This window comes from Collimonas sp. (genome assembly GCF_035566375.1).
In the GTDB taxonomy this organism is placed as follows: Bacteria; Pseudomonadota; Gammaproteobacteria; order Burkholderiales; family Burkholderiaceae_D; genus Collimonas.
The window spans coordinates 57,672-115,342 of sequence record NZ_DATMRK010000022.1 but is presented as its reverse complement, the minus strand read 5'-3'; the positions used below and the strand labels follow the sequence as shown (position 1 = coordinate 115,342).

54 protein-coding genes (2 of these 54 cut by a window edge) are annotated in these 57,671 nt (G+C 55.0%); 15 read left to right on the top strand and 39 right to left on the bottom strand.

All coding sequences use genetic code 11. From position 1 onward, the window contains the following. From VNZ60_RS06595 to rfbB, 15 genes are all read right to left on the bottom strand, one after another. Positions 1–543 carry the 5' portion of a glycosyltransferase family 2 protein gene (locus VNZ60_RS06595; RefSeq protein ID WP_325657625.1) on the bottom strand. Its footprint begins 399 nt before the window's first position, so 543 of the gene's 942 nt are visible here — the first part of the coding sequence; the start codon lies at positions 541–543; the stop codon falls past the left edge of the window. Next, positions 540–2,024 (bottom strand): flippase, encoded by a 1,485-nt coding sequence (locus tag VNZ60_RS06590; RefSeq protein WP_325657624.1) that lies wholly within the window; start codon positions 2,022–2,024, stop codon positions 540–542. Before VNZ60_RS06590 ends, VNZ60_RS06595 begins: the two co-directional genes overlap by 4 nt. A gap of 251 nt (positions 2,025–2,275) precedes the next feature. Then, positions 2,276–4,042, bottom strand: a complete 1,767-nt coding sequence (locus VNZ60_RS06585; protein ID WP_325657623.1) for a hypothetical protein — start codon at positions 4,040–4,042, stop codon at positions 2,276–2,278. A 228-nt stretch (positions 4,043–4,270) separates the two neighbouring features. Continuing rightward, positions 4,271–5,410 (bottom strand): dTDP-4-amino-4,6-dideoxygalactose transaminase, encoded by a 1,140-nt coding sequence (gene rffA, locus VNZ60_RS06580; RefSeq protein WP_325657622.1) that lies wholly within the window; start codon positions 5,408–5,410, stop codon positions 4,271–4,273. Then, positions 5,407–6,279 carry a class I SAM-dependent methyltransferase gene (locus VNZ60_RS06575; RefSeq protein ID WP_325657621.1) on the bottom strand — a complete coding sequence of 291 codons (873 nt, stop codon included), beginning with the start codon at positions 6,277–6,279 and terminating at the stop codon, positions 5,407–5,409. Before VNZ60_RS06575 ends, rffA begins: the two co-directional genes overlap by 4 nt. Continuing rightward, positions 6,276–6,695: a GtrA family protein gene (locus VNZ60_RS06570; RefSeq protein WP_325657620.1), complete on the bottom strand. Its 420-nt coding sequence runs from the start codon at positions 6,693–6,695 to the stop codon at positions 6,276–6,278. Before VNZ60_RS06570 ends, VNZ60_RS06575 begins: the two co-directional genes overlap by 4 nt. Before the next feature lie 7 nt (positions 6,696–6,702). Continuing rightward, complete coding sequence (locus tag VNZ60_RS06565; protein ID WP_325657619.1) at positions 6,703–7,614, bottom strand: glycoside hydrolase family protein; 912 nt, start codon at positions 7,612–7,614, stop codon at positions 6,703–6,705. A gap of 14 nt (positions 7,615–7,628) precedes the next feature. After that, positions 7,629–8,294 carry an acetyltransferase gene (locus tag VNZ60_RS06560; RefSeq protein WP_325657618.1) on the bottom strand — a complete coding sequence of 222 codons (666 nt, stop codon included), beginning with the start codon at positions 8,292–8,294 and terminating at the stop codon, positions 7,629–7,631. Further along, positions 8,291–8,926, bottom strand: a complete 636-nt coding sequence (locus VNZ60_RS06555; RefSeq protein WP_325657617.1) for a class I SAM-dependent methyltransferase — start codon at positions 8,924–8,926, stop codon at positions 8,291–8,293. Before VNZ60_RS06555 ends, VNZ60_RS06560 begins: the two co-directional genes overlap by 4 nt. Further along, positions 8,907–9,836, bottom strand: a complete 930-nt coding sequence (locus VNZ60_RS06550; RefSeq protein WP_325657616.1) for a glycosyltransferase family 2 protein — start codon at positions 9,834–9,836, stop codon at positions 8,907–8,909. The genes VNZ60_RS06555 and VNZ60_RS06550 overlap by 20 nt, the downstream gene beginning before the upstream one ends. Then, a complete protein-coding gene (locus VNZ60_RS06545; protein ID WP_325657615.1) occupies positions 9,833–10,534 on the bottom strand; it encodes a WbqC family protein in 702 nt (233 codons plus the stop codon). The genes VNZ60_RS06550 and VNZ60_RS06545 overlap by 4 nt, the downstream gene beginning before the upstream one ends. A 223-nt stretch (positions 10,535–10,757) precedes the next feature. Beyond that, positions 10,758–11,663, bottom strand: coding sequence for a dTDP-4-dehydrorhamnose reductase (rfbD, locus tag VNZ60_RS06540; protein ID WP_325657614.1), 906 nt, complete (start codon positions 11,661–11,663; stop codon positions 10,758–10,760). Further along, entirely contained in the window at positions 11,660–12,202 is a 543-nt protein-coding gene (gene rfbC / locus VNZ60_RS06535; RefSeq protein WP_325657613.1) for a dTDP-4-dehydrorhamnose 3,5-epimerase, read from the bottom strand. The genes rfbD and rfbC overlap by 4 nt, the downstream gene beginning before the upstream one ends. Next, positions 12,199–13,101 (bottom strand): glucose-1-phosphate thymidylyltransferase RfbA, encoded by a 903-nt coding sequence (gene rfbA, locus VNZ60_RS06530; RefSeq protein WP_325657612.1) that lies wholly within the window; start codon positions 13,099–13,101, stop codon positions 12,199–12,201. The genes rfbC and rfbA overlap by 4 nt, the downstream gene beginning before the upstream one ends. Next, a complete protein-coding gene (gene rfbB, locus VNZ60_RS06525; RefSeq protein WP_325657611.1) occupies positions 13,098–14,180 on the bottom strand; it encodes a dTDP-glucose 4,6-dehydratase in 1,083 nt (360 codons plus the stop codon). The genes rfbA and rfbB overlap by 4 nt, the downstream gene beginning before the upstream one ends. 455 nt (positions 14,181–14,635) lie before the next feature. Here rfbB and VNZ60_RS06520 point away from each other — a divergent pair, with 455 nt between their 5' ends. After that, complete coding sequence (locus VNZ60_RS06520; RefSeq protein ID WP_325657610.1) at positions 14,636–15,472, top strand: symmetrical bis(5'-nucleosyl)-tetraphosphatase; 837 nt, start codon at positions 14,636–14,638, stop codon at positions 15,470–15,472. Position 15,473: 1 nt separating this feature from the next. Here VNZ60_RS06520 and VNZ60_RS06515 read toward each other — a convergent pair whose 3' ends face one another. The 12 genes from VNZ60_RS06515 to VNZ60_RS06460 all read right to left on the bottom strand — a co-directional run bounded on the left by VNZ60_RS06515 (position 15,474) and on the right by VNZ60_RS06460 (position 30,906). Continuing rightward, positions 15,474–16,226 (bottom strand): lysophospholipid acyltransferase family protein, encoded by a 753-nt coding sequence (locus VNZ60_RS06515; RefSeq protein WP_325657609.1) that lies wholly within the window; start codon positions 16,224–16,226, stop codon positions 15,474–15,476. Further along, positions 16,223–17,512 carry a dihydroorotase gene (locus VNZ60_RS06510; protein WP_325657608.1) on the bottom strand — a complete coding sequence of 430 codons (1,290 nt, stop codon included), beginning with the start codon at positions 17,510–17,512 and terminating at the stop codon, positions 16,223–16,225. Before VNZ60_RS06510 ends, VNZ60_RS06515 begins: the two co-directional genes overlap by 4 nt. 62 nt (positions 17,513–17,574) lie before the next feature. Further along, positions 17,575–18,534, bottom strand: coding sequence for an aspartate carbamoyltransferase catalytic subunit (locus VNZ60_RS06505; protein ID WP_014004791.1), 960 nt, complete (start codon positions 18,532–18,534; stop codon positions 17,575–17,577). Then, positions 18,527–19,048, bottom strand: a complete 522-nt coding sequence (gene pyrR, locus VNZ60_RS06500; protein ID WP_325657607.1) for a bifunctional pyr operon transcriptional regulator/uracil phosphoribosyltransferase PyrR — start codon at positions 19,046–19,048, stop codon at positions 18,527–18,529. Before pyrR ends, VNZ60_RS06505 begins: the two co-directional genes overlap by 8 nt. 29 nt (positions 19,049–19,077) lie before the next feature. Beyond that, positions 19,078–19,494, bottom strand: coding sequence for a Holliday junction resolvase RuvX (gene ruvX / locus VNZ60_RS06495; RefSeq protein WP_325657606.1), 417 nt, complete (start codon positions 19,492–19,494; stop codon positions 19,078–19,080). 30 nt (positions 19,495–19,524) lie between these two features. Next, entirely contained in the window at positions 19,525–20,193 is a 669-nt protein-coding gene (locus tag VNZ60_RS06490; protein WP_414648787.1) for a YqgE/AlgH family protein, read from the bottom strand. Between the two features lie 158 nt (positions 20,194–20,351). After that, positions 20,352–26,414, bottom strand: coding sequence for a hybrid sensor histidine kinase/response regulator (locus VNZ60_RS06485; protein ID WP_325657604.1), 6,063 nt, complete (start codon positions 26,412–26,414; stop codon positions 20,352–20,354). Between the two features lie 150 nt (positions 26,415–26,564). Beyond that, the gene (locus VNZ60_RS06480) at positions 26,565–28,964 is read right to left on the bottom strand and encodes a methyl-accepting chemotaxis protein (protein WP_325657603.1); all 2,400 of its coding nucleotides are present in this window, start codon (positions 28,962–28,964) and stop codon (positions 26,565–26,567) included. 127 nt (positions 28,965–29,091) lie between these two features. Next, positions 29,092–29,682 carry a chemotaxis protein CheW gene (locus VNZ60_RS06475; RefSeq protein ID WP_325657602.1) on the bottom strand — a complete coding sequence of 197 codons (591 nt, stop codon included), beginning with the start codon at positions 29,680–29,682 and terminating at the stop codon, positions 29,092–29,094. 66 nt (positions 29,683–29,748) lie between these two features. Then, positions 29,749–30,114: a response regulator gene (locus tag VNZ60_RS06470; RefSeq protein WP_092353250.1), complete on the bottom strand. Its 366-nt coding sequence runs from the start codon at positions 30,112–30,114 to the stop codon at positions 29,749–29,751. Positions 30,115–30,166: 52 nt separating this feature from the next. Further along, positions 30,167–30,583 (bottom strand): response regulator, encoded by a 417-nt coding sequence (locus VNZ60_RS06465; protein ID WP_325657601.1) that lies wholly within the window; start codon positions 30,581–30,583, stop codon positions 30,167–30,169. Between the two features lie 170 nt (positions 30,584–30,753). Beyond that, positions 30,754–30,906 carry a rubredoxin gene (locus tag VNZ60_RS06460; protein WP_038495022.1) on the bottom strand — a complete coding sequence of 51 codons (153 nt, stop codon included), beginning with the start codon at positions 30,904–30,906 and terminating at the stop codon, positions 30,754–30,756. Positions 30,907–31,004: 98 nt separating this feature from the next. Between VNZ60_RS06460 and thiD the strand changes: the two genes are divergently transcribed. Next, complete coding sequence (gene thiD / locus VNZ60_RS06455) at positions 31,005–31,856, top strand: bifunctional hydroxymethylpyrimidine kinase/phosphomethylpyrimidine kinase (RefSeq protein ID WP_325657600.1); 852 nt, start codon at positions 31,005–31,007, stop codon at positions 31,854–31,856. A 60-nt stretch (positions 31,857–31,916) separates the two neighbouring features. Next, positions 31,917–33,200: a glutamate-1-semialdehyde 2,1-aminomutase gene (hemL, locus tag VNZ60_RS06450; RefSeq protein ID WP_325657599.1), complete on the top strand. Its 1,284-nt coding sequence runs from the start codon at positions 31,917–31,919 to the stop codon at positions 33,198–33,200. 42 nt (positions 33,201–33,242) lie between these two features. Here the strand turns inward: hemL and corA are convergent, their stop codons facing one another. The 8 genes from corA to mpl form a co-directional block, all read right to left on the bottom strand. After that, a complete protein-coding gene (gene corA, locus VNZ60_RS06445) occupies positions 33,243–34,208 on the bottom strand; it encodes a magnesium/cobalt transporter CorA (RefSeq protein WP_325657598.1) in 966 nt (321 codons plus the stop codon). Positions 34,209–34,311: 103 nt separating this feature from the next. Continuing rightward, on the bottom strand, positions 34,312–35,007 hold the full coding sequence (gene mtgA, locus VNZ60_RS06440) for a monofunctional biosynthetic peptidoglycan transglycosylase (protein ID WP_325657597.1): 696 nt from the start codon (positions 35,005–35,007) through the stop codon (positions 34,312–34,314). Between the two features lie 19 nt (positions 35,008–35,026). After that, positions 35,027–35,875, bottom strand: coding sequence for a shikimate dehydrogenase (aroE, locus tag VNZ60_RS06435; protein ID WP_325657596.1), 849 nt, complete (start codon positions 35,873–35,875; stop codon positions 35,027–35,029). Next, a complete protein-coding gene (locus VNZ60_RS06430; RefSeq protein ID WP_325657595.1) occupies positions 35,872–36,771 on the bottom strand; it encodes a TonB C-terminal domain-containing protein in 900 nt (299 codons plus the stop codon). Before VNZ60_RS06430 ends, aroE begins: the two co-directional genes overlap by 4 nt. Positions 36,772–36,867: 96 nt before the next feature. Next, positions 36,868–38,955 (bottom strand): ribonuclease catalytic domain-containing protein, encoded by a 2,088-nt coding sequence (locus VNZ60_RS06425; protein ID WP_325657594.1) that lies wholly within the window; start codon positions 38,953–38,955, stop codon positions 36,868–36,870. 8 nt (positions 38,956–38,963) lie between these two features. After that, on the bottom strand, positions 38,964–39,692 hold the full coding sequence (locus tag VNZ60_RS06420; protein WP_325657593.1) for a chorismate--pyruvate lyase family protein: 729 nt from the start codon (positions 39,690–39,692) through the stop codon (positions 38,964–38,966). Beyond that, positions 39,692–40,300 (bottom strand): YqiA/YcfP family alpha/beta fold hydrolase, encoded by a 609-nt coding sequence (locus VNZ60_RS06415; RefSeq protein ID WP_325657592.1) that lies wholly within the window; start codon positions 40,298–40,300, stop codon positions 39,692–39,694. Before VNZ60_RS06415 ends, VNZ60_RS06420 begins: the two co-directional genes overlap by 1 nt. After that, entirely contained in the window at positions 40,297–41,703 is a 1,407-nt protein-coding gene (gene mpl / locus VNZ60_RS06410) for a UDP-N-acetylmuramate:L-alanyl-gamma-D-glutamyl-meso-diaminopimelate ligase (RefSeq protein WP_325657591.1), read from the bottom strand. Before mpl ends, VNZ60_RS06415 begins: the two co-directional genes overlap by 4 nt. Positions 41,704–41,904: 201 nt before the next feature. Here mpl and VNZ60_RS06405 point away from each other — a divergent pair, with 201 nt between their 5' ends. From VNZ60_RS06405 to VNZ60_RS06360, 10 genes are all read left to right on the top strand, one after another. Continuing rightward, on the top strand, positions 41,905–42,537 hold the full coding sequence (locus tag VNZ60_RS06405; RefSeq protein ID WP_325657590.1) for a hypothetical protein: 633 nt from the start codon (positions 41,905–41,907) through the stop codon (positions 42,535–42,537). 19 nt (positions 42,538–42,556) lie between these two features. Next, complete coding sequence (locus VNZ60_RS06400) at positions 42,557–43,078, top strand: TlpA family protein disulfide reductase (protein WP_325657641.1); 522 nt, start codon at positions 42,557–42,559, stop codon at positions 43,076–43,078. 129 nt (positions 43,079–43,207) lie between these two features. Further along, entirely contained in the window at positions 43,208–43,645 is a 438-nt protein-coding gene (aroQ, locus tag VNZ60_RS06395; RefSeq protein ID WP_325657589.1) for a type II 3-dehydroquinate dehydratase, read from the top strand. A gap of 115 nt (positions 43,646–43,760) precedes the next feature. Then, the gene (accB, locus tag VNZ60_RS06390) at positions 43,761–44,228 is read left to right on the top strand and encodes an acetyl-CoA carboxylase biotin carboxyl carrier protein (RefSeq protein ID WP_325657588.1); all 468 of its coding nucleotides are present in this window, start codon (positions 43,761–43,763) and stop codon (positions 44,226–44,228) included. A 151-nt stretch (positions 44,229–44,379) separates the two neighbouring features. Next, positions 44,380–45,762 carry an acetyl-CoA carboxylase biotin carboxylase subunit gene (accC, locus tag VNZ60_RS06385; RefSeq protein WP_325657587.1) on the top strand — a complete coding sequence of 461 codons (1,383 nt, stop codon included), beginning with the start codon at positions 44,380–44,382 and terminating at the stop codon, positions 45,760–45,762. A 50-nt stretch (positions 45,763–45,812) separates the two neighbouring features. Beyond that, positions 45,813–46,724: a 50S ribosomal protein L11 methyltransferase gene (prmA, locus tag VNZ60_RS06380; RefSeq protein ID WP_325657586.1), complete on the top strand. Its 912-nt coding sequence runs from the start codon at positions 45,813–45,815 to the stop codon at positions 46,722–46,724. 10 nt (positions 46,725–46,734) lie between these two features. Next, positions 46,735–48,171, top strand: a complete 1,437-nt coding sequence (locus VNZ60_RS06375; protein ID WP_325657585.1) for a DUF3426 domain-containing protein — start codon at positions 46,735–46,737, stop codon at positions 48,169–48,171. Positions 48,172–48,282: 111 nt separating this feature from the next. Beyond that, positions 48,283–49,215 carry a carbohydrate kinase family protein gene (locus VNZ60_RS06370; RefSeq protein WP_325657584.1) on the top strand — a complete coding sequence of 311 codons (933 nt, stop codon included), beginning with the start codon at positions 48,283–48,285 and terminating at the stop codon, positions 49,213–49,215. 204 nt (positions 49,216–49,419) lie between these two features. Then, the gene (locus VNZ60_RS06365; protein ID WP_325657583.1) at positions 49,420–49,665 is read left to right on the top strand and encodes a hypothetical protein; all 246 of its coding nucleotides are present in this window, start codon (positions 49,420–49,422) and stop codon (positions 49,663–49,665) included. A 148-nt stretch (positions 49,666–49,813) separates the two neighbouring features. Next, the gene (locus tag VNZ60_RS06360; protein ID WP_325657582.1) at positions 49,814–50,353 is read left to right on the top strand and encodes a peroxiredoxin; all 540 of its coding nucleotides are present in this window, start codon (positions 49,814–49,816) and stop codon (positions 50,351–50,353) included. A gap of 75 nt (positions 50,354–50,428) precedes the next feature. On the opposite strand, the gene VNZ60_RS06355 is transcribed toward VNZ60_RS06360, so the two are convergent. Beyond that, positions 50,429–51,739: an MFS transporter gene (locus VNZ60_RS06355; protein ID WP_414648786.1), complete on the bottom strand. Its 1,311-nt coding sequence runs from the start codon at positions 51,737–51,739 to the stop codon at positions 50,429–50,431. Between the two features lie 94 nt (positions 51,740–51,833). Here VNZ60_RS06355 and VNZ60_RS06350 point away from each other — a divergent pair, with 94 nt between their 5' ends. After that, positions 51,834–52,640: an AraC family transcriptional regulator gene (locus VNZ60_RS06350; RefSeq protein WP_325657581.1), complete on the top strand. Its 807-nt coding sequence runs from the start codon at positions 51,834–51,836 to the stop codon at positions 52,638–52,640. A 169-nt stretch (positions 52,641–52,809) separates the two neighbouring features. On the opposite strand, the gene VNZ60_RS06345 is transcribed toward VNZ60_RS06350, so the two are convergent. Continuing rightward, complete coding sequence (locus VNZ60_RS06345) at positions 52,810–53,418, bottom strand: glutathione S-transferase C-terminal domain-containing protein (protein WP_325657580.1); 609 nt, start codon at positions 53,416–53,418, stop codon at positions 52,810–52,812. Positions 53,419–53,718: 300 nt separating this feature from the next. Between VNZ60_RS06345 and purB the strand changes: the two genes are divergently transcribed. Beyond that, a complete protein-coding gene (gene purB / locus VNZ60_RS06340; RefSeq protein ID WP_325657579.1) occupies positions 53,719–55,086 on the top strand; it encodes an adenylosuccinate lyase in 1,368 nt (455 codons plus the stop codon). A 73-nt stretch (positions 55,087–55,159) separates the two neighbouring features. On the opposite strand, the gene secF is transcribed toward purB, so the two are convergent. After that, positions 55,160–56,104: a protein translocase subunit SecF gene (secF, locus tag VNZ60_RS06335; protein WP_325657578.1), complete on the bottom strand. Its 945-nt coding sequence runs from the start codon at positions 56,102–56,104 to the stop codon at positions 55,160–55,162. Between the two features lie 110 nt (positions 56,105–56,214). Then, positions 56,215–57,671, bottom strand: partial view of a protein translocase subunit SecD gene (gene secD, locus VNZ60_RS06330; RefSeq protein ID WP_325657577.1) — the 3' portion only. The gene runs 409 nt beyond the window's last position; 1,457 of the gene's 1,866 nt are visible here — the last part of the coding sequence; its start codon lies off the right edge, out of view; the stop codon is at positions 56,215–56,217.

Below are 57,671 nucleotides of genomic sequence, written 5' to 3'. Positions count from 1 at the left end.
CCAGAACTCACGGTCAGGTGCAAGCTTTAAATCCGATCTCCAACCACCTACTTTGTTAAATAAGTCCTTCCGAAACAGAGCCCCGGGCCCAATGTAGCATTCCTGCCTGATGACTAGACTTTCAAAGTCAAATTTGCGGCTCACGTTCTTTTTAATTATTTGTGAACGCGGATTTATTAAATGGCAATTAGGATAAACAACAGAAACATCAGAATTCGACTCCAAAATATTCACCAGTTTTGAAATAGCGCCGGGATATAAAATATCATCGGAACTCAGATAGCCGATATAAAATCCGCTCCCTATTTCCCATCCTTTATTAAGAGTCTTCGCCTGCCCCATGTTTTCCTGGCTTTCCCAGTGCAATCTTCCATCATATTTCTTCAAGACATCGCGGGTGTGATCTGTTGAGCCGTCATCCAACACAATGTATTCAATATTTGGGTAATCTTGCGCCAGAACACTTTCAATAGTCTCGGCCAAATATTCTGCTTGATTGTAGGTAGGGGTTACAATCGACACGAGCGGATAAATTTTATTCATTTAACACCATAAAAATGTAGCTTGGAAGATACTTTTGCAATAATCGATATACGTTCATTTCTATCGACAAGAAATCGCCAGCTATATGAAAACAATATTACATTGGAAACTAAAAACAGAGCCGCCTTAATGAATTCCGATGAAATATAACCAATAGAAAATGACAGCGTGACGAATGCAAAAAGAAAAATTAATATTTGCGGCTGATTAACGGTTCTTCTTACATCAATGATTTTTCCTGCCTGAACAAACATGATGACGGTATCAATCAGGATTCGTACCAACCAGGCAAATGCTGCACCAATCAATCCAAAATGCGTTGCACATAACCATAATACGAGCGCAAAGAACGGCAATTCTGCTGTATGAATAAAGGCGGTGGTTTTGGCTTTCCCCGCTCCTTGAATAAGAGTAAAGGGGATATGTGCGAGGCAGTTGATTAAAATTCCAAAGGAAAATATTTGCATTAAAACATAGCTTTTTTCAGCAAATGTCGGATTAATCCATATTTGCAAAATCTCTTTGGCGTAGACATCGGTAAACAATGTTAATGGGTAAATTACCAGAAGTAATGTCAAGACTGCTTTTTTGAACAACAATGCCGAATCCTGACTATTTTCGATAAGGTTGCTAGCGAATCTTGGAAACAACACAGCAGTCAAGGCGCCAGGAATAATCCATAGTTTAGTGAGCATTTCGTTTGGCGTCACATAATAGGCTACTGCGGCAGCTGAAATTGTTGCCCCTATCAGAAAGCGATCCAAATACCCCATTAAAGGACTGACGATGTTGCTGACCGTCATCCAGCCACCGGACACCAGTAGCGTTTTGACCAATTCCGGGCGATAGCGCCTGTTTCCAAACATTCCTGGCAAACTACGTGCAGCATAATAGCCATGGACCAGACAGGCGATAATCCTACCTACTGTCAGTACTGCCGTGATCGCAACCAGGTCGTTTTTATACCAAAGCACGACCATTACCGGGCCGATGAAGGTAAAAATACCCATGGGCAGGCGAATCAAATTGATGATGCCGAAGGCCAACTTGGCTTCCAAGATGCCCCTTAAGCCTGATGTAAGCACGATGAACGGCATAGCCACAGCCATCACGCGGATGGAACCGACGATTTCAGTAATATCGCCGCTATAAGAAATACGGTGAGCCCCCCATGTCGCGCCCCACCACATTAGCACGCCGGCAAACACCCCTAATCCGGTCAGGAGCAAAAGGCTGGTATATGCCAACGGTGGAATATCATCCTCACGTTTCTCAGCGATCAAAACAGATAGCTGCTGCGTGAGTGCGCGACCAAGGCCCAAATCGAACAATCCGAAGTAACTGACTACCGCCCAGATAAGCGTGAGGACACCAAAACGCGCATCTCCCAGATGGTGAATAAGCACTGGCATGGAACCGATCGCAACCAGCAGCGGCAGTCCCAAGCCTAATAAATTGTAAAACGTGTTTCGAATAAGCATATGAATGAAAGTTCCGTCAATATCGATAATTACTACTCAGTACCATCTCAGCGCCATTAGGGACGTGAATAAAAATGCCACTCAACCTTGACAGTGTGCTTATAGATTTTATCGAGCACTGGCAACAAGAGAAAAACAAAGACGCATTGATTTATGCCAGCGTCTATGCGACATGAGTATAGTTAATTCAAATTGAGTCTGATGAATCCATTGGATCGCACTTCATTGAGGAAGTTAAAATTGACTCAGATTCATGATTTTGTCTTTTCCTGCGTTCGATAAACATCGTAGGACTCACTGTCAAAAATTTTCCGATACCCATTCCCTTTAACCATATTAAAAAGCAGGCCACTAGGGTCGCGTGATTTTTTTAACAAAAAAACCAAGCTGGGTTTGATCCCATTTTTTTGATAGAACTTGATCGTAGAAGTCAGATCAGGTGGTTTGGGGCCAAGCGACGATAGCCATATGGTATTGGCAACTGGACGAGCATTAGTGAAGAGATAACCGGCGGGGAAATCGCTGAAAAAGAGGATCGTGTCATTTGGTCTCACAAGCAATGCGAGATCTTGAGAAAATTTATTTATCAAAACATTCTTTTGCTCAGTAGTTTTAATACCGCGGTAAGGCCCGGTGGCAACGCGCTCCGTGAGAAGCTTGGAAGTCAACGGCACGGGTTCTCCATAAACATCAACATACCCTCCGATAAGTAACGGTGCGATTATCAGCGCCGGCGTGGCCATCATCATCACATTTCGCGATGCATGCATGATCTTGGAAACACTCGGCATTAACTGCAATGCGCGGATGATGAGTATGGTTGAAGCCAGCGCGGCAGGAAACATGCCGATAGCCCCGTTTGCCGTACCATTGCTACTCGACCAAGCAGTGACTAAACCGCCTATAAAAGATGGCCACCAGATAAGCCTGAAGACTCCTCCTCCAAACTTGTCATGGGCGACGAAAGGATAGACAAATGGGCCGAGTAAGCTTATTCCAACGACGAAGTAAAGCGACGCCGTACCATTAGCAACGACGAAGTAAAGCGACTCCGTACCATCAGTGCTTACTGCACAGAAAACCAGCAAGAAAGGGAGTAAAGGAAGAACAAAGCGCATCCATCGCGGCTTAAAAAAATGCCAAATCGCAAGAATTCCCATGCCTGTCAATAAGATGTTTACATGCGGTGACTGTAGATAAAAATTGACAATGACATCCACTAACTTTCCCCACCCACCTCCTTGCACCCCCACGGATCTGAAATAATCGACTATAGAGCTTAGCGATCCTACTCCAGCCCGCAATACCAGCGCCAACGGAATCATTGCGGCCAATAATCCTCCGCGGACATAATTCACCCGTTGCACTCGCAGATAGTTGCTATTAAATAGGACAACTATCGCATATACACATACGGGTGCTAGCAAGGTTGGATAGACCAAAATCGCCAGACAGTGACACATCCCCGAAAAAAAATAGGCCCACCGAGATACCGAATCCCGATCTTGATCGACCATACCCAAAAAGCATCCCATCGTTAGAAACCCGCAGCCCATTGTGTTGTAACTAAGCCCATGAATATTAAAAGGGACAAACACAACACAGATGACGGACACCATAAGCGCAACCGACCAACGCAAAGTCCGTTGTGTAGCAATAAAAACACTCGAACCAACCAACACAGTAAAGACAAAATGAAGATGCCTTGAAAATAAGACGATGCCATCCGTATTTCCCTGGAAATACAAAAAAATCCGTGTGAAAGGCATGACAAGCACGCCTGCCAACTGGGCAAGATTCTGCTCATCTTTTAATGGAATATCGCCCAGTGAGAAACGATATGGAAGTGCAATGTAAAAGGCTTCGTCAGTAAAATCCACACCGTAAAAAAGGCGACGCCATGTCAGAAAAAGTACGGCTAGTACTACTCCCATTGCGACAGCGATTTCGAAAGTCATTGCAAGATTGAAGTTTCCAACTTTAGAAAAGAAGGGACGTTTTATATTTATGTGCTCCAAATGACTCTCCAGCAAATTAGGGATAACAGACGGATAATGCCCAACCGATTGCTTCGGCGTATGCATAATTGGGGGAGTGAGTTCAATCCTCAACCGACAATGAATGGATAGCGTGACAGCAAGCGGTATGAAGCCACTGGCAACTTGCGACGGTATTTTCAAATCCCCAAAATCAAATTATAGATGCCGATTCGATACTTGCTTAGACTAGAACCGATGCCCCTGCGGCTAATCGCCGATTAGCGCACCGCTCAAAACCTCGGCAACCTTGCCCTGTTGGGCCACCGCCAGGCCAGCCCATAGAGGTAAACGAATCAATCTTTCCGACACCGAGTTGGTAATCGCAAGTTCACCATGCGCTCTGCCAAAGTTTTGGCCGGCTGGGGATGAATGCAGCGGCACGTAATGGAATACCGCCCCAATATCGTTGCGTTTTAATTCGTTGAGAATTTTTTGGCGATCAATTTCAGGAGAGAGCAGCACGTAGTACATATGCGCGTTGTGCTGACAGTCTTCCGGCACAATCGGACGGCGCAAAAGGCCTTTCGCGTCCAACGGCTCCAGGAGGTTGTGATACTGCTGCCAACTTGCTAGACGCTGTTGAGTAATCCTGTCCGCCTCCTCAAGTTGCGCCCACAGGAAGGCTGCAATAATTTCACCCGGCAAAAACGATGAACCCACCTCCTGCCAAGTGTATTTATCCACTTCGCCGCGGAAAAAGCGGCTGCGGTCAGTGCCTTTCTCGCGGATGATCTCTGAGCGTAATGCCAGGTCAGAATCGTTCACTAGCAAGCTACCACCTTCACCTGAGATTACGTTCTTAGTTTCGTGAAAACTGTACGCACCCAGGTCACCTATGCTACCTAATGCACGCCCCTTATAACTCGCCATGACTCCTTGAGCGGCATCCTCCACTACTTTCAGCCCATGGCGCTTGGCAATACTCATGATCGTATCCATTTCGCACGCCACACCTGCGTAATGCACTGGCACAATCGCCCGTGTACGAGATGTGATGGCGGACTCGATTAGACGCTCATCCAGATTAAGCGTATCTTCCCTCACATCCACAAACACCGGTACCGCTCCGCGTAGCACGAAGGCATTGGCCGTGGAAACGAAGGTATACGATGGCATGATTACCTCATCACCGGTTTCTATGTCCAGTAGCAGCGCTGCCATCTCCAAGGCTGCAGTACAGGAATGGGTCAGCAATGCCTTTGCACAACCACTGCGTTCTTCTAGCCAAGCATGACAACGCTTGGTGAAGGGACCATCACCAGCCAGCTTATGATTAAAATGCGCCTCGGCAATATAAAACAGCTCTTTGCCAGTCATGTAGGGTTTGTTGAAGGGGATATTCATCATATTTTTCTCGCTACGATAAGTCGGGAGCCGCCCACCGGCAAATTGATGCCTTTTTGAATCATGACAATTTCTGCATCTAGCAATTTTTCGAATATACGGTTAAGCCAAGGGGAAATCCTAAGCTCAGCGGTAGGATCCACATTTTTTTTTGTCGATAACTTTTGCACCAAACGGGAGGTAAACAATGCTGGAAGCAAGCTTGATACAAATGACGTGCTGCGCAGGATCTTAAAGCCTGCATCTTCGACTTTTGCATGAATCTCTTTGGCAGAATAACGACGCATATGGCAGGCATAATCGTCAACCGGACTCCACAACCAGGCGTGCTGCGGTACCGTCAATAACATGACGCCACCTAGCTTCAATGCACTGTGCATCTGCCCCAAAACTTGCTCGTCTTCTTCAATATGCTCCAAAACATCAAACGCACCGATGGAATCGAATTCATCGACAAATGGAATATACCTGCCGTCCATTTGCATAAAATCGATTGTTGGCTGCCTCGCCGCGGCGAAAACTAGTCCAGCAGTAAATATTTCACTACCGTGAAGTTGTGCGTCGGGAAAGGCGTTGGCGATGCCGGATAACACATATCCGGTGCCACAACCAATCTCAAGAAAAGAGCTAAATTTAGAGCAATATTTTCCCAGCGCCCAAATGATTAAGCGGTTACGAGCGCGAAACCAAAAATGCCCAGCTTCGAGGCGGGCTAGTTCAGCAAAGTAAGCTGCCTTGAATCCACCACCCCCTTGAGCCAATGCAGGAGCGTACGCAAGAAAGCCCTCCTGCATTTCCGGCCCAGTACCACAGACCAAGCAACAAGAATCTGGCGATGGAAAGACTGCGCTGCAGGCGAGACATTTTTTCATTCACTACCTCTAATACAACTTTCAGCTTTTGGGAAAACAAAATACTTGAAAGCGACGAAAAGAAATCCCGCCACCACGATTATCGCTCCAGCCTGAACCCATCGATGGGAATAGCCAAGCCTGTCGACAAACGTCAGCAAGATAAGAAAATTGATCAGATATCCAAATATGTGGGCAATAAAATATCTGGCACCAGCCCCCAGTAAAGTCCCTTTGTAAGCAAAGGCCCATTGCCGATTCCCAAAAAAACCGATGGTTGCACCTACTACGTACAATAGGGTCATTGCTATTTTGGGTTCAACACCCCAATATGTAATAAGCAAGAAGAGCAAATACCCCGCTAAGTTACTTACGATGCCGACCAGTCCATATCGAAGGAGCTGTTTAGCCGATCTATAGATTTCGGTGGTGGTCACGAGCGAGTCACTCATTCGTCAGCACCGCCATACCGAATCCCGTTTGCCCATAGCCATTACCGTTGTACAACATCAACCGCTGGTCTTTGTGGTCAAAAATAAATGGGTATTCGATCATTTCCGAATCCCAACCGCTTGGAGATACATCTATTCCAGCCTCATCTAAGCGAGGCTCCCAAGTTTCACCGCTCCGACTATACGCGTAACCGATCCGGTATTTTTCGCCAGAACCGCTCCGATAAGAAAACCACATGTGATACCCGTCGTGCTGGTTTCCGACAACAGATGGACGGGAAAACGCTTGGGCTATACCGAGGCTGTACGGAACAGCAAGGCCGTTCCGTTGCCAACGATGACCGTCAATGGAAGCTGCATGCTTGATCACATGCAGCATTTCGCCGTTTCCTGCGTCCCAATTCACTGTTGATCCGTACCACATTTGGTAACCACCATTTTCCCTCTCGATCACCCATGGATAAGAAAGACTGATCGGGTCAGTGTCATCTGTGGGCATGAACGGTTTATCACCATCGATACGAAGGGACAAATCGGGTTCAAGCACCAGACGTCCAATATCCCCTCGCCAGTGACCGCTAGGAGGACATTGCCAGCCCATGAACAAAATGTAGCGATGTCCATCTGCCTCATAGCAATTACCAATGCTGACGCCATGGGAGTAGAAGCTGCTTTCTGACCCATGCTCGAAAACGGGCTGGTCGTGAACGTAAACAACCTCGCGTCTTATGATATCTACATCAACAAATCCTACCGATGAGCGATTCTGTTTGTCTCGACCGCTAAAAAACACACGATAAATATCTCCACCCAGCAAAACGGCTAGAGGATTCGCGGCATGACTCGCAAGTTTAGGGTGAACAGATTCAGGACGATAGAGCTGTCCCAATTTTTTCCAGCGCATCAATATGTTGCTCCCTAGATTTTTCTCAACCGGTTGCTTGGAACCCTCGCACGCTCGGCAGCCTGACCGATATAGACTCCTTCCGGTTCAGCATCAGCAACGAGCAGAGCCCCTGCACCAATCACACATTTTTCACCCACCTTGATGTGATCGCGCAATGTCGCATTGACACCGATGAAGCAATATTCGCCGATTTCAACGCCGCCCGAGATCACAACATGCGATGCGATGAAACAGTGATCGTGTATGGACGAGTGGTGCCCAATATGGTTACCGCTCCACAGCGTAACGTTGTTGCCGATGCTGACGAACGGCTGAATAGTATTGTCTTCAAGGATGAAGCAGTTGTCGCCAATTCTGCCATCGTTGAGCACCGTGGCATGAGAACTGACATAGCTGGCGATACGGTAACCCAATGCCTTGGAAGCAAGGTATTTTTCCTTCCGTAGTTGATTGAGTTTGGAATAACTCAGAGCAACGAAAATTTCGTGGGTATCGGGCGAATAGAGCTTTGCAAGCTCTTCAAACGGCACAACGGGTAGTCCGCAAAACTCGGTTGCGGTGATGTAAGGCGCATCTACAGTGAAAGCTACGACTTCGCAATTCGAGTCCGTAGAGAAATAGTAGTGAGCCAGTTGAGCAATATCGCCCGAACCGAAGATGATCAGCGGTTTTTTCATGGATTTTTTTTCACCAGGATCGTGAATTCGTAAAGACCATAATCGTGCAGTAATGCCACATGACGTGAATAACGCCGCTTGCACAGATCGAACAAAACGCAGGGATCGGCGTAGTAAAGGTAGTCCCGCATCTTGTCCGCGTCCGAGTAGGAGGTCAGGCAGTTGAAGGCGAATCCCAGCCGACTGGTGCGGTCCAACACATCAAGCGTAGCCTCCAGATAGCCATACCATTCGGCTTCACTACGCCCAAGCCGGACGTTGAAGATGCCGCTAGCGATACCGTAATCCGCCATCTCCGGCGGTTCGGCAGCAACAGCAAAACAAGCATTGAGCCTGTTGGCGTGGCGATCCTGAGCAGCGCGAACCATGTCGGCGGATACGTCACTGCCGTTATAGGCAAAGTCCCGGTAGTGCAAGTTCAAGTAGTCGAACAGGGCGCCGTACCCACATCCCAGATCGTTGAGCGAAAAGCCGGCCGGCTGCGGGATCAAACGCGTTAGTTGCTCGAAGCGCAGTACTTGGCTGCCCTCACCGTTCCAATCAACACCGCGTGGAGTCTCGCCATGCTCGGCAAGTTTGGCGGAGTAGTAGTCAGCCACCTCGACCAGAATATCAGTTGTCTTGTTTTCCATATACCTGTCGCACGATGGTGTAAGGACGTCGTTTGGTTTCCGAGAAAATCTTGGAGAGATAGATACCAACAACGCCAATGAAGGAAATGACCAAGCCGCCCAGCAGCCAGATCGAGGCCATGACCGAGGTCCAGCCACTGAGAGGTTTGGCAAGAAACAACCAATGAGTCAGGAGGTAAGCAGTGTAAGTCCCCGCAAAGAGCGAGATGGTCACGCCGATGTAGAAAATGCCGATCAGCGGTGCATTGCTGAATGACGTGACGGAGTTCACCAAGAGCGACATCTTACGGCGCAAGGTGTAAGTCGTTTCGCTAGTGCTATGTTTTTTGATGGTTTGCGGGCGCTGATCGAAACCGGTGATATGCCAAAGGCCCGCCATGAAAACCTCGCGTTCGCCGTGGCGCAGCAGGGCGACGACATAACGGCGAGTCATCAGCCTTGCGGTGACCACGTTTTCTGGAAGTGAAATACCGGTGAGTGCCTCGAAGAATCGGTAAAACCATTGGCCACTCAACCGCTCGAAAACACCGCCCTTGCGCTGTTCCTGAACGCCATACACGACATCACAGCGCTCTCGTGCCATTTGCTCAGAGAAGGTCGATAGCCACTCGGGTTCTTCTTCGAGATCGCTGTCGATCAGAAAGATATGCTCACCACGAGCATGCTCCATCCCGGTCATCATAGCCTTATGGTGGCCAAAGTTGCGAGAGAGGTCGACAACGACCACATGCGGGTCTGATTCACAGAGGTGAACGGCCAATTCAAGACTGTTGTCCGGCGAGCCGTCATTGACCAGGACGATTTCGTAGTCGTCGTCAACGAGCAGAGACGCCGAAGCACCAGCGCGGCGGTAAAACTCCTCCAGATACTGCGCAGACTGATAAAGGGTGGCGACGATAGAGAGTTTCACGACCGAACATTCCTCATATAACACGACGCATCCTTGCCGCAGTTGAACAGCAAATCGAGGATGGTGACGCCGTGAGTGAAATTACCCCAGAGTTGCGGGTATTCCGGATAGCCGGCGTAGTCGAACCAGGCGAGCCTGATGCCGCATTCGGTAAATAGGTGCTCCTCAATGTAATCCTTGGCAGCAGGGCCGGAAATATATTCCGTGCCCTGTGCCTGCGCACAAAGATCAGCAAGGCGCTCGGTCTTGCCTTCGATTAAAACGTAATCCCAGGAGTTGCTGATTTTGGTGGTGATGCCTAGGTATTCACATACGGCCTCGATTAACGCGCGGTTGAGCGTGGATAAGTGGGTGTGCTCACATTGCCGGTAGAGCGGCTCGAAAAAGCCGGCAACCTCTTCAAAATGCGGCGCACGACGATAATTCTGAACGATAGCCTTCCAATGCGCCTCGTTCCAGTCGGTACCGTCAATTTCCGTTTCGCGGATGGACTGGTGGTATTTACCCTTTACCTTGACTGGAACGGTGAGCCATTGCTGCCCTTGCGGTGTCTTGATCTGATTGCGGTTGCGCCAGTCGCGACGGGTATATTGCATATCGTCGTACAGGATGAATTCATCCACGGCGGCGATCATGTCGAAGTAGCCCTTCCACGGAACGTAATTGGACTGCACAATGGCAACTTTTTTTTCTTTCATGACTTATGCGCGTGAACTCGTTCACACGTATTGCGTGCATCGACGTCAATTATTGCTGTAGGTTTATCAGTTTTTGAAATAAGCATTTTCAGCGAGATTTCATATTTATTATTCATTTTTAGACAATACATAACGCAAAAATAAGGGTGGGAAGCGCCAGGATTCTGAACTTTTAGGCAAGCGATCATCATTAGCTGACAAATCTTTCAATCCCAAGAAAAAATCAATTTTCTTGACACAGCCTGAGCGCGCTTTCCCAAGCAGTCAACCCGCAAAACATGCTAGTCAATCGTTCGCAAGACAATACCGAGTTGCCTGGACGCTTGGCCGGCATCGGATAGTCTTGAGTTGTGATCGGAGTAACGATCGGCTTTTTGACAACTGACGGGTGCTCAAGAATCGCTTTGGTAAATCCGTACCACGTCGTCTGCCCTTGGGCGGTAAGATGATAGAGGCCAGATCGGTTTTGCCATAGGTCGTGCATTATACTTGCCCTCCTATCCCCAGTCCTTCTTTCGGCGGGAAATGGCTGTAGTTGCGCGACAATATGGGCAGTGGTATCCGCAATCGTGCGGCACCATGTGGGCGCCCCCCGCTGATCGCTGACGATGCGCAACTCGTCGCGCTCTTGTGCCAGACGCAGCACAGTCAGCAAGAAATTCTTTCGGCGCATGCCATAGACCCAACTGGTGCGCAGTATTAGATGCGGTATGTCTGCAGCTTGGATGGCTTGCTCGCCTGCCAGTTTGGTTCGGCCATACACATTGATGGGGCAGGTGGCATCGTCTTCGGTATAGGGGGCCGTCTTGCTGCCGTCGAAGACATAGTCCGTTGAATAGTGAATCATCGCCGCGCCGAGCTTTTTGGCTTCTTCGGCCATTACTGCAGGAGCTTCGCCATTGATGCGCATGGCGAGGTCAGGCTCGCTCTCGGCCTGGTCCACGTTGGTGTAAGCAGCCGGGTTGATGATCAGGCTGGGCTGGACAGCGCGGATGACAGCGCGGACCTGGTCCAGATTTGTTAGATCCATCTGTATGCGATCAAGAGCGATGATCTCGCCCAAGCCTTGCAAGCTGCGCTCCAACTCATAGCCGACCTGACCGGATTTTCCAGTTAACAGTACTTTCATTCAAAGACCTCTGCATCGGCCAGCAAGCTTGCGGCTTGATCTTTAGCGGATAGGAGTGGTGACTCAACAGGCCAGTTTATGCCTAGGGAAGGATCGTTCCATAGAATGGCGCGCTCATTTTGAGGGGCGTAATAATCGGTCACTTTGTACAAAAATTCGGCATTTTCGCTTAGCGCTACAAAGCCATGTGCGAACCCAGCCGGGATCCACATCTGCCGTTTGTTTTCTGCTGACAAGATCGTGCCAGTCCATTGGCCAAAAGTGGGCGAACTTTTACGCAAGTCAACCGCAACATCGAACACTTCGCCACCTGCAACACGCACCAACTTGCCTTGAGGTTGACTTATTTGATAATGCAAACCACGAAGAGCGCCTTTAATCGATTTGGTGTGATTGTCTTGAACGAAAGCAGTTTGCACCCCTGTTAGCTCGAAAAATCGGCGCGCATTGAAACTCTCCCAAAACAAACCGCGCGCGTCACCGAACACCTGAGGTTCAAGAATGAGCACTTCCGGGATGCTTGTTATAACAACATTCATGGCTTAAAAACCTGCTCCGAAAGCACGCGCAAAAGATATTTCCCATATTCGTTCTTTATCATCGGCTGTGCGAGTTCCGCCAATTGCCGCGCATCGATATAACCTTTGCGATATGCAATTTCTTCCGGACACGCGATTTTTAATCCTTGCCGTTTTTCAATAGTCGCAATGAATTGGGACGCATCCAATAATGATTCATGTGTGCCGGTATCTAGCCATGCCATTCCGCGTCCCATTAACTCTACATTCAGAGTTCCCCGCGATAGATACTCTCGATTAATGTCGGTGATTTCAAGTTCGCCCCGGGCAGAAGGTTTAACCTTGGCGGCAATGTCAACTACTGCGGCATCATAAAAATAGAGACCGGTGACCGCATAATTCGATTTTGGCTCGACCGGTTTTTCTTCAAACGACAAGACCTGTCTTTGGGCATCAAACTCGACCACTCCATAACGCTCAGGATCCTGTACGTGATAGGCAAAAACAGTCGCACCAGCGGTATTCGCGGATGCTTTCAATAAACTCTGTTCAAAGTTACTGCCGTAAAAAATGTTGTCACCCAGAATCAATGCTGAAGGTGCATTGCCAACAAATTCACGACCGACAATAAATGCTTGTGCCAGGCCATCCGGCGTTGGTTGTACCGCATAGCTGAGTTCTATTCCCCATTGTGTGCCATCACCGAGCAATTCCTTGAAGCGCGGCGTGTCCTGTGGCGTCGAAATGATCAGGATTTCGCGGATCTCGGCCAACATAAGCGTCGTCAGCGGGTAATAAATCATTGGCTTGTCGTACACTGGTAGCAATTGCTTGGAGACCGACATCGTAGCCGGGTATAAACGGGTACCGGTACCTCCAGCCAGGATAATGCCTTTGCGACTTTGTGCGGCTGTCGTCATTGCGCCGCCTCCAATGTGCCATTGCGCTGGCTGTAGTTCTTCGTTACCCATTTCAAATAGTCGCCCGACCGGACGCTACTCACCCAGTCCTGATGATCCATATACCACTGTATTGTCTTGCGGATACCTGTTTCAAAAGTCTCTGCGGGCTTCCAGCCCAACTCTCGCTCTATTTTGCGTGCATCAATGGCGTAGCGGCGATCATGTCCGGGGCGGTCAGCGACATAGGTGATTTGATCGCGATAGCTACCATCGCTCTTGGGATCTAGCTGGTCCAGAATGTCACATAAGACATGCACCACATCCAGGTTGGCTTTCTCATTCCAGCCGCCGATGTTATAGACCTCGCCTGGCATCCCTGCTTCCAACACACGACGAATTGCAGTACAGTGGTCGCTCACATAAAGCCAGTCGCGCACTTGCTGGCCATCACCATAAATTGGCAATGGCTTGCCTGCGCGGGCGTTGGTGATGATCAGCGGGATCAGTTTTTCCGGGAAGTGATACGGACCATAATTGTTGGAGCAATTGGTGGTCAGGGTCGGCAGGCCGTAGGTATGATGATACGACCGTACCAGATGGTCAGACGCCGCTTTGGATGCTGAATACGGGCTATTGGGAGCATATTGGCTGGTTTCCGTGAACGGTGCGTCATCGGCGCCGAGCGTGCCGTAAACCTCGTCCGTAGAGACGTGCAGAAAGCGGAAAGCGGCTTTGTCGGCATTTGGCAAACCCGTCCAGTATGCACGTACAGCTTCGAGCAAGCCAAAGGTGCCATTCACGTTGGTTTCAATGAATGCAGCAGGACCGTGGATCGAGCGATCGACATGGCTTTCGGCGGCGAAGTGGACGACGGCACGCGGCTTGTGTTGCGCCAGCAGCGCTGCGACATGCGCAGCATCTCCAATATCGCCTTGCACAAAAATATGACGTGGGTCCTGATTAACGCTGGCCAGGTTATTGATATTGCCGGCGTAAGTCAATTTATCGAAATTGATTACCGGCTCATCGCTTTGCGCGAGCCAGTCGAGTACAAAATTGGAGCCGATAAAACCGGCCCCGCCAGTAATAAAAATCATGTGATTGTCCAGAATGCGTTTAAATAAAATGGCGAGTTGCGGACTGCAAAGAGATATCAATTACACAAACGCACGAAATTTTTTGGATACGCGCATTATCCACTATTATAGTTGGGATTAAATTATCGAAAAAACACTGAATATCTCGCCTCCACTACGGAAGGGCATTCACTGTAACATTTTATTGCAAAGTGGCAACCAACTATGGACCGCTGAGTATAAGCAGTATTACCCGACAGTTCTGAGTAGGAGCGCAGCTCCGTATCGAAGGAAGGGTACGCTGCACTACTCAGTTCGAACGGTATGTACATATTTCATATTTTAGGCTGAGGCTGAGTCGGTTGCGGCAGGCCGAATTTACGTAGAAGCCGTTCGTCTTGCGACATGACTCTAAACGCAAGAGCTTACACGATCTACAATAGCGAATTTGAACGATGCAATCCAACAAGCCCCCCATGACACCTGCTAGTTCCAATATATACGCCATCGGCGACTTGCAGGGCTGCCATCAAAGCCTGCTGGACTTACTAAAACGCATCGACGCGACTACCCCCGATGCGCGCCTGATTTTTGTTGGCGACCTGGTCAACCGCGGGCCGCAATCGCTGGCAACATTGCGCTTGATTCGCTCACTAGGCGATCGCGCACAAGCCTTGCTCGGCAATCACGATTTGCATCTGCTGGCGGCCGCACACGGTATCCGCAAACTGCATCGCAGCGACACCCTGGATGACATTCTCGACGCTCCCGATCGCGAAGAATTACTTGATTGGCTGAGACAGCGGCCGCTGGCGCTGCTGCAAGAGAACCATTTGTTTGTACACGCCGGCGCCCTGCCGCAATGGTCTGCGGCTAAAACGGTGGCGTTGGCGCAAGAGGTCGAAAGCGTGCTGCGCAGCCCGCTATGGGTTGAGTTCTTGCGTGAGATGTATGGCAACCAGCCTGCGCGCTGGGACGATACGCTGCAAGGTAATGATCGCTTGCGCTGCATTGTCAACGCTTTGACGCGCCTGCGGTTTTGCACTGAAGACGGCAGCATGGAACTGACCGCTAAGGGAAGCACTGGCACATCCATGCCCGGCTATCTGCCATGGTTCGACGTACCGCAACGGCAGACCCAGGATGTCACTGTGGTATGCGGACATTGGTCGACCCTGGGGCTGGTGCTCAGGCCGAATCTGATTGGGCTGGATACCGGCTGCGTGTGGGGCGGCAAACTGACTGCGGTAAGGCTGGCCGATCGTTTGCTGCTTCAGGTCAGCTGCCCGCAGGCACAGCGGCCTGGAGAATAGATCAGCTCTCGACCGTATCTTTTTCCGCCAGCCCCAACGCTTCAGCAATTGCGCTGCGCGCGATGACGGCCAGTTCACGCCGGTGCGATCCTGTGGTATCGATAGGCGTCAGCTGAATCAGCTCGGCTTTCATGGGCGGCGCCTTCAAAATCGCCAGCATGCTTTGGGCAAAAGTCATGTCGCCGATAAAATCTGCCGCTGGATGCAGTGCTCCCTGGTCATCAAGATAGCGCAAGGCATAAGGCTGGACCGGCGCTTTCGCATCGAGCGCCGCCTCGAACAGGTTGGCGTGAAAAGGCAGTATGGAGCCCTGCGCCGCCGTGGTGCCTTCAGGGAAAAAAGCAACCCGTGCGCCGGCTTCAATACTTGTCACCAAGCCTTGGAAGATACGTCGTACATCGCGCTGCTTGCCGCGTGCGATAAAAATCGTGCCACCCTTCTCGCACAGCCAGCCGAGCAAGGGCCAGTCGCGGATATCGGACTTGCCGACGAATTGGCAGGTTTGAATCGAGTTGATGACAAAGATATCCAGCCACGACACATGATTGGCAACGATCAAGGCACGCGCAGCCGCCACGCTATTCTGCGGATTGCTCAAGGTAACTTGAACCCGGCAGATCGCTAGCAGCTGGATCGACCAAAGTCGTATGCGCCGCTGCCGCCCGGCGTTATCTGTCAGTGGAAATACAATGGCGCAAGTCCACAAGCCAATAATCAGGTGCAGCAGCACCCGCAGCAAACGCCAGCCGCTCATAGGCGTTCAAATGCGATATGGCCGGCCACGATCGTGGTTTTGACACGCCCGCTCAGCTCATACCCGAGAAACGGTGTGTGTTTGCCCTGGCTGGCCAATTCCTTGGCTTCCACTTTCCAGCGTACGGCCGGGTCGAAAATGCAAATATCGGCGACGCTGCCTACAGCCAGCTGGCCGGCCGCCAGACTCGCCACGCGCGCCGCATCGGTAGTGATTTTCGCCAATGCCCGGCTGAGTCCTTGCTGCGCCGGAACGACACAATCCTCGGCCCATTTCAAGGCCAGCGACAACAACAGTTCGAGACCGGTGGCGCCAGGCGTAGCTTCGCCGAAAGGCAGCAATTTCTCATCATCGTCGACCGGCGTATGATCCGAACAGATGGCGTCGATGGTGCCGTCCAGCAGCGCCTGCCGAATGGCGTCGCGATCGCGTTGCGAACGGAACGGTGGCGCCATTCTGGCGTTGGAATCGAAGAAACCGATGTCAACGTCGGTCATGTGGATGTGATGGGCGCCGACATCGCAGCTGATCGGCAGGCCTTCTTTCTTGGCGTTCCTGATCAACTCCAGACCCGGGGCCGACGAAATCCGACACAAATGCACACGAGCGCCGGTGGCGCGCACCAGTTCGAAAATGGTATGCAAGCGAATCGTTTCCGACATGGTCGGCACGCCCGACAAGCCAAGCCGCGACGCCACCGCTCCGCTATGCGCAATGCCGCCGTGCCCCAGATAAGGGTCTTGCGGACGCAACCATACGGTGTAGTCGAAAGTGCGGGCGTATTGCAGGGCCCGCAGCAGCACGTTAGTGTCCAGAATCGGTTCTTCAGCCTGGGCAAAACCGATACAGCCGGCGTCGGTCAGCTCGGCCATCTCGGTCAGCTCCTTACCCTTGAGCCCTACCGTCAAAGCACCCAACGGATAGACGTGCGCCTGGTTCAAGCTTTTGGCGCGATGCTTCAGCATCTCCACCAGGCCCGGCTCGTCCAGCACCGGATCGGTATCCGGCGGGCATATCAAACTGGTGACGCCCCCCTGCATGGCCGCCTGCATTTCCGATTCCAGCGTAGCCTTGTATTCGTAGCCCGGCTCACGCAAACGCGCGCTTAAATCAACCAGGCCCGGCGTCACTACCAAGCCACTTGCATCGATCGTTTTATTGGCGGAGAAATCGGCTGGCGCGGTGCCGACGCCGACGATCTTGCCTGCCGCAATAAACAGATCCTGTTGCGCGTCGATATTGTTTGCGGGGTCGATCAGACGGCCGTTTTTGATGTGAAGTTTCATCTGTAAATGTTTTGGCGATTCTATAAATAATTATCTGGATTCAGGCTCGGGGCAACGCAACTTCAGTTCCCGGCCAGGATACTCATGACCGCCATCCGCACCGCGATGCCAAACGTCACTTGCGGCAAAATCACCGCCTGCGCGCCGTCGGCAACGGCTGAATCAATTTCCACGCCGCGGTTCATCGGCCCCGGATGCATCACGATCGCATCCGGCTTGGCCAGCGCCAGGCGCTCCGGGGTTAAACCGTAGCTCTTGAAAAATTCCTGCGCCGAGGGCAGCAAGGCCCCGCTCATGCGCTCATTCTGCAAGCGCAACATGATGATCACATCGACGCCCTTCAAACCCTCGTTCATGTCGGTGAATACGCGCACGCCCATTTGCTCCAGGCCGCTCGGCAGCAAGGTACGCGGGCCGATGGCGCGTACTTCCGGCACACCCAAGGTAGTCAAGCCGTGGATGTCTGAGCGGGCAACGCGGCTATGCAAGATGTCGCCGACAATCGCTACGGTCAGATTGCTGAAATCCTTTTTGTAATGCCGGATCGTGTACATGTCCAGCAGACCCTGGGTCGGGTGGGCGTGACGGCCGTCGCCGGCATTCACTACGTGGACATGGTGCTGCCTGGTATCGGTAAGGTGTTTGGCGATCAGATACGGCGCGCCGGATTGTGCGTGACGCACCACGAACATGTCGGCGTGCATGGCCGACAGGTTGTCGATCGTATCCAGCAACGATTCACCCTTGCTGGCGCTGGAGGCGGAAATATTCAGATTGATGACATCGGCCGACAAGCGCTTGGAAGCTATCTCGAAAGTGGTACGGGTGCGGGTGGAGTTTTCAAAGAACAGATTGAAAACGCTTTTGCCGCGCATCAGCGGCACCTTCTTTACATCGCGGTCACTGACGCCGACAAACGAAGACGCCGTGTCCAGAATATGGGTGACCACCGAAGTCGGCAGTCCTTCTATGGTCAACAGATGTTGCAGTTCGCCGTTTTTATTCAGTTGGGGATTAAGCATTAGATTGCACCATCAGGGAAAAGCTGCCGTCTTCGGCGCGTTCAAGTTGTAGGGATTGGCCGGGCTGCAGTGTGACTGCATCGGCGATGAAATCCGCCGCCACCGGCAGGTCGCGCTCGCCGCGATCGATCAGTGCTGCCAGCATGATTTTTGCAGGGCGGCCGTAGTCGAACAATTCGTTGATCGCTGCCCGCGTGGTGCGCCCGGTGTACAGCACATCGTCCACCAGCAGTATCGTGGCGCCGTTGACATCGAACGGGATCTGGGTCGGCTTGATGTCGGTACGCAAGCCCTTTTCGGAAAAATCGTCGCGATAGAACGAGACATCGATGCAACCAAGGCGCTCGCCCGGGTTCAATTGCAAGGCTGCGACCAGGCGCTCGGCGATCCAGGCGCCGCCCGAGTAGATGCCGATTACCGCAACATTATCGACTTGCGCCAGAGCTGTTTTTACTTTTGCCTCAAGCACTTGATACAGTGCCTCGGCATCGAATTGGGGGGTGATTGTAGTCATTGCATCTTCATCGCAAAGTCAGAACAAAGTCATTCCGATAGATCATCAAAATACTGCTGCAAAATAATCGCGGCAGCCTGGTCGTCGATCACTGCTCCACGCTGCTGTTTGATCACCGCAGACGAGTAGCGCTCGTCTACCAGCACCGTGGCAACATCGTAGCGGCCGTGCAGTTGATTGGCAAAACGCTGGCAACGGATGCTCATCTCGTGCGTTGCGCCATCCGGATGCAGGGGCAGGCCAACCACACACAGTACCGGCTGCCACTCTTTGATCAGGACTGCGATTTCAGTAAATTTGCCGTCATTGGTAGCTGCACTGATGACTTGCAACGGTTGCGCCTGCTTCAGCAAGGTATTGCCGACCGCCACGCCGATCCGCTTCAGGCCGAAATCGAAACCCAGCACGGTGCCCGCCATGCCCGTTAAACCCGTCAAGCCAGCCATGCCCAGCCCCAAGAAAATTCTTTCAGCGACTCACGCACGTCCGGATTCCGCAGTCAGCATATACGGCGAAATGCCCAGCAGATTGACTGCGGCGGCGAAACGCTCGGCAATCGGCAATTCAAAAATGATGGCGGGATCGGCGGCGACGGTCAGCCAGCCGTTGTGGACTATCTCACTTTCCAGCTGGCCCGCGCTCCAGCCGGAACAACCGAGGCTGACCAGGATGCGTGGCGGCCCGTTGCCATGCGCCACCTCTTCCAGCACGTCCTTGGAAGTGGTCATGGCAATCTGGTCTGTCACTTTCAATGTCGACGAATAATTCTTGACCGGCGCATGCAGCACAAAACCACGCTCGACCTGCACCGGGCCGCCAAACATCACGGGCCGTTCGGCGATCGGATCGCTGAAGTCCAGTCCGCTCAGTTCGGGACTGATCTCAAGCTTCAGATCGATGCGGTCGAATAGTACCTGCATGGTCATGTCGGTCGGCTTGTTGATCACCACGCCAAGCGCACCGTTGGCATTATGCTCACACAAATACACCACAGTCCCGCCGAAAATAGGATCCAGCATGGAAGGCATTGCAATAAGGAAATGATTTGTCAGATTCAGGGGAGGAGAATCGGCGTTGCCCTCCGCGCCGCTCTTGCGCGCAGGAGAATCGTCCGGAGTTGTATCGAGCTTAGCCATAGCTCGCATTTTATCAGTTTTGAATGCGCTAAAGCCGCCTCGGATAGTGTTTCCTGCCTGGCAAAATTATCGCTAAAACGTTACACGAGGGGGAGAGAGACCGCGGGGGTAAGGAAAGTTTATGCGCGTGTGCGGAACACTTGTTTCCGGCACACGCGCATAAAGTGTTATTGCAGAGTGTTTACTTCTTTGCGGATGAATGACTTGATGGTGCTGATCAACTCATCTTCCTGATACGGCTTGCCCAGATACTCGTTGACACCTAGTTCCATCGCGTAGCTGCGATGTTTGGCGGCGGTGCGTGACGTAATCATGATGATAGGAATATGACGGGTGCGTTCGTCGTTGCGGATATTCCGGCTCAGATCGAAACCATCCATACGCGGCATTTCAATATCCACCAGCATCACATCAGGTGTAATTGCTTGCAACTGTTCCAGCGCATCGACACCGTCTTTGGCCAACACCACCTGATAACCTTCACGCGACAGCAAACGCTGGGTAACCCGGCGCACGGTCAACGAATCGTCGACCACCATCACCACACTCTGGCTGCGCAAACCCTGCACCGGCTGGGCTGCCTGCGGCAAACCGGAGTCAACCACACTGGTGCGCATTTCCGCCACCGCGCCCATCACATCGTGGGTCGCCAGGTGCGATTGCTGCGGCGCCCGTGGCTCGTGCAAGAAGCGCTGCGCCAGCGGCACCGGATTCAAGATCAGCACGATATCGCCAGAGCCCAGCACCGTAGCACCGGCAATCCCGATCATGCGCGACAATTGCGGGCCGATATTCTTGACCACGACTTCACGGTTACCGACGATTTCATCCACGTGCAGCGCCACCCGGTCGTTACCGCTACGCAAAATGATGATAGGCGAATATTGCTGCGCCACCGGTACCATATCGGCATCGCCCAGCAACGTCGACAGATATTGCAACGGCACTTTATGCCCTTGCCAGATCAGCGAGCCATCGTTGTAGGCCGCGGCCAGCGCCTTCGCCTTCAATTGCTGCACCTGCTCGACCAGCGCTGACGGCACGGCATAGGTATGGCCGCCGGTGCTCAACAGAACCACTTGGGTAACAGCCAGCGTCAACGGCAAGTGAATCGTGAAATGGGTGCCTTGGCCAGCATCGCTGCTGACGGCGACCCGGCCGCCCAGAGACGCCGCCTCCGAACGCACCACATCCATGCCGACACCGCGCCCGGCCAGTTCCGTAACGTCCGCCGCGGTAGAAAAGCCGGGACGGAAAATCAGCTCAGTGGTTTCGACGTCGGATATCTGCTCATCGCTTTCCAGCAAGCCAACGGTGCGCGCCTTGTCGCGAATACGCTGCAGATTCAAGCCCTGGCCGTCATCCGATAACTGGATCAGGATTTCGTTGCCGTCCTGCCGGATTTCGATCTTCAGTTCGCCGGTTTCGCTCTTGCCTGCAGCGCGCCGCGCTTCACGCGATTCAATCCCGTGGACGATCGCATTACGCAACAAATGCTCGAACGGGCCGATCATTTTTTCCAGGACGCTGCGATCGATTTCAACGTTACCGCCACGGATATCCAGGTTGACACGTTTATCCAGTTCCTTGGCGACCTGGCGTGTGAGCCGATACAAACGCTCGCCAATACTGGCAAACTGCACCATGCGTACATGCATCAGATCCTGTTGCAAGTCGCGCGTCAGGCGGCGTTGGGTCAGCAAGTCGGCGTTGGCGCCGTCCACCGTACTGGTCAGATTCTTTTGCAGCGAGGCGACGTCATTGACACTCTCCGCCATCATCCGTGTCAATTCCTGCAACCGGGTAAAGCGGTCGAACTCGAGCGGATCGAATTCGCGCTCGCCGGCCAATGTCATGCGTGAGCTGATCTGCGCTTCCGCTTGAATTTCGATTTCCCGCAACTGGCTGCGCAGGCGGTCGACGTTTTCAGTCAGTTCCGACAAAGAGATCTGCAAGGTGCCGATGCCGGATTCCAGCCGTGAACGTGTAATCGATACTTCACCGGCCTGATTCACCAACCGGTCCAGCACTTCGGCATTGACCCGCACCTGCGACACCAGGCCGCTGGCGGCAGCTACCGCCGGCGCCGGCGCTGACGTCACGCCCCCTGCAGCCAATGACGGCGTCAAGCTCGGCAGGTTGACGGCGGCATGCGCTTCCGCCGCCAGGGCTGGGGCCGTTGCCACTGCCGCTGCCGCTGCCGGCTGTTGCGCTTGCGGATTGCGCAAGTTCTCAAACATCTGCGCGCCGCGGTCATAATGCGCCAGCAACTCGTCAATGGTATGCCGTGAAATTGCAGACGCGCCCGATTGCAGGATCACTTCGATATGGCTTTCCATCTCGTGCATGTGCTGGCCCAGCACCATCGCGCCGGCCATGCGGGCACTACCTTTGATGGTATGCAAATGACGCAGGATTGCCTGCGACGGTTTGACATCCGACGGGTTCTCCTGCCAGCTACGCAAGGCGCTGCCGATTTGCGGCAACATGTCGCTGCCCTCTTCCAGAAACACCGGCAGCAAATCGGCGTCCAGCTCATCCCGGACCACCAGCGAAGGATCGATCTCTTCCTTCGCCGTATCGAAAAACTGTGGTACTGCCGCCAGCGGCGCAGCTGATGCCTGCGCTATCGCTTGCACATGATCTGGCGCAGCCGCGACGCTTGCGTCCGCCGCAACCGCGGTGACCGGCGCAGTAACCGAATGCAAATGGCGCTCATGCGGCTGCGCGCCAATATCTTCAGCGACCTGCTCAAACTCAGGCGCGGCAATTACTTGTGGCGCTTGCGCCGCCTCGATAGCAGCGCTTGTCTCGACAATATCTTCGACAAGATCTTCGACTATATATTTTGGCTGCGTTTCGGTTTCGGCGTTGCGCGCTTCTGGTCCATGCCCATGCGCTGGTGCTGGTCCTTGTCCTTGCCACAAACTATCCAGGTTGCTAACCAGCGTCGGCTCGTAATACGGCATCTCGCCCTGCGAAAACTGCTGCAGCATCCACCTGGCCCGTTCGACGCTAAGCTGCAGCGTGTCGTAATCCGGCCCATGCAAGCAGCCGGGTTGCAACGCCATCCGCTGCAACGCCATCTCCAGTGCATGCGCCACTTCTTGCAATGGCTTGAAGCCGACCGTGGCGGAACTTCCCGCCAGCGAATGAGCAGCGTGCACCGATTGCGTCATTACCGGCCGCTCAGGCTCATGCCGCCATTCGGCAAAATCGTGCGACAGATGGCGTACCAACTGGTCGGTCTCGGCCAGATAGATGTTGTAAAGCGGCAGGCTGATAGTCAGATCGCCGATTTGTTTGGTGCTGTCGTCATGGCGAATTTCCTGCATGCCGGGAAAGGCGATCACTTCAGCGCTGGCCAGCGACGCCGGCGCGGCAGACGCTGCTTCGATAGCTGCAGGCGGCGCGATTGTTTCGGCTTGATCCTCTGACTGCATTTCAAACTGAACTTCAGACAGCTGCGGTTCTTCAACCGGAATTGAATCTGCAGCGGAATCTGCAGCGGAATTTGCAACGTGCTCTGCGCCAAACAAAGCCAGATCGTCATCGCTCAGCTGGATTTCCTCGGCCTGAACCGGCAGGTCCGGCAAATCGCTGAGCTCTATCATTTCTTCCGCATCGGCCAAAGCAGCCGGCGCGGATTCTGCAAATGATCCGCCATCGCGAACTCTTGCGGCAATTTCAGCCAGTGCGTAAGGCGTCTGATGCGACTGCCCGTGCTGCTGAATCTCTTTTACCCAGCCATCCAGCTGAACCACCGCGTGATCCAGCAAGGCGTCCAGATCGGCGCTTACCGCGCGTGATTCCGACAGCCACAGATTCAGTACCTGCTCAATGCTCCAGGCTGCTTCGCCGAAAGCATTCAAGCCGATCATGCGGCCGCTGCCCTTGAGCGTATGAAAGGCACGCCGTAATACGGTCAGAGGTTCTTGTTTATGCGGGGCGTCGTGTAGTTGCAGAAGAGCTTGCCTGGCATTCGTCAGGACCTCGTCCGCTTCGGACAAAAAAATCTCACGCAGTTCGGCGTCGGCCTCCTCGTCGCTTACTGCCGCCACCGGCGCTACGGCTTCTGCAGTGTGCAGCGGCACGATAGTGGTAACGATTTCCGCCAGCGATTGCTGGGATGCCGAGAAATCCGGATGATCGAGAATATCGATGGCGGCCTGAGCGCGATCGGTAGCCTCGGGATTGTCGCTCAATGCGGCGTCGACCCGCATCTGTACCAGCGACTCTTTCAGTCGTTCTTGCAGCTCCGGATCATGCGGCTGCGCGGTCAAAGACAGCGCCAGTTCCGCCGATTGCTGCTGATGCTGCAACAGCTCGTCTTCTACGGTTGCCAATTCGGGCAAGGACACCGAGCTGTCGCCGGTAGCAAGGCTTGCACCAACGCTTGCAGAAAGAGCAGGCGCGTGACCGTCGGCGGCAGACGATGACACGATCGGATCCGGTTGGGGAGCAGCAACCACGGCACGCCGCTCCAGCAAGTTGATGCGGAATACTCCCGCTTCTTCATCGAAAGTAAAATGATTGTTTTGGGTATCCGACTGGTGCTGCAGAGTTTCGATAAAGAAGCTGAGCGCGCCGATGTTTTGCGCAATCCGTTCGAACTCTTTCTGCTCCGGCACGACGTCGCTGCCTGCTGCGGCAAAACGTTGCAGAGTGCTGCGCGTATGCTCAACCACACGCATGGCGTCGCTCTGCTCCTGGATCGCCAGCGCGCCCTGAATTTGATGCAAGACTTGTTCGATCTGGGCCAACACCTCGCGCCGCTCCGGATCGTTGAAAAATTCGTCCAGCATCTTTTCAACCTGGCGCAAGCTCGAGAGCATTTCAGAGGCCAGCATTTTGACAGTCTGACGCTGTTGCGCTTCACGATAGATATCGTCAATCCATTGCGCCGGTTTGCCCAAGGTCTCGCCGGATACTACGGACAACAGACGGGCGGTCATCGCATCGGCGCGTTCGGAAAAATTCTCCGGCAAGCGGCTGATGTGATTCAGTGTGTTTTCAATAAACAGCAGGCTGGTGGCAATCTCCATGCAAATCGCATCGCCTGGCCGTGAATGCGCTGCGTGACGCGCAATGCCGTTGAGTTCGCGCAGCAGCTTGGACAGCGACGGCGCGTTAAGCCGGCTGCCGGCTTCGCTCAAACCATGCATTTCCTGTTCGAAGGCAGAAGCCGGGCCGGCGTCGCCGCTGGCCAGCCGGTCCCACATGTTCTTGGCTTGCGCCAGCCGGTCTTTGGCGGCGCTCAAAGCCTCCTGGCTGATCTGGCCGTAGTGGCGTGTGCTGTAATCGGCCGGCACCAGGCCGTTGAGGCGATAGGCAGCGCGGATCTGAGTCGCCAGCTTGGAAGTCTGTTCAATGCCAGCGATGAAAAACAAGGCGTCGCGCAACAGCCGTTCCGAGATGCTCGATGAACCCTGACTCAAGCGCCGCAACTGCAGGTTGATGCGGGCAAACAACTGTTTGACGTAGAGTTCGTTGGACACCTGAGCATCGGCCACCGCTTCGGCGAAACCATGCATCACCCACCAGAATGCGCGCGATTGCTGGTTGCGTTGCATCTGCTCGACTTCCGTCACTACCGCCCGCATGGCTGTGGCGTTTTCCAGTTCAACCGCTTTGTCGGCGCTTTTCAGGAATGGCAACAGGGCGCGTTCGAAACGCTTGCGCAATGGCAGATAAACTTCAGCTTCGACCGGCGCTACCTGCTCTGCCGCAGGAAAGTGCGGACGAATGGTCAGGTCAGGGAAAAACAGATCGGCCGGGTGAATCCGTTCAGCGCCGCGAATTTCCAGCAATGCCTGATAGTAGGGGAACAAACGCACCGGCTGGTGGCTGCCGCCGGCCAGTAGTTCGTCCAGGTATTCGATCAATGCCTGATAGGCGTTGTTGATGATCTGCACATGTTGTGCGCTCAGTTCAGCCTGGCCCGACTCAGCGCGCTCAAGTATGTCTTCAACGGTTTCGGTGATGATGGTGACGCCGTCGATGTCGACCATCTGCAAGGCGCCATGGGCCTGGTGCAGATAGGTTTTGGCATGGCGGACAGCGGTCGAGTGATTGTCGCTGGCAACCTCGCCGGCTTTCGCCAGGGCGGCGCCGGACTGATTCAGTGCTTCGCGAATTTCGCTCATCACCCATGACAATGGTCCGGTATCAAGGTGCGTCCGCGCAGAATGCGGTAACTGAGCAGCGGAACTGGAAAAATCGGTGGTCATGACTGCCTCATGGGTTCAGGGAGTGGTCAAGCGGGATCGACCACGATGCATACCCGTTGCCCAGGATCGCGACAACAGCGAAAACCTGGGCAAGGATGCCGCGCTTGCCGGTCCGATTGAAGGACCGGACAGCAAGCACGGTGCTACACATTAATTGGTCACGCGGAAACGCGATACCGAGCTCTTCAAATCTTCTGCCAGCTTGGACAGTTCACGAATTGACAAGGCCGTCTGTCGTGTACCTTCCCGTGTCTTTTCAGTAACTGAGAGAATGTTTTGAATGTTGGTAGCCACGCCGTTGGCCGAGTTGGCCTGCTGCTCGGTAGTGGAAGAAATACTTTGAATCAGTTCCGCCAGACGGTTCGAAACCCGTCGGATATCCGACAACGCCGCACCGGCCGCATCTGACAGCTTGGCGCCCTCGACCACCCCTTGCGTCGAACGTTCCATCGCTACCACCGCATCGTGCGTATCGGTTTGAATGGTGCGCACCAGTGCGCCAATCTGCTTGGTCGCCGCACCGGAGCGTTCCGCCAGCCGCTGAACTTCTTCCGCCACCACCGAGAAGCCGCGACCGGCTTCACCGGCCGAAGCGGCCTGGATCGCCGCGTTCAGCGCCAACACGTTGGTCTGTTCGGTAATGTCGGAAATCAGTTCAGTGATTTCACCAATTTCCTGTGACGATTCACCCAGCCGCTTGATGCGCTTGGAGGTTTCCTGGATGTGTTCGCGAATTTCGTTCATGCCGGAAATCGCGTTTTCCACCGCCTTGGAGCCCTCTTCTGCCGCACTCACCGACTGCCGCGCCACTTCAGCGGACTCACTAGCCGATTTGGAAACGTCGGTAATCTGGGTCGCCATGTCGAGAACCGCTTGCGTGGTTTCTTGAATATCGCGCGACTGTCTTTGCGACGCTGCCAACAGTTCGATCGAAATGCTTTGCGCCTGATCCGACGCAATCGTCACCTGCTGGGCGGTTGCGGTAACCCGTCCGACCAGTCCGCGCAACTCTTCCACCGTGTAGTTAACCGAGTCGGCAATCGCGCCGGTAATGTCTTCCGACACCGTCGCCTGCACCGTCAAGTCACCGTCCGCAACTTCCTGCAATTCATTCATCAGGCGCAAAATCGCGGCCTGGTTCTGGTCGTTGGCGTTACTCGCGTCTTCTTCCTGCTTGATCGCTTGCAAACGCTGTTCTTCCGCTTCCATCCGGCGTACGTCGGCTTCGTGGGTACGATGACGGCCGTCTTGCACCTGGACCCAGGCAATCGCTGCCGCCGCCAACAGAGTCGTCAGCGCAGCCAGCAACATCAGCCAGAACCAGATACTTTGCGTATCCTGTGCGTCACGATAAGTATCTTCCAAGGCGCCCAGGCGTTGCTTGAGGTTTTCGTTTTCGGTAAAGATCAGTTGTTCCGATTGTTTTGCAGAAACGAAGTTCTGCATGTTGCCCAGAATCGAGGCCACCGATTCCTGATACTCGGCAAAACTCTTTTCCAGTTCGGTCAGCTTGCTGCGCTCTTCTTCGCTCTTGCTGGCTGGCAGGCGCAGTACATCGCTGCCGTTCAGGAAGCCGCTGACGATGTCGCGGAAAGTATTGGTATCCTTACCCAGCAAGAACGCGGTTTCCGGATTCACACCTTCCGAGGTCAGGAATTCATTCGCGCTACGGCCGAGACGCTGGGTCAACATGACCAGCTGCGACGACGCCGCGATTTCGCGCGGAGTAGCGCCGGTTTGGGTTTTCAGTGTCGCGATCTGTTCCGACAGATCGAGCAGATTAGGCGAGATGCCGTTCAGTTTTTGCAGCGTGACGCCGAAGCTGGTCAATTCCTTTTGCAGCTTAAGGATGGTATCCGCGGCCTTGTCGGTATTAGACCAGACCTTGTTGACTTCGCTCAGCTTGGAATCCATCTGCGCGCTAGGCGTGCCGATGTTGTGGCCCTTGTAGTCGCCACCTTTCGACAGGATGGTCAGATCCTGGTTGAATTCCTTGCGGCTGTCGGCCAGCTGCTTAAACGCTTCGGAATTACCCTGAATCGCATTCGGCGTCGCCTTACCGATACGCTGCGAGTGCATCAGCGCGTCGCCGGCGATCTGGGTCTGGGTCGAGCTCATGGCCGAGCTCTTGGCACTCAGCCACAGGAACAGGATGGTCAGCAGCAAAGCGCCGACCAGCACCGTCACCAGCAGACGAATCTGTTTTTGCTGCGGCAACTTGCCGATGAATGGCAGCGGCGACGAATCGGGGCTGGCGATGCTGGCAGCTGCGCTGGCGCCGGTTACTGCTGCGGCCGCGGCTGCAGTGGCAGATTCTTGAGGAACTGCGGCAAATGCAGGCGCCGGAGCCGGCTGCGGCACAGCTATCGGCGCCGGCAATGGCGCCAATAATGGAGCCGACAACGGCGCGGGTGGCGGCTCTGGAATGAAACGCTCTTCCATGACGGTCTGCTCTGGATCGTGCATCAATGCTTCCTGCACGAAACTATCGCCTGCTTCGCCCTGCTCTTCCTTGGCCGCCTTGGATAAAGACGGTAGTTTGAATGCCATTACAGAATCTCCTAATTGCTCGATGAAATCGCCATGCACACACCGGCATCACTTCGTGCCCAGCAAAATCGCCGTGTGCAAATTCGCTGCCACCGGATACTGCCGTTATTGCAGCAGTACCTGGGACTCATAAACCTACTTGTAAAAAACGAGGGTCGTGCAAGATCTGGGCCATACTCAGTTCGGTCCAGAGCTGCGCGTCGCTATCGAGATAGCGCTTGGCGCCTGCCTGATCCAGCGAATCCGCGGCTTGCAAGGTCATCTGGGCGACGTTGCGCAAGCCCAAAACACGGGAAACCAGCAAGCCGCTGTTGAAAGAAAATGTCGGAGCAAAAGCGACAATCCGACATTCCTTGTCAATTTGCGTCAAAGCCTGTCCCTGAAAACGCGCAAAATCGATCACGCTGATCAGCGTACCGCGCACGTTGCTCAATCCCAGATACCAATCGTGGGTCAGCGGCACCCGCGAAATCTGGTCGACGGCGACGATTTCTCCCGCCTCCTGCAAATTCAGCAACCACCGGGTCTGTCCGATCAACAGGCCGAGCTGGCTTTCCTGCGCCTCTGTGCCACTACGCGCGGCTTGCATCCGTTCCAGCAAGTGCGATTGAAATTCACGCAGCCGGCTGCGGCGCGAGTCGGCGTCAAGCGCCACCTTGTTGACGGGTAGCGACGAGGGCGATGCTTCTGCCGTCAGATGCGAGCTTGATTGGGTCATATTGATTGGGCGCTCATTTGGCGTGAATTCAGCAACATTAAATCCGGTGCTCGCGCGCTCGATTGATTAACCAAGCGCTGCGATTTTTGCCAGCAATTCCTTGGGATCGATAGGTTTCACCAGATAATCGCGCGCACCTTGGCGCAAGCCCCAGATACGGTCGGTTTCCAGGCCCTTGCTGCTGCAGATGATGATAGGAATATCCTTGGTGTCTTCATCGCGCGTAATCGAACGCGTCACCTGAAAGCCGTTTTGGCCAGGCATCACCACATCCATCAGAATCAATTGCGGTTTGTCCGCCTTGATCTTGTCGAGGATGCCTTCGCCGTTTTCAGAGGTCGACACCGAGTAACCGGCCTTGGCCAGGATATCGGTCAGGAAATAACGCTCGGTTGGCGAGTCGTCGACGATGAGAATCTTTTGTATGGCCATGTTCAACCTTTATTTGCTTCGTACTTCAAATTATGTAAATCAGCCGCCTGCACTATGCAGTGACCGGGGTAGCAGCTTCCGCCGCCTGGGTGTGCTGACGCACCGCCTTCAGCAGGCTGTCTTTAGTAAACGGTTTGGTGAGATATTCGTCGGAGCCGACCATGGCGCCGCGCGCGCGGTCAAACAAGCCGTCCTTGGACGACAGCATGACCACCGGCGTAGCATGGAATTTGGCGCTCTTTTTAATCAGGGCGCAGGTTTGATAACCATCCAGGCGAGGCATCAGGATGTCGCAGAAAATCAACGCCGGCTTGTGATCGTTAACTTTCGCCAAGGCATCGAAGCCGTCTTCAGCGAGTACGACCTGATAACCGGCCTGGGTCAGGAAAATCTCCGCTGAACGCCGGATTGTGCTGCTATCGTCAATAACCATTACCTTCAGGTTGACGCCGCCAAGTGATGTTGTCATGAAATCGTCTCATTCAATCCAAATAAATCTACGGCGTCACTGTAACAAATAAAGGCATGCCTTAGAACAATGTTTCCTAAGGGGAGTCGATAAAGTTCAATTTTTTTTGTAACTTTGGGCGATAACTTAATATTCCTATAATGAAAGTGTGGTATTTGGCCGAATTTGACTTAAATGGCAACCATCTCAAAGTCTTCTTTGCGTGCGCCGCATTCCGGACAAGTCCAGTTCATCGGCACATCGTCCCATAAAGTACCAGGAGCAATTCCTTCCTCCGGCAAACCGGCCTCTTCGTCATAGACCCAGCCGCAAATCAGACACATCCAGGTTTTGAACTCAGTTTTGATAGTTTCGTTATTGCTCACAGCGGCGACCCTTCAATCAAGTAAAATGCAAAGTCGGATATCTTAATCTACCCGCCGTGCAAAACCAAACTTCTCCTCTTATATTGACCTTCGGCGTTGCCGACCCTGTCGGCGCAGCCGGAATCCAGGCAGACCTGGCCACCTTTTCCGCGATGGGCTGCCACGGCCTGTCTGTCATCACGTCGATCCTGATCGGCGACACCGCCCGTATCGAAGATACCCAGCAGATCGACGCTGACTGGGTGGCCGACCAGGCCCGCGTGCTGCTGGAAGACATGCCGGTAGCCGCCTTCAAGGTCGGCTCGGTGGGCAGCATCGAAAGCGTATCGGTGATCGCCGAAATCGTCTCCGATTACCCTGAAATCCCGCTGATTCTAGACCCTTTTTTATCGGCCATGCCGGATCAGGGGCAAGATAGCGAAGACCTGCTGACCGCCATCCGCGAACTGCTGATTCCGCAAACCACGGTGATGCTGCTATCAGCGGTCGAATTGGCGCGCCTGGCGGAAACCTGGCGCGAACCCTCGTCCGAAGACATGATGAGCATCGACGCCATGCGTATCATCGAACTCGGCTGCGAATACTTGTTCGTGACCGGCACCCCAACCCCTGCCGCAGAAATCGGCAACACCCTGTTCAATGAATCGGGCGTGGTCCGGCAAGACAGCTGGCCGCGTATTTCCGGCTCGTTCAGCGGCGCCGGCACCACTTTGTCGGCGGCGATCGCGGCGATGCTGGCAAACGGCCTGGACGTGCCGGAAGCGGTTTCCGAAGCGCAGGAATTCACTCTGGCGGCAGTCACCGCGGCGCAACGGCTGGGGATGGGAAAGCTGATCCCGGACCGCTATTTCTGGGCCCGCGAAGAAGGCTTGGAGCGGCATGACGAGGATGCCGGCGAGGCCACTTGATTTCTCTGTGCGCAGCGCGCTACAGCATCTTTCCACACTTATTTTTCGGCGATCACGTACATGACTTCAAATAACGACACCTTGTTTGCCCGCGCCCAGCTGACCACACCCGGCGGCGTCAATTCGCCGGTGCGCGCCTTCCGTTCGGTTGGCGGTACACCGCGCTTTATCACCCGCGCCGAAGGCCCGTATTTCTGGGATGCCGACGACCGCCGCTACATCGATTACATCGGCTCCTGGGGCCCGGCGATTGTCGGCCACGCTCACCCGACCGTGATCAAGGCAGTGCAAGACGCCGCCGCCCGCGGCCTGAGTTTTGGCGCACCGACCCAGGGTGAAATCGAAATCGCCGAAGAGATCTGCAAGCTGGTGCCGTCGATCGAACAGGTGCGCCTGGTCTCCAGCGGCACCGAAGCCACCATGAGCGCGCTGCGCCTGGCGCGCGGCGCCACCGGCCGCGACAAGATCGTCAAGTTCGAAGGCTGCTACCACGGTCACGCCGATTCGCTATTGGTCAAGGCCGGCAGCGGCTTACTGACCTTCGGCAATCCGACTTCGGCCGGAGTACCGGAAGATTTCGTCAAGCACACACTGGTGCTCGATTACAACAATACCCAGCAACTGGAAGACGCTTTCAAGGACATGGGCGACCAGATCGCCTGCGTGATCGTCGAGCCGGTTGCCGGCAATATGAACCTGGTGCGGGCCACACCGGAATTCCTGCAAACCATGCGTCGCCTGTGCACGCAATACGGCGCGGTACTGATTTTCGATGAAGTCATGTGCGGCTTCCGGGTAGCGCTGGGTGGTGCGCAAGCGCTGTACGACATCAAGCCCGACATCACCGCCCTGGGCAAGGTGATAGGCGGCGGCTTGCCGGTAGCGGCGTTCGGCGGCCGTGCCGATTTGATGGGTCATATGGCGCCGCTGGGTTCGGTGTATCAAGCCGGCACGCTGTCCGGCAATCCGGTGGCGGTAGCGGCTGGCATGAGCACCCTCAAGCTGATCCAGGAACCTGGCTTTTACGCCAATCTGACAGCGCAAACCCGCAAGCTGGTCGACGGCCTGAGCCTGGCAGCCAAGGAAGCCGGCGTCACTTTCAGCGGCGATGCGATCGGCGGCATGTTCGGTTTGTATTTTGCGGCAGCGGTGCCTGACAGCTACGCGACGGTGATGGCGTCCAACAAGGAGCTATTCAACAAATTTTTCCATGCGATGCTGGACGCCGGCGTATATCTGGCGCCGTCGGCATTCGAGGCGGGTTTTGTTTCGGCGCAGCATGACGATGCCGTGATTGAGGCCACCATCGAGGCCGCGCGCGGCGCATTTGCCCAATTAGTTTAAGCATGGATGCAGGGTGGACCGCAATCCGCCCTGCCCTGCCGCTTAATTCAACCAGCCGCGCCTGCGAAAATACCAGAACGGCGTGATCGCCGAGCACACCATCAAGACCAGCGCAAACGGATAGCCGAGCGCCCAGTCGAACTCCGGCATGAAATGAAAATTCATGCCGTAGATACTGGCAATCAGCGTCGGCGGTAAAAACGCCACCGAAGCGACCGAGAAAATCTTGATGATCTTGTTTTGATTGATGTTGATGAAACCGACTGTCGCATCCATCAGGAAGTTGATCTTGTCGAACAGGAAAGCGGTGTGGCCATCCAGCGATTCGATATCGCGCAGAATCTGCCGTGCATCTTCAAACTGATCCACGCTCAATAAACGGCCGCGCATCAAGAAACTCACCGCGCGACGGGTATCCATCATGTTGCGCCGGATCCGGCCGTTCAAGTCTTCTTCATGCGCCATCGCATTCAAGGCTTCAGCCGCGGCCTGGTCGGTGAGTTTCTTTTGCAGCACGCGCCGGCTGACCTCATCCAGCTTCTGGTACACGCCCTCCAGAGCGTCGGCGGAGTACTCGGCATCGGTCTGGTACAGATCCAGCAACACGTCCTTGTAATCGCCGATCGAGCCCGGCCGTGAGCGCGCTCGCATGCGCACCAGGCGGAACACCGGCAAGTCTTCGCCATGTACCGAAAACAATATATCGCGCGCCAGGATAAAAGCCACAGTGACGGTCGACGAAGGGCCGTCGTCTTCTTCGAATAAAAAATCGGTGCGTAGATGCAGGTCGCCGTTTTCCGCTTCGTAATAACGGGCTGAGGCCTCGATATCCTTGACCTCGTCTTCACCTGGCAAGGTCACGCCGTAAATGCTCTTGACCCAGGCCCGCTCCTGATCATTCGGCTCGGTCAGATCGACCCATACCGGCTGTACTTTTTCAAGATCGCTATGGCTCTCGATGTTGACCTGGTTGAGGCGGCCGTTTTGCAATACAAATACGTTGATCATGCTTATCCCGCTGGCTGATATTCAGAGAAGTTGTTTTGCAGTTTCTTGCGTGCCGACAATGAATGCGTGCTGCAATTTAAACAACTTCCGACAGGCCCGTATATTAAGGCAATTCAGCCGACCCCATACGCCGTAAAATCAGGCCGGTGCGTTGCGACAGATAAGCCGAGCCGCGATTCTTGTCGTAAAAGCGCGGCTTCGGCAGCATCACTGCGAGCCGTGCGGCCTGGCTGGCGCCAAGGTTGCTGGCAGAGGTTTTAAAGTAATGCTGAGCCGCCGCCTCGGCGCCGAACACGCCGTTGCCCCACTCCACCACGTTCAGGTAAATTTCGAAGATGCGTTCCTTATCCATCCAGAATTCCAGCATGTAGGTGATGATCAGCTCCTGTCCCTTGCGCAAATAACTGCGCTCGCCGGACAAGAATAGATTTTTCGCCAGTTGCTGGGTGATGGTGGAGCCGCCGCGCACCACCTTGCCCTTCTTGGTATTTTTTTCGTAAGCCTGTTGCAGGGCATCCCAATCGACCCCGTCATGCTCTGAAAAATTAGCGTCTTCGGAGGCGATGATGGCGCGCTTCAGATTGTTAGAGATGCGTGCGTACGGCACCCATTTGAATTGCAACTGTGCATCGGGCACGGTTTCCTGCAGCTCTGACAAGCGATGCCGCATGAAACTGGTGGAGCCGGGATTATGATCGACCCACCACCAGATCTGCACGAAAAAATAAACTTGCAACAACAGCACTGCGGCGATCAGCAGCATACATAGGCGCAAGAAAATCTTGCCGACTGACTTCATTCCGATTCCCTGCAAAAAATTAAAGCTGCGCGCGCAAGGCAGTAAATACCGCCTCGGTATTCGGCCGCACGCCGCGCCAGACGAAAAACGATTCCGCCGCCTGCTCCACCAGCATGCCCAAACCGTCGCGCACCTGGGCGCCGTGGCTTGCCGCGAACTGCATGAATACGGTCGGCTGGCGGCCATACATCATGTCGTAGGCCAGCGTCGCCGGGCCGAATACGCTGGAGGCCAGCGGCGGCAGTTGCGCCTGCAAACTGGCAGAGGTGGCGTTGATCACAAGGTCATACTGCTGCTGCACTTCGGCAAAACCGCAGGCGTTGAGTTGGCAATGCGCGCCGCCATAAGATTGAAACTGTTCCACCAATTCCTGCGCCTTGGCCACGGTGCGATTGGCAATCGTCAATTGGGCCGGCCGCGATTCCAGCAATGGCAGCAAAACGCCACGCGCCGCACCGCCGGCTCCCAGCAGCAGGATTTTCTTTTGCGCCAGATCAAAGCCGGCGTTGCGCACGATATCGGTGACCAAGCCAACTCCATCGGTGTTATCGCCCAGTATTTCCTTGCCATCGAATTTCAATGTGTTCACCGCGCCGGCGGCCTTGGCTCTGGCGGTTAGCGTGCTTGCCAGCGCATACGCTTCCAGCTTGAACGGCACGGTAACGTTGGCGCCCAGGCCGCCTTGCGCTACGAATTCCTGCACAGCCGCCGCAAAGCCGTCGAGCGGCGCCAGCAAGCGTGCGTAGCGCATGTCTTGTGCGGTCTCGGCAGCAAAACGCGCATGGATGTCGGGCGACTTGCTGTGCGCAATCGGGTTGCCGATCACCACGTACTCAGCGAATGGCGCCGTAGTTGTCGCTGCGGTCATTGGTTGACTGCTCCCATCAATTGCGCTTCGAGCAAGCCTTCACGGGTAAATTCGAAAGTCGAGATCACTTCCCACACATCGTCCTTGCCACTGCTGCGCATATTTTCCGGGAAGCGCCCGAACGGCGCCGAGCGTTCAATGATTTTCAGGGTTGCTTTATCCAGCTCAGGATTACCTGAGCCGCGCTCGATTCTTGGCCCGCCCTCTTTGGTGTAAAGCGAGCCGTCTTGATAGATCGGGATGTACACCACCAGCCTGCCGTACAAATTCCTGCCATTCTTTTTCGGGAAATTCAGGGTGCCCAGCTTTTCGACCTTGTCCTGGAACGATTTGTAATAGGCGGCATAACCCACTGCGCGGGTGCTCGGCGTGATCTGCGTCTTTTTCGGCCGCTTGTTGTAATCGTCGATATTCTTGGCGATTTCCGCTTCCTTGCGGGCGATCGCCTTGGCGCTCTCCACCAAATCGCTGCCGCTAGGCTGGGGCATGTTGTCGCTGGTCTTCTCCTGCAAATCCATGGCAGGCATTTTCAGCGGCGTTTCCTTGCGCATTTGCGCCAGCATCTGTTGCTGCTGCTGTTCCAGCTGCTCGATGCGGCGCTTGGTGGCCTGGATGTTGTCGCCGTCTTCCGATTTGCGCATGTCCGGCAGCGGCGACTTGGCGCGGCCGGCGTCGGCATTGCCGCCGCCATCCAGGTTGGCTTGCGCCAGCGCCTCCGCCTTGACCGGTTTGGTATTGTGTTTGGCGTTCACCAGAATCACTTCCAGCGCCGGATCGGTGGGCTTCAGTTTGAAGGCTTCCGGCGCCGCGAACCGTACCGCCAGCAACGCCGCGTGCGCCAATACCGACGCCACGATGGCGCCGACCAGAATACGATTTTGGAAAAAGGATTTCACGCGTAGGCTAAAAGTCGCTATAAAAGAGAGGGATTCTACGACAAAGCGAGATGCCTACGGGAAATTTACCGCCGCTTTCTTGCTTGTCCCGAGAGTTCATTCCGTTAGTGGCTTGATCTCCTGAATGACGCTGTCGGGCTCAATAACCTGACCATCCGCCGGTCCACCCTCAAGATCGGCCGGCGGCGCTTCAACCGCCTCATGTGGCATATCCATCGCAGCATCCAGTTCTTCGGAGATTTCATCCTCCTCTTGCGGCTCCAGCTGCTGGGCGTCGGCACTTGGCGCTGCGCATACTTCCAGCAAGCGTGCCTCAACCGTCAGGTCGATCTCATCCCAGCGCAGGATATCCAGCTTGACCTGGGTGCCACGCGCCAATTGCTGCATGCCTGGCAATTTGATAATCAAAGGAATCTCGGCCAGCCGCAGGATTTCATCTTTCAGCACCGCCGCCTCGACCTGCCGGGCCTGTTCCTGGCCTAGCCAGCGCAAGCACCAGTAGCGTTCCATGTTCGATTGGAAATCGCCATAACCGGAATAAGCGGCGTCAAAGCCGGAGACGATCGCAAACAAATCGGCGTCACGCGGCTTGAATGGCGCCACCAGCGGCGCGGCGACGCCGCCTTCGACGCAGGCCAGGATCTGCCACTGGTTGACCAGGTCGGGATAACGCCGCAGAGGCGAGGTGCTCCAGGCGTATTGATCGACTCCCAGCCCTTGATGCGGCGCTGCGTGCGTGACCATGCGCACCTGCATCTTGGCCGCCCAGCCGCCGCTGCCGCCGCCCTGCGCGCGGTAGATGCCCGGCACGCCATGATCGGCCATCAGCTTGCCCCAGGTGCTGTTGGCAAAGATCATCAGTTCCGCCACGATCTTATCCAGCGGCGCGCCGCGCTTGCGGCGGGCGATGGTGACTACATCGTCTTCTACATAGAAATTGAAATCGACGCGGTTGTTTTGTTCAGGCCGCAAACCAAAGCTTTCGCGCTTGGCCATGCGGCCCTGCTCCAATACCTGTATCCATTTCCACAACAAGGCAATGTCGGCCTTGTGCGGATACTCGCCGCCGTCGTTGGCGAGATTTTCTTCGGTCACCAGATCGTCCAGCGTGTTATGGCGCAGATTGGCTGAAATCGGCACCAGCTCGGCCTTGGTTTCAGTACTGATGACACCCCAGTCTGCGGGATCGAGGGTGGCGTAGAGCGACAGCGCCGGGCAGTTTTTTCCCTCGGCCAGGGTGAAGGCTTCTACCAGCTCGTCCGGCAGCATGGTGATTTTGTCGCCCGGCATATATACCGTCGACATGCGCTGGCGCGCAATCGCATCCAGGGCATCACCGCGCTTGATGCCCAAACCTGGGGCGGCGATATGAATCCCGACCCGCACCTTGCCGTCGGCCAGCGTCTGCACCGACAAGGCATCGTCGATTTCGGTAGTGGTCACATCGTCGATGGAGAATGCCTGCACCGGCGCCAGCGGCAGATCGGCCACCGCAGGAATCACGATTTTGGGGAAGCCCGAGCCTTTCGGGAAAAATTCCAGCAGAAATCTGGAGAGGTGCAACTGCTGCGGCGAGGCGATGCCGCCGACCGTCAGCATCAAGCGCTGCGGCGAAGTTTGCAGTTCATTGCAAGCGGCCTCCAGCGCCTTGTATTCGATGCTGTTCTTGTCTGGCTTGAACAACAATTGCAGCGCCAGCGGCTTCATTACCTCAGGCAGTTGCCCGGCCTTCAGCTGGGCCACATATTCGGCCTGAATCAACGCTTGCTGCTTTTTCTTTTCGATGCCGGCCTGGGCTGCTTTCAGCGAGGCTTCCGGCGCGGCCTTATAACGGCCCTTGCCCTTTTTATAAAAATAAATCGGTGCGGTGTGCAGGCTTAACAACAGGCCGGCGGCTTCCGTCGGCAACGGCGCATGGCCGAAATATTCCGCTCCCAGTTCGGCAAAACCAAACTCTTCCTGGCCGGCGACTTCCCATAGGAAATCGAGTTCGATCCCTTGCGCGATTTGTTGCGCTTCTTCCAGCAACTGTTGCGGCGTCGGCGTGGTGAACTGTAACAACACGTCCTTGGATTTGACTTTGCTGCGTTTGCCCGACGGCAGTTCGACCTGATAGGCCTCGCCTTGCTGCGACAGTACAACACCTGCTTTAAAGTCGCCGGACTCTTCAAAAAATAGATTCATTGCATGCTTTACTTGTGAATTGCTGATGATACCGCTGCCAGCAGTGTTTGCTGTGTTGCAGCGTCGATGGAGTCTGGTTGATGGGCCGCAGGCTGCAGCCGTGAATGACCGGGGTCGGGGTCGGGGCCGAGGCTGGCAGCGTGCAAGGTTGCTACTGCCATCTTCTTTTGGTCCGGCCGCGCCCGCCGCAATTGCTCAATCTCCGGAAAAAATACTTCTGTCACCAGCATCACGCCGGTTTTGCGCCGAAAGGTAGAGCGCCTGGCCCACAGAGGATAAGCGAAATCGTCGTTGCCGGTCGCAGCACACATGCGCTGCACCAGCGGATGGCTGCGATACAGGCGGGCGAACTGCAGTTGTCCGCGCGCCACCAGCGGGTCGCCGAACAGGGTGCTGCCAAGTGAGCGCTCACCCAGTGAGCTGAAGAACGGCCATTCCGTGGTGGTTGCCGCCAGCGCCAGCACGGTGTGCCCGAATACCATGGGGCGGCCGTCACAGCGCAGCAAGACATCCCGTTCCTGCACCTGAAGACGGCGCGGCAATCCGATCTCTTGCCATTCGTCGGCCAGGCACATGGCCCGCTGCTGGCGCAGACGCTGGACCCGGAACTGCTGGCAGTGCGCCATCAGCTTGTAGGTCAGCGAGACGCGATCGGTGAGCCAGTCGCGCAAATTGTCGGAGGGGTGAACGCCGTTGACATGGTCATGCCATTTGGCGTAGGTGCGGGAACGTGACATCAGGTTCCCGCCGCCGATGTCGACGCACGGTCGCTTGCAATTCCGCAAAATGCCAGCACCGCATCGACGTACTCGGCAAACTCGCTGATGCCGTGATCGCTGCCTTGTATGACCAGCTGCCTGGCTTGCGGGTAATGGCCGATCATTTCTTGCCAGTCCAGCACTTCATCGCCGGTGGCGGCCATCAGGAAATAGCGCTCCGGCCTGGTGATCCGATCGATCTGCAAGGTCTGCAACTCGGCAATGTATTCACGCTTGAATTCAAACGGCTGGTCGGAATGATATTGGGTGCTGACGCCGATATATTGTTCCAGGTCGCGCGGCGGCTTGACTGCCGGATTCAGCAGCACGGCTCGGGTTCGGCAACCGAGCTGCTCGGCCAGCCAGGTGGCGTAATAACCGCCCAGCGAGGAGCCTATCAGCGTCAACTCGGCAGGATCGCAAGCTTGAATACAATTCTGCGCGATAGCGATTGCAGCAGCGGGCGAGGCTGGCAGCTGCGGGCACAGGTATTCGGCCGCTCTTCCCAACTGCTGCATGCGCTCGGCCAGCAGACGCGCCTTGAACGATTGCGGCGAAGAGCGAAAGCCGTGCAGATACAGGATCATTGCAATCCAGACGAGGGTAAAGCTAGTGCGCTCAGAATCTTTTGATGGACGCCGCCGAAACCGCCATTGCTCATCACCAGTACCTGATCGCCCGGCTTGGCTGCCTTGACGATGGCCGCCACCAACTGATCGAGCTCGTTGTAAGTACTTGCTTTATCGCCCAGCGGCTGCAACGCTGCCGCAAGATCCCAATCCAGGGCATCCTTGCCGTTGCCTTTGGCGCCATAACCGAACACCAGATCGGCCTCGCTCAGGCTACCCGGCAACGCCTGTTTCATAGCGCCCAGTTTCATGGTGTTCGACCGCGGCTCCAGCACTGCCAGGATACGGGCCTCGCCTACTTTTTTTCGCAAACCGGCAACTGTGGTGGCGATGGCGGTTGGATGGTGGGCAAAATCGTCGTACACCGCGATTTGGCGGACGCTGCCACGCAACTCCATGCGGCGTTTGACATTTTCGAAACTGGACAAGGCGCTGATGGCTTGCGCCGGCGGCACGCCGACATGACGGGCGGCGGCAATCGCGGCCAAGGCATTCATGCGGTTATGCTCACCGCTCAACTCCCACTGCACGATGCCCTGCGGTTCGCCGTTGAAACCGACTTCAAAGTGGCCATTATCTTGCGTGCGCAGCGCCCAGCCTTGTTGATCGTCGCCGAAAAATTCTTTTTCGCTCCAGCAACCGCGCTCCAGCACACGTTGCAATGCCGGTTCACGGGCATTGACGATCAGCCGGCCGACGCCTGGGATAGTACGGACCAGATGATGGAATTGCGTTTCGATCGCAGCCAGATCGGGGAAAATATCGGCATGATCGTATTCCAGGTTATTCAGAATCGCGGTCTTGGCGTGGTAGTGCACAAATTTACTGCGCTTATCGAAAAATGCCGTGTCGTATTCGTCGGCTTCGATGACAAAGAACGACGATGGCGCAGTATCAGCGCCGGTTTTACCCGACAAGCGCGCCGATATGCCGAAATTCATCGGCACGCCGCCAATCAGAAAACCCGGATCGTAGCCGGCGTCTTCCAGAATCCAGGCCAGCATCGCCGAGGTGGTGGTCTTGCCGTGAGTGCCGGCCACCGCCAGTACCCACTTGTCGCGCAGGATATGCTCGCCTATCCATTGCGGCCCGGAAATATAAGGCAGGCCGCGATTCAGGATTTCTTCCATCAACGGGTTACCGCGCACCACGACATTGCCGATCACATACAAATCCGGCTGCAAGGCTGTCTGTTCGACGCCGAAACCCTGGATCAAGCTGATTCCCTGTGCCTCCAGCTGGGTGCTCATCGGTGGGTACACATTGGCGTCGCAGCCGGTGACTTTATGTCCGGCCTGTTTGGCCAATACCGCCAAACCGCCCATAAAGGTGCCGCAGATGCCAAGGATATGAATATGCATTCTTGAGTTTCACTATGCTGAAAAGATGAATACCGTGATTTTACCTGAGCGGCCGCTGCACCCGGTAGCCGGGCATGGAAAAAGTGAAATGCGGGAAATCGGGAGCGGTTTCAGAGTCGGCTTGCTTGCCTGCGTTAGTTGCCTACCGTAATTAGGTATATACATGGCGCGGCACGACGCGCGCAGGCAAATCGTTTTATCATGCCGGTCATGGCATCCAATCTTTCACCTGAACTAGAACAGCTGCGCGCAGAAATTGCGGCCGCGGCAGCCCGCATGATTGCCGAGGACGGCGCCGACTATGGCACCGCGAAGCGTAAAGCGGTGGAATTGTGCGTGGGCAGCAAACGGGGCGGCGGAAAAATTCGTGGCGAATTCCTTCCCGATAACGCCCAGATCGAAGACGAAGTACGTATATACAACGAACTGTTCTTTGCCGACACCCAGCCGGCACGGCTTTTGCATTTACGCCAGATCGCGGCAGAAATCATGGCCGAGCTTGCGCAATTCAAGCCTTACCTTACCGGCGCGGTCCTCAACGGCACTGCCGGAGAGCATTCAGACATTTATTTGCATTTGTTTGTCGACAGCCCCAAAGACGTAGAAATTTTCCTTTTTAATAAAAACGTGCAATTCGAGCTATCTACCAGCCCTCCCCTTAAAACCGGGGGTAATAACGAGCCGGTGGAAACCCTGAGTTTCATGTATAAAAAAGAAGGCTTGCATCTGACCCTATATGAAACTGACGATTTGCGCGGTAGTATCAGGGCCGCATCCGGCAAGCGCGCAGAACGGGCAGACCTCGATGCGGTACTTGCTCTGATTGCGCCCTGATCAACACAGAAGAAGATTAATGAAAAGAAATATATTCATATTTGTGCCGATTGCCATCTTATTTTGCGTGATCGGCGTTTATTTCGGTGTGCAACGCCATACGCCTGCATCTCCGGAAAATCTGGCGGTTGCCAATCTGCTGAGCCAGGAGATGCCTGACGCCAGCGGTAAGGTCAGCTCATTGACACAGTGGAAAGGCAAACCCTTGCTTGTCAATTTCTGGGCAACCTGGTGCGCACCCTGCGTAGAAGAAATGCCGGAACTGAATGCCTTGCAAGCAGAAATAGCCGCAAAGAACATTCAAATCGTCGGCATCGGTATCGATTCTGCAGATAACATCGCAAAATTTGCCGACAAGTATAAAATTTCTTATCCACTGTATGTGGCGGGAAGCGGCGCTACTGCGCTGCTGCGGCAGTTTGGCAACCAAAGCGGCGGCCTGCCCTTCACGGTCTTGATCGGCAGCGACGGCCAGGTAAAAAAAATGGTTTTAGGCAGCATTAAATTTGATGATTTACGAAAAGATCTGGCATCGTTGTAAGCGTAAAATTTACCGAGGAAAGATTTAACAATTCCCCGCAGAAATTTCACAGAAACAAATTTTCCCTTGCCAGTCAACGTCATTTGACGGCAAAATGCGGCCATCGTCGTCAAACGGAGCACCATCTCCATGGCAAAAAATATACTTCTACTCAACGGACCCAACCTGAATTTACTGGGTACAAGAGAGCCAGAAGTCTACGGTTCGACCTCGCTCAGCGATGTCGAACAAGCAGCTCGGGTCCAGGCAACTGCCGCTGGCGCCCGGCTTGAGCACTTCCAAAGCAATCACGAAGGCGCGCTGATAGACCGCATCCACGCGGCCAAGGCAGAAGGCGTCGACGCCATTGTGATCAACCCCGGCGGGCTCACGCATACCAGCGTCGCCTTGCGCGATGCGCTAACCGGAGTGGCAATCCGTTTTGTCGAGATCCACATCTCGAATATCCACCAGCGCGAAGCATTTCGACATCATTCTTATTTATCGGATGTCGCAGTGGGTGTCATCTGCGGTTTGGGCGTGGATGGTTACCGCGCCGCAATTGATTTTGCCATTAAGAAACTCTAGTAGATAATCTCGCCGTAACTACCGCGTTCTTGCAGATTCTTTGCAACAGCGCTGAGTTGCGTGTCAAAAAAACGAAAATAGCTTTTCACTATTTATATATTCTGAAGGATTGCATATGGATTTGAGAAAACTCAAAACGCTGATCGACCTGGTCGCTGAATCAGACATCGAAGAGCTGGAAGTGACTGAAGGCGAAAGCAAGGTCCGTATCGTCAAGTCGTCTGCATCCCAGCACAGCCAGGTTGTCATGATGCAACCGCAACAGCAACACCCGGCCCAGTACCAGGTCGCGGCGCCAGCACCCGCGGCTGTCGCCGCGCCGGTTGAGGCAGCGGCGGCGGTACCGGAAGGCCATGTGGTTAAATCGCCTATGGTTGGCACCTTCTACCGTTCATCGGCTCCCGGCTCGCCGGCATTTGTCGAAGTCGGCTCGGAAATCAAAGAAGGCGGCACCTTGTGCATTATCGAAGCAATGAAATTGCTGAATGAAATCGAAGCCGACGCTTCCGGCATAGTGAAGAAGATCCTGGTGGAAAACGGCCAACCGGTCGAATTCGGCCAGCCATTATTTATCATTGGTTGATAGTTCCACTCTGAGTAGTCTGTACGGCAGCATCCGTTTCATCCGGATCTAGCCGTTCTGGCTGTCAATGCAGGCAGTACGCTGCAAGGCCCGTATTGCCAGCCCAATGCTTGATAACGCTTAACTTTTAGCGACGCATATACCAATTACTATGTTTGAAAAAATCCTTATCGCCAACCGCGGCGAAATCGCCTTGCGCATCCAACGCGCCTGCCGTGAAATGGGCATCAAAACCGTGATGGTCCATTCCGAGGCTGATCGTGACGCCAAGTATGTGAAACTGGCGGATGAATCGGTCTGTATCGGCCCGGCGCCGTCGAGCCTGAGTTACCTCAACATGCCGGCCATTATCAGCGCTGCAGAAGTCACCGACGCCGAGGCAATTCACCCAGGCTACGGCTTCTTGTCCGAAAATGCCGATTTCGCTGAGCGGGTTGAACAGTCAGGCTTTGTCTTCATCGGCCCGCGGCCGGCGAATATCCGTCTGATGGGCGATAAAGTATCGGCCAAACAAGCCATGATACGCGCCGGCGTGCCATGCGTGCCTGGTTCGGAAGGCGCATTGCCGGAAGATCCGAAGGAAATCATCAAGATAGCGCGCAAGATCGGCTATCCGGTCATCATCAAGGCGGCCGGCGGCGGCGGTGGACGCGGCATGCGCGTGGTGCATACTGAAGCAGCGCTGGCCAATGCGGTGACCATGACCAAGACCGAAGCCGGAGCTGCATTCGGCAATCCGGAAGTGTATATGGAAAAATATCTGGAAAATCCGCGTCACGTGGAAATCCAGATCCTGGCCGACCAGTTCAAGAACGCGGTCTGGCTGGGCGAGCGCGATTGCTCGATGCAGCGCCGCCACCAGAAGGTGATTGAAGAAGCGCCGGCTCCAGGCATCCCGCGCAAGGTCATCGAAAAAATCGGCGACCGCTGCGCCGAAGCTTGCCGCAAGATGGATTATCGCGGCGCCGGCACTTTTGAATTCCTGTATGAAAACGGCGAGTTCTATTTCATCGAAATGAATACCCGGGTCCAGGTTGAACATCCGATCACCGAAATGATCACCGGCATCGATATCGTGCAGGAACAGATTCGTATCGCAGCCGGTGAAAAACTGCGTTTCCGCCAGCGCGATATCCAACTCTCGGGCCATGCCATCGAATGCCGCATCAACGCCGAGGATCCGTTTAAATTCACGCCATCGCCGGGCAAGATCCTGTCATGGCATGCGCCTGGCGGTCCTGGCATCCGGGTTGATTCACATGCTTACGCCGGTTATTTCGTGCCGCCGCATTATGATTCGATGGTGGGCAAGGTGATTTCCTATGGTTCCACCCGCGAGCAAGCGATCAGACGGATGCAGATTGCGCTGTCGGAGATGGTGGTGGAAGGCATACAAACCAACATCCAATTGCACCGTGAGTTGATGATTGACGCTCGTTTTATCGAGGGCGGCACCAACATCCATTATCTGGAACACAAACTGGCGGAACGGCCGGTGGTGGCCAAGGAAACGGATAAAGCGGTAAAGAAATAAAAGACTATTCACCTGCGGGTGATTAGTCATAACGCACAGTAAGGCATCTGATGAGCTGGACCGAAATTGTTATTGAAGTTGCACTGAGCGACGCTGAGACGCTGTCTGATGCGTTGATGGATGCTGGCGCCTTGTCGGTCTCGGTAGAGGATGCTGATCTGGGCACCGCGGCTGAGCAACCCTTGTTCGGCGAACCGGGCATGGAGCCCAAGGAAGCCGCCTGGCAACGCAGCCGGGTGGTGGTGCTGGCCGAGGTCGACGCCGATCATGCGGCCATCGTCAGCAACGCCGCCAAAGCTTGCGGCGTTACGGTCCCGCCCTACTCCCTGCGGCCGGTCGCGGCGCAGGATTGGGTGCGATTGACGCAATCGCAATTTGAACCGATCCATATCGGCAAGAACATCTGGGTAGTGCCCAGCTGGCACGATGCGCCCGACGCCAACGGCCTGATCCTGGAACTTGATCCAGGCCTGGCCTTCGGTACCGGCAGCCATCCCACCACTCGCCTCTGCATGGAGTGGCTGGAAATTAATGTGCCGGCGCAAAAGCCGTTGTCGGTACTCGATTACGGCTGCGGCTCGGGCATCCTGGCCATGGTCGCCAAGAAACTCGACAACCGCAGCACCGTCATCGGCGTCGATATCGACCCGCACGCGATCGATGCGGCGCGCTACAACAGCGAACGTAATCATTGCGACGTCGCCTATTATCTGCCGGAAGATTTCAGCAGCCAGTCCGCGCTGCAAGTATTCGATATCGTGGTCGCCAACATCCTGTCCGGCCCGCTCAAGCTGATGGCGCCCATGCTGTGCAACCGTATCGCTGCCGGCGGCAGCCTGACCTTGTCCGGCGTGCTGGCGGAACAGGCGGCAGACGTCATCGCCGCCTATGCGCAGTGGCTGCCATTGACCGTTTGGGCAGAACAGGACGGCTGGGTAGCGCTGTCCGGAACCCTGAAGTAAGCAGCACATCATGGCGCTCGCGACCCAATGTCCGCATTGTCAAACCACCTTCCGGGTCGCTAATGACCAGCTGAAACTGCGCGGCGGCCTGGTGCGTTGCGGCAGCTGCCGCGAAGTATTTAACGGCATCGAACACCTGGTGCGGCCCGATGTGGCAACACCGGTGGCGACACCGGTCGCAACACCCGCGCCTGCACCCGAACCTGCACCAGAGAAGGAAGCTGGCGCTGCTCAAACCCATGCCATAGTCGCTGACCAAGCTGCCGTAACAGAACCGCACAATATTCCAGACCAGGCGCCGCCGCCGGCGCACATCGCGCCGGAACCGGTACAGGACGCCAAGCCGGTAGTCGCGGTTGCCACCGTGGTCGCTAGCGACCACCCGCTGCCTGCGGCTGGCAGCAATGCGCCGGCCGTCGCACCTGAAACGAAAACCACGGCTTCAGATCGGGTAGAAGCTGCGATTGACGGCCTCGAAGAAGATTTGCGCATCGCTGAAGAGACCAGCCAGTCGGCACCGGCCGATGTGCACCACACGCCTTTCGGCTTGATCAAACCCTCTGCTTCCACCGACTCTGGCAACACAGGAAGCAGCGCGCCGGCGCCGAATGTCTGGCATCGTCATGTCGACGACGAGGTCGAAGACAATCAGATGGCGCGCATGACTTTGATGCAGGTTGCCGGACAAGACGATTACACACAAGCGGCAAAGGCCGAATCCGGCACAACTGCAGCCGGCGATGACGACGAGCTGGATCGCATCATCGATGAGTTGCAGCGCAAACCGTGGCGCGGTGAAAAGAATGCCGCTGCAGTTGCAGCGGCAGCGCTGAACGCAACCGACAGCAGCGGTGACGGCAGCAGCAGCAGCAGAAAGAAAGGCCGCGAGAAAATCTCCGAGCCGGAGTCAGCCGCCGCCGACGAACCCGATTTCGTCCTCAGCGCAAGACGCAAACAACGCATCGGCGGCGCCTTGCGCTGGGCCACGTGGGGTATCGGCGGCTTATTGCTGATCGGGCTGATCGGACAATCGACTTATTTTTTCCGCGACCAGCTGGCAGCGCGCATGCCGCAGCTCAAACCCGTGCTCGTCAGCGCCTGCGCGAAGATCGGCTGCAGCGTTGGCCTGCCGATGAAAATCGACAGTATTTCGATAGAAGCCAATGAACTACAAGCGCTAGACCCGGCCCGCAATCTGTTTTCGCTCAATCTGCTGCTGCGCAACCGCAGCGACACCGTGCAAGCCTGGCCCAACATCGAGCTGACCTTGAACGATGCGAATGACAAGGCGATAGTGCGACGGGTATTTACAGCGCGCGACTATTTGAATCCATCGGCCAATCCGGCCCTGGGCTTCGCCAGTGACCAGGAACAGCCGGTGAAACTGAGCTTCGAATTGTTGCAGTTGAAGGCTTCCGGTTACCGCGTGTATCTGTACTACCCGTAACTAGAATTGATCCGCGCAAAGTTTGCCGGTTGCGCTTAAACTCTATCCCGTAATTATTTTATTTGCGTTGACCATCTGCGCTAACCAGAACATTTTCCACCCTATTTATTTATGACTTCCCTCATCTGCGGTTCATTGGCTTTCGACGTCATCATGCAATTTCCGGGACGTTTTTCGGATTCGCTGTTGGCGGATCAATTGCACAAGATCAGTGTCTCGTTCCTGGTGCCTACCATGCGTCGCGATTTTGGCGGCTGCGCCGGCAATATCGCCTACAACCTGAAGTTGCTAGGCGGTGATCCGCAAATCATGGCGACCATCGGTCAGGATGGCGGCGACTATCTTGAGCGGCTGGATCGACAAGGTATTTCGCGCAAAACCGTGCGCACCATAGACTCGGCCTATACCGCGCAATGCTTCATCACCACCGATGCCGACAATAACCAGATCAACGCCTTCCATCCCGGCGCAATGAATCACTCGCACGAGAACAAGGTGGCCGATGCCGGTCCGGTCAAGCTGGCGATTGTCGCTCCGGACGGCCGCGACGGCATGCTGCAGCACGCGGCCGACTGCGTGGCGCTTGGCATTCCGCTGATCTTCGATCCGGGCCAGGGCATGCCGATGTTCAACGGCGACGAACTGAAGCAGTTCATCGAACTCGCGACCTATATCGCCATGAATGATTACGAAGCTGAAATGCTGGCTTCACGTACCGGTTTATCGCTGCCGCAAATTGCCGAGCGGGTTTCGGCGCTGGTGGTCACGCGCGGTGAACTGGGCGCGGAGATCTTCACCGCCGGCGGCAAGATCGACATTCCTTGCGTCAAAGCCGAACAGGTACTCGATCCGACCGGCTGCGGCGACGCCTTCCGCGCCGGCATGCTGCACGGCCTGAGCAATGGCATGGACTGGGCCACCACCGGCCGCCTATCCAGTTTGATGGGCAGCATTAAGATTGCCCATCAAGGGCCGCAGAACCACGCGCCTAGCCGTGCCGAGATCGATAAGCGATTCCATCGTGAATTTGGTTACCGATTGTAAAAGTAGTACATCAAATCCTATGCCCGACACAGATACTGGGTAGGGTATAGGAAGAAATCAATTAATTTCAGCCATGTTTGCATGGCTGTTTAAACATACTCCCCAAAGTACCGATTCCGGCGTGATACATAACGCTCTTCTCAAGCTGAACTTATCTGCTAGGCTTACATCCAATTTCTACCAGAATCAAGGACGGAGAGCCTTATGAAAAAGCGAATTTTAATTGGCGTGACACTGCTTGGCGCAAGTCTGCTGCTGGGCGGTTGTGTTGCCTATCCTGCCTACCCCGGCGCGTACGGCGGTGACCCATACTACGGCGGCGGTTATTACAGCGGCTACTATGCCCCTGCGCCTGTCTATGTAGCTCCAAGCGTGGGCATCGGTTTAAGCTACTCGCGTGGCTGGGGTGGCCGTGGTTGGGGCGGCGGCGGCTGGCACGGCGGCCATTAATGCGGCCACTAAGCAACTTGCCTGATCTTGGCGGCGGTACAGCGTAGATGGCGCTTCGCTGGCTTATCGCTGGCGCAGCTTGAACAAGTGATTGGACAACTCTGCGATCTCGACGCATGATGCTGCTTATCTTTATCCAGGAGCCCTCATGAAACGACTGATTGCCGCTTTATTGGTTTGCAGTTCTGTTGCAGCACCGGCCTTTGCCGCGCTCAAGGCCGGCGAGCAAGCGCCCCCTTTTACCACGCAAGCATCTATCGGCGGCAAGGTGTATAGCTACTCGTTGGCCGATGAACTGAAAAAAGGCCCGGTAGTGCTCTACTTTTATCCCGCGGCCTTCACCAAAGGTTGCACCATCGAAGCCCATTTGTTTGCCGATGCGATCGATAAATACAAGACACTGGGCGCTTCTGTGATTGGCGTTTCCGCCGACAACATCGATACCCTCAACAAATTTTCCGTCAGCGAATGCCGCAGCAAATTCCCGGTTGCCGCCGACCAGGACCAGCACATCATGAAATCCTACGATTCGGTGCTGCTCTACAAAACCAACTACGCCGACCGGGTATCGTATGTGATCGCTCCGAATGGCAGCATCATTTACGAATACAGCAGCATGGACCCGGACAAGCATGTCGCCAATACTCTGCAAGCGCTGGAACAGTGGAGCGCCAAGCAAAAGAAGTAATGCATCAAGAGAGAAATAAAAAAGCGCGCCGATGACGGCGCGCTTTTTTTCGATCGACTTATTTAGCTCGGTGAGTCAGCTCACGGCCTTGCGCCGATGGGCCTCTAGATTCGGCAAGAATGCCGCCAGCAAACCGATCAGCGGCAGGAAAGAACAAACCTGATAGACGAAACTGATACTCGTCATGTCGGCCAGCTTGCCCAAGGCCGCAGCACCGATACCGCCCATGCCAAAGGCAAAACCGAAAAACAGACCTGATACGGTGCCAACCTTGCCCGGCACCAGTTCTTGTGCGAAAACCAGAATCGCGGAAAATGCGGAAGCCAGGATCACCCCGATCACCACCGTCAGCACGCCGGTCCAGAACAGATTGGCATACGGCAGCATCAAGGTAAACGGAGCGACGCCGAGGATCGATACCCAGATCACCAGCTTGCGGCCGACCTTGTCGCCGATCGGGCCGCCCAGCACGGTACCGGCAGCCACCGCAAACAAGAACACGAACAAATGCAACTGTGCCGACTGCACCGACAGCTGGAATTTATCGATCAGGTAAAACGTGAAGTAGCTGCTCAGGCTGGCCATGTAAAAGTACTTCGAGAAAATCAGCGTCAGCAAGATGCCGATCGAAAAGATGAGTTTCTTGCGCGGCAGCGCCACGTAATGCTGTTTGGCCTTGGATGGCTTGCCTTTCGCCTCCAGGCGCTTGCGCTTGTACCAGTTACCGATCTGCCACAACACCGCGATCGCCAGCAGCGCCGCCGCTGAAAACCAGGCGATGCTGGTCTGCCCGTGCGGGATCACAATCCATGCCGCCAACAACGGCCCCATGGAACTGCCGGCATTGCCGCCCACCTGGAAAATCGATTGCGCCAGGCCGTGACGGCCGCCGGAAGCCATGCGCGCCACGCGTGACGACTCGGGATGGAAGATGGATGAGCCGGTGCCGACCAAGGCTGCGGCGAACAGCAACATGCCGTAGTTAGGTGCGACCGACAACATCAGCAAGCCAACCAGGGTAAAGCCCATACCCAACGCCAGCGAATACGGCTTGGGATGTTTGTCGGTGTAGAAGCCTACCAGCGGCTGCAAGATCGACGCGGTAATTTGATAAGTCAGGGTAATCAAGCCGATCTGCGCAAAGCTGAGATTGAAATTTCCCTTCAGCAGCGGATAAATCGACAAGATCAGCGACTGGATCATGTCATTCAGGAAGTGGGCAAAACTGATGGCGCCCAATACCCGAAAACCGGTTTTTTCGGCGTCGTGCGATTCCAGCAAGGGGGAAATCGGCTTGGCAGCGGTTTGCATGGTGGTGAGATATATAGATGGAATAAGGCGAGTTGGAATAAGGCGCAAATAAAACAGGAAACGGATTTTTGTCATTTGCAAAACAGCAGTGTAAGCAAAAAACCGGAGACTGTTTTAAGATAGAAAGACATAATTTGTCGCATTTCTGCCATTCTGCGATTATCTATCTATGCCAGCACAAATACTTACCCATACCAAGATCGGCTTGCTGGACGTGGTGCCAGACGCCCTGCACCCGGTACGCCTGCGTGCACGCGATCTTGCCGCCGCCGAGCTGCTCAGGGCGCACTCACATCCCTGGGGCCAGGTTACCTATGCGCCGGAGGGCGTGTTGCGCGTCAGCGTCGGCAACAGTACCTGGATCGTGCCGCCGCTTAGGGCCATCTGGATTCCACCGCTGGTGGAGCATGAAATCGCGACCATGGAGAAATCGCAGTTGCGCGCCTTGTACATCGACACCGATGCGGCGCCGTTCGACGGCCAGGATTGCATCGTGCTGGAAGTCTCGACCTTGTTGCGTGAATTGATCGCAGCTCTCACACAAACCGACGATGGCAGCCGGCGTGAATCCTTGCTCGGCCAATTGATACTGAACGAACTGGGCGCGGCAAAAACTCCGGGCATACGCATCTCGCTGCCGACCGAAAAACGCCTGCACGCAATTTGCCAAGCCTTGATTGAAACACCTGACTCAAGCATGACGCTGGCCGGCTGGGCCGAACAGGTTGGCGCCTCGGAAAGAACCCTGGCGCGTTTGTTTGAACGCGATCTGGGCATGACTTTCGGCCAGTGGCGGCAGCAGATCAGGCTGGCGCATGCGGCGTCGATGATCGCGCGCGGCATGCCACTATCGCTGGTCGCTGCCGAACTGGGGTATGCCAGCCAGTCGGCCTTTTCCGCCATGTTCAGGAAAACCTTCGGCCAATCGCCATCGACTTTCTTCGCACCAAAAAAATCCAATCAAGCTGCCGCTTAGCATAAGCAAGCGATGCGGAAATCGCGCTGCCGCAGATCATGCGTAAGCGTGAAGGAACTGGGTGCGGGAGAGTTGACGCGAGAGCCTGCTGTGCCGTCGCCCATCTGACGGGACAGCAAGCATTGGTCAGATGAGCTGCTGTTTTTTGCTTGACTACGCGGCGCGCCGCTTAGTGAGGAACGGTATCCTTGAACGACTGGCGTTCAGACAATTTCTCAAACAGTCTGGCCAGCGTCGGATAATCTTCGCGCCAGGTAATCTCTGGAAAACGGAAGCTGAGCCAGCCCAAGGCGCAACCGACTGCCACATCGGCCAGCGAATAGTGAGTACCGGAGCAGAATGGCTTTTCTGCTAAACCCGCCGCCATCGCTTTCAGGCCGGCGTCGATCTTGCGTTGCTGGCGATCGATCCAAGCCTGGCTGCGCTCGCCCTCGTGGCGCTGGGTGCCTTCCAGACGGATCAATACGCCGGCGTCCAGCACGCCGTCGGCCAGCGCTTCCCAGCATTTCACTTCGGAACGCTCGCGACTGTTAATCGGAATTAATTTGCCAACCGGTGTCAGGGTATCGAGATATTCGACGATCACATGCGAATCGAACATGGCGCCGCCGTCTTCCATCACCAGGCAAGGCACCTTACCCAAAGGATTCGAAATGTGAATCTTGGTGTCGGCAGCCCAAACGTCTTCCAGCAAGAACTCGTAGTCCAGCTTCTTTTCCGCCATCACTACGCGTACTTTGCGGACAAAGGGACTAGCAAGGGAACCGATCAGCTTCATATGTCACTTATGGTAAAAAAATGTTGGCTGATTATAGCATTCGCCTCCAGCGACTTTGTTCGTCGACGCCCCCGTCCGCACGCAAAGCGGCATATTTACCACGGTGCAAATGGTAAAATTCGGTTTGGCTTGTTTTTGCCTTGCATTGTTGCCTGAACTCAACGCTTACTTAGTTGCGCCTGGTTACAGTTATGCAGCAGTTTTCTTGTGCTCATACGGCAACGCCGTGCTTTGCAAAATAGAAACAAGCGGCCCGCCGAACTGGCCTTATCTTCATTCACCTCTATAGCCATCATTATCATGTCTCTTTCCACGCTTTCCGCCCTGTCTCCGCTGGATGGCCGCTATGCCGCCAAAACCGACAAACTGCGCCCAATCCTGTCCGAGGCCGGTTTCATGCACCACCGGGTCAAGGTTGAAATTGCCTGGTTGCAAGCGTTGTCGAATGCCGGCTTCGCCGAGATCAAACCCTTCTCCGCCAGCGCCAGCGCGCTGCTCGACAAGCTGGCAAGTGATTTCAGCGAGACCGATGCGGAACGTATCAAGGCTATCGAAGCGGTCACCAATCACGATGTCAAAGCGGTCGAATACTGGCTCAAGGAGCAAGTCAAGGATGTGCCGGAACTGGTAGCGGCTTCGGAATTCATCCACTTCGCCTGCACCTCGGAAGACATCAACAACACCTCGCACGGCATGATGCTGAAAGCCGCGCGCGATACCGTGCTGCTGCCGGCCTTGCAGCAAGTGATCGCCAAGCTGACCGAGCTGGCGCACACCAATGCCGATTTGCCGATGATGTCGCGCACCCATGGCCAGCCGGCCAGCCCGACCACGCTCGGCAAGGAAATCGCCAACGTCGTGGCGCGCCTGCAACGTGCGGTCAAGCGTATCGCCGCAGTGGAAATCCTGGGCAAGATGAACGGCGCAGTCGGCAATTACAATGCCCACCTGTCAGCCTATCCCGGCTTCGATTGGGAAACTTTCTCCAAGAACGTGATCGAACAGCGCCTGGGCCTGAGTTTCAATCCGTACACGATCCAGATCGAGCCGCACGATTACATGGCCGAGCTGTTCGATGCGATCAGCCGCAGCAACACCATTCTGCTCGATCTGAATCGCGATATCTGGGGCTACATCTCGCTCGGTTATTTCAAGCAGCGCACCAAGGCTGGCGAAATCGGTTCCTCAACCATGCCGCACAAGGTCAACCCTATCGATTTTGAAAACTCCGAAGGCAACCTGGGCATGGCCAACGCGGTGCTCAAGCACATGTCGGAAAAGCTGCCGCTGTCGCGCTGGCAGCGCGACCTGACCGATTCAACCGTGTTGCGCAATATCGGCGTCGGCCTCGGTTACGCGATCCTGGCTTACGACAGCTGCCTGCGCGGCTTGAACAAGCTGGAAGTCAATCCTGGCCGTCTGGCGGAAGACCTCGACGCCACCTGGGAAGTGCTGGCAGAGCCGGTGCAAACCGTGATGCGCCGCTACGGCATTGAAAATCCGTACGAGCAATTGAAAGAACTGACGCGCGGCAAAGGCATCTCCAAAGATGCATTGCGCGAGTTCATCCTCAAGCTGGAAATTCCGCAAGAAGCTAAAGACCACTTGCTGGCCATGACGCCGTCCAACTACATTGGACATGCTGCAATGCTGGCAAAAAAAATCTAAGGCTCAGCATACTGCCAGACCAAAAAAAACCAGCCGGAAGGCTGGTTTTTTTATAACCCGACAATGTAGCGCCTTACACTACCGCGCCGTCAGTCTCATCTTTTTCCTTGATCGGCTTGATCATGTCTTCGCGTTTCACACCCAGCCACATTGCCACTGCCGCCGCCACGAACACCGAAGAATAGATACCGAACAGAATACCGATGGTCAGCGCCAGCGCGAAGTAATGCAACGCCGGGCCACCGAAGACGAACATCGACAACACCATGATTTCAGTACTGCCGTGGGTGATGATGGTACGGGAAATCGTGCTGGTGATCGCATGGTTCATGACATCGGCGACCGCCAGTTTGCCAAAGCGGCGATCACGGAAAGTTTCGCGCACCCGGTCAAACACCACCACCGATTCATTCACCGAATAACCCAATACCGCCAGGACCGCCGCCAGTACGGTCAGCGAGAACTCCCATTGGAAAAATGCGAAGAAACCGAGAATGATGACGACGTCATGCAAGTTGGCGATAATCGCCGCCACCGCATATTTCCATTCGAAGCGGATGGCCAGGTAGATCACAATGCCGATGATCACAAACAGCAGCGCCATCAAGCCGTCATGCGCCAGTTCATCGCCCACCTGCGGTCCGACAAACTCGGTGCGTTTCAATGCCACGTCGGCGTCCTGCTGCTTCAAGGCCTCCAGCACGGTAGCACTTTGCTGGTTTGAATTCACGCCCTTTTTAGCCGGCAGGCGAATCATCACATCCTGCGCGGTACCGAAATTGGTCACCTGGTTGTCGGTATAACCGAGACCTTCAACCACCTTGCGGATACCCTCGATATTGGCCGGCTTGCTATACGCGACTTCGATTACAGTACCGCCGGTAAACTCGATTGACAGATGCAGACCTTTCGAGAACAGGAAGAATACGGCAAATACAAACGTCAGCGCCGATATCACATTGAATATCAATGCGTGGCGCATGAACGGAATATCTTTTTTGATACGGAAAAGTTCCATCACATTCCTTTTGGTTCACACCAATGATTCTTATCTGTGTGGCCGCGCATCCAAGGATGCGCGGCCGCTACCTTATTTCAATATCTGCAGAACTACAGCGCAGTTGCAACTCAAGCGTTCGGCTTCCAGATCTGACCGATCGACAAGCTGGTCAGCTTCTTCTTGCGTCCGTACCACAGATTGGCGAAACCACGCGAGACGAAGACCGCTGAAAAAATCGAAGTCAGGATGCCGAGGCAATGCACCACTGCAAAACCGCGAATCGCACCGGAACCGAAAATCAGCAACGCCAGGCCGGCGATCAGTGTCGTCACGTTAGAGTCGAGAATGGTGGCCCAGGCACGGTCGAAACCGATGGAAATCGCTGCTTGCGGCGAATTGCCGTTACGCAGTTCTTCGCGAATACGTTCATTTACCAGCACGTTGGCGTCGATCGCAATCCCCAGGGTCAGGGCGATCGCAGCGATACCAGGCAAGGTCAGCGTTGCTTGCAGCGTCGACAACACGGCGATCAGCAACAGCAGGTTGACCGACAGCGCCAGCACGCTGAACAAGCCAAACAACATGTAGTAGATCACCATGAATACGGCAATCACGGCAAACCCGTACATGGTGGAATCGAAACCCTTCTTGATATTTTCTGCACCCAATTGCGGGCCGATGGTGCGTTCTTCGATGATTTCCATCGGCGCCGCCAGCGAGCCGGCGCGCAGCAGCAGCGACAAATCGGCAGCGGCTTCCGGCGAACCCATGCCAGTGATCTGGAAGCGTGAGCCCAGTTCGCTCTGGATGGTTGCTACCGTCAGGACTTCGCCCTTGCCTTTTTCAAACAGCACGATAGCCATCGCCTTGCCGACCTTGCCGCGAGTGGCTTCGCGCATCTTGCGGCCGCCATCGCCGTTGAGGTCGATACTTACCGCGGGTTGCTGATTCTGATCAAAGCTGACAGCCGCGTTCGAGATGTAATCACCAGTCAGCACCGGCTCCTTGTACAGCACAACCGGTGCATTTTTGCCGACCTTGAACAGTTCGGAACCGAACGGTACCGCAGCGGTAGCTTCCGTGCCGCGGGTCACCGATTCATCCACCATCCGTACTTCCAACGTCGCGGTACGGCCGATGATGTCCTTGGCGCGCGAGACGTCTTGCACGCCGGGCAGTTGCACCACGATGCGGTCAGCGCCCTGGCGCTGGATGATCGGTTCGGCCACGCCCAGTTCATTGACCCGTTTCGACAAGGTAGTGATGTTTTGCGTGACGCCGTTATCGATGATTTGCTTCAGTGCCTCTGGTTTCAGCGATGCGGTGAGCGTCGGATCGCTGCCGGCGACTGCCGGCGCAACCTGGATCAGCATTTCCGACAATTGCGGCGTCAGCAGGTCGCGCGCCTTGTTGAGCGTGTCCTGATCGCGGAAACTGATTTCGATGGCGTCGCCGTTGCGGTTGATGCCGCTGTAACGGATGTCCTTGTCGCGCAGGGCGCTACGGGCGCTGGCTTGCAAGCCTTGCAGGCGCTTGCTGATGACTGCCTTGGTATCAACTTGCATCAGGAAATGCACACCGCCGC

Bases quoted from the DNA above. Each gene is read 5' to 3' on its own strand.
- VNZ60_RS06590 (WP_325657624.1), bottom strand. From the start codon at position 2,024: ATGCTTATTCGAAACACGTTTTACAATTTATTAGGCTTGGGACTGCCG.
- rffA (WP_325657622.1), bottom strand. From the start codon at position 5,410: ATGATGAATATCCCCTTCAACAAACCCTACATGACTGGCAAAGAGCTG.
- VNZ60_RS06575 (WP_325657621.1), bottom strand. From the start codon at position 6,279: ATGAAAAAATGTCTCGCCTGCAGCGCAGTCTTTCCATCGCCAGATTCT.
- VNZ60_RS06565 (WP_325657619.1), bottom strand. From the start codon at position 7,614: ATGCGCTGGAAAAAATTGGGACAGCTCTATCGTCCTGAATCTGTTCAC.
- VNZ60_RS06560 (WP_325657618.1), bottom strand. From the start codon at position 8,294: ATGAAAAAACCGCTGATCATCTTCGGTTCGGGCGATATTGCTCAACTG.
- VNZ60_RS06555 (WP_325657617.1), bottom strand. From the start codon at position 8,926: ATGGAAAACAAGACAACTGATATTCTGGTCGAGGTGGCTGACTACTAC.
- VNZ60_RS06545 (WP_325657615.1), bottom strand. From the start codon at position 10,534: ATGAAAGAAAAAAAAGTTGCCATTGTGCAGTCCAATTACGTTCCGTGG.
- rfbD (WP_325657614.1), bottom strand. From the start codon at position 11,663: ATGAAAGTACTGTTAACTGGAAAATCCGGTCAGGTCGGCTATGAGTTG.
- rfbC (WP_325657613.1), bottom strand. From the start codon at position 12,202: ATGAATGTTGTTATAACAAGCATCCCGGAAGTGCTCATTCTTGAACCT.
- rfbA (WP_325657612.1), bottom strand. From the start codon at position 13,101: ATGACGACAGCCGCACAAAGTCGCAAAGGCATTATCCTGGCTGGAGGT.
- rfbB (WP_325657611.1), bottom strand. From the start codon at position 14,180: ATGATTTTTATTACTGGCGGGGCCGGTTTTATCGGCTCCAATTTTGTA.
- VNZ60_RS06520 (WP_325657610.1), top strand. From the start codon at position 14,636: ATGACACCTGCTAGTTCCAATATATACGCCATCGGCGACTTGCAGGGC.
- VNZ60_RS06515 (WP_325657609.1), bottom strand. From the start codon at position 16,226: ATGAGCGGCTGGCGTTTGCTGCGGGTGCTGCTGCACCTGATTATTGGC.
- VNZ60_RS06510 (WP_325657608.1), bottom strand. From the start codon at position 17,512: ATGAAACTTCACATCAAAAACGGCCGTCTGATCGACCCCGCAAACAAT.
- VNZ60_RS06505 (WP_014004791.1), bottom strand. From the start codon at position 18,534: ATGCTTAATCCCCAACTGAATAAAAACGGCGAACTGCAACATCTGTTG.
- pyrR (WP_325657607.1), bottom strand. From the start codon at position 19,048: ATGACTACAATCACCCCCCAATTCGATGCCGAGGCACTGTATCAAGTG.
- ruvX (WP_325657606.1), bottom strand. From the start codon at position 19,494: ATGGCTGGCTTGACGGGTTTAACGGGCATGGCGGGCACCGTGCTGGGT.
- VNZ60_RS06490 (WP_414648787.1), bottom strand. From the start codon at position 20,193: ATGCGAGCTATGGCTAAGCTCGATACAACTCCGGACGATTCTCCTGCG.
- VNZ60_RS06485 (WP_325657604.1), bottom strand. From the start codon at position 26,414: ATGACCACCGATTTTTCCAGTTCCGCTGCTCAGTTACCGCATTCTGCG.
- VNZ60_RS06480 (WP_325657603.1), bottom strand. From the start codon at position 28,964: ATGGCATTCAAACTACCGTCTTTATCCAAGGCGGCCAAGGAAGAGCAG.
- VNZ60_RS06475 (WP_325657602.1), bottom strand. From the start codon at position 29,682: ATGACCCAATCAAGCTCGCATCTGACGGCAGAAGCATCGCCCTCGTCG.
- VNZ60_RS06470 (WP_092353250.1), bottom strand. From the start codon at position 30,114: ATGGCCATACAAAAGATTCTCATCGTCGACGACTCGCCAACCGAGCGT.
- VNZ60_RS06465 (WP_325657601.1), bottom strand. From the start codon at position 30,583: ATGACAACATCACTTGGCGGCGTCAACCTGAAGGTAATGGTTATTGAC.
- VNZ60_RS06460 (WP_038495022.1), bottom strand. From the start codon at position 30,906: ATGTGTCTGATTTGCGGCTGGGTCTATGACGAAGAGGCCGGTTTGCCG.
- hemL (WP_325657599.1), top strand. From the start codon at position 31,917: ATGACTTCAAATAACGACACCTTGTTTGCCCGCGCCCAGCTGACCACA.
- corA (WP_325657598.1), bottom strand. From the start codon at position 34,208: ATGATCAACGTATTTGTATTGCAAAACGGCCGCCTCAACCAGGTCAAC.
- mtgA (WP_325657597.1), bottom strand. From the start codon at position 35,007: ATGAAGTCAGTCGGCAAGATTTTCTTGCGCCTATGTATGCTGCTGATC.
- aroE (WP_325657596.1), bottom strand. From the start codon at position 35,875: ATGACCGCAGCGACAACTACGGCGCCATTCGCTGAGTACGTGGTGATC.
- VNZ60_RS06425 (WP_325657594.1), bottom strand. From the start codon at position 38,955: ATGAATCTATTTTTTGAAGAGTCCGGCGACTTTAAAGCAGGTGTTGTA.
- VNZ60_RS06420 (WP_325657593.1), bottom strand. From the start codon at position 39,692: ATGTCACGTTCCCGCACCTACGCCAAATGGCATGACCATGTCAACGGC.
- VNZ60_RS06415 (WP_325657592.1), bottom strand. From the start codon at position 40,300: ATGATCCTGTATCTGCACGGCTTTCGCTCTTCGCCGCAATCGTTCAAG.
- mpl (WP_325657591.1), bottom strand. From the start codon at position 41,703: ATGCATATTCATATCCTTGGCATCTGCGGCACCTTTATGGGCGGTTTG.
- VNZ60_RS06405 (WP_325657590.1), top strand. From the start codon at position 41,905: ATGCCGGTCATGGCATCCAATCTTTCACCTGAACTAGAACAGCTGCGC.
- VNZ60_RS06400 (WP_325657641.1), top strand. From the start codon at position 42,557: ATGAAAAGAAATATATTCATATTTGTGCCGATTGCCATCTTATTTTGC.
- aroQ (WP_325657589.1), top strand. From the start codon at position 43,208: ATGGCAAAAAATATACTTCTACTCAACGGACCCAACCTGAATTTACTG.
- accB (WP_325657588.1), top strand. From the start codon at position 43,761: ATGGATTTGAGAAAACTCAAAACGCTGATCGACCTGGTCGCTGAATCA.
- accC (WP_325657587.1), top strand. From the start codon at position 44,380: ATGTTTGAAAAAATCCTTATCGCCAACCGCGGCGAAATCGCCTTGCGC.
- prmA (WP_325657586.1), top strand. From the start codon at position 45,813: ATGAGCTGGACCGAAATTGTTATTGAAGTTGCACTGAGCGACGCTGAG.
- VNZ60_RS06375 (WP_325657585.1), top strand. From the start codon at position 46,735: ATGGCGCTCGCGACCCAATGTCCGCATTGTCAAACCACCTTCCGGGTC.
- VNZ60_RS06370 (WP_325657584.1), top strand. From the start codon at position 48,283: ATGACTTCCCTCATCTGCGGTTCATTGGCTTTCGACGTCATCATGCAA.
- VNZ60_RS06365 (WP_325657583.1), top strand. From the start codon at position 49,420: ATGAAAAAGCGAATTTTAATTGGCGTGACACTGCTTGGCGCAAGTCTG.
- VNZ60_RS06360 (WP_325657582.1), top strand. From the start codon at position 49,814: ATGAAACGACTGATTGCCGCTTTATTGGTTTGCAGTTCTGTTGCAGCA.
- VNZ60_RS06355 (WP_414648786.1), bottom strand. From the start codon at position 51,739: ATGACAAAAATCCGTTTCCTGTTTTATTTGCGCCTTATTCCAACTCGC.
- VNZ60_RS06350 (WP_325657581.1), top strand. From the start codon at position 51,834: ATGCCAGCACAAATACTTACCCATACCAAGATCGGCTTGCTGGACGTG.
- VNZ60_RS06345 (WP_325657580.1), bottom strand. From the start codon at position 53,418: ATGAAGCTGATCGGTTCCCTTGCTAGTCCCTTTGTCCGCAAAGTACGC.
- purB (WP_325657579.1), top strand. From the start codon at position 53,719: ATGTCTCTTTCCACGCTTTCCGCCCTGTCTCCGCTGGATGGCCGCTAT.
- secF (WP_325657578.1), bottom strand. From the start codon at position 56,104: ATGGAACTTTTCCGTATCAAAAAAGATATTCCGTTCATGCGCCACGCA.